Genomic DNA, 51,873 nt, shown 5'->3' on the forward strand with positions numbered 1-51,873 from the left:
GTTCAGGACGAAAAAGATCGATGCGGCGACTACAAAACCGATGGGACCGCCCAATTGGGGCACCATCGCATAAAGGCCATTACGATTCTCGGGGGCTGCGTTCTGAAGCTGCAACGTCAGCCCATCCCAGGCGCCACCCAGACCAAGCCCCTGAAGGATTCGCAGTACTGCAAGAAAGACGGGTGCCAGCCACCCGATCTTTTCATATCCCGGCAGCAAACCGATGGCCACGGTAGACGTGCCCAACAGCAAAAGTGCCAGAGACACTTTGCCAACACGGCCGATCTTGTACTGCAATGTCCGACCAGCAAGGCTGGCAACGGGCCGCGCCAAAAATGCCAGCGAGAAGATTGCAAAAGACGCCAGTGTGCCGTTCAGCGGATCGAGCATGGGGAAAAACAGTTGCGGAAACACCAATGCCGATGCAATCGCGTAGACAAAAAAGCCAAAGAAATCAGTCACTCGGGCCATAACGACCGTGGTGATCACTTCATCAATCGTTGCTTTGTACCGTTCTGGGGTATCAACGCTGGACATGTTATACTCCTGTTTCGACCCATTGTTTCCGGAGCGTCACGCCAAAGGTATTTTTTTGGATCATCTTTTGTCGCATTGCAGCACGGAAGAAAAACCTGCACAAGGGCCCCGCACGCGGAGGTATGAAAAAATGTCTCGCCAGCTTACCAATTCATCACTCAGAAAAACCGAGCTACGAGACGCAAAACGATGAAGCGTTTAATATCCGCTACAGCCTTGCTGTCGCTTTTTGTCCTATCCGCGTGCGATATGGTGGTTCTGAATCCATCCGGCGATGTCGCAGCTCAGCAAGCCGATCTTATTCTCTATTCGACGGTTCTGATGCTCATCATCATCATACCTGTCATGGCGCTAACTGTGTTCTTCGCCTGGAAGTATCGCGAATCGAACAAGAAGGCGACGTACGAGCCTGATTGGGATCACTCCACCAGTCTTGAGATCATAATCTGGTCTGTGCCGTTGGCTATTATCATATGTCTGGCCGGATTGACCTATGTCGCGACCCATCGGTTGGATCCGTTTGAGCCGCTTCATCGCGTCTCTGAATCACAAGAGATTGACCCGAACATAGAACCGATGGTCATCCAGGTCTCGGCCATGGATTGGAAATGGTTGTTCATATACCCCGAACAGGGGATCGCTACGGTGAACGAGGTCGCCGCCATCGTCGACCGCCCGATCAGGTTTGAAATCACCTCGACCACGGTGATGAATTCGTTCTTTGTTCCTGCTTTGGCCGGGCAGATTTATGCAATGTCGGGGATGCAAACCGAACTGAATGCAGTGATCAACGTGCCTGGGGTTTACGATGGATTTTCCGCCAATTACAGCGGCGAGGGCTTCTCGCAAATGCGGTTCAAGTTCTTCGGTAAAACCGAGGCGGATTTTGAAAGCTGGGTCGCGCAGGTGCGCGAGCACGGGAGTGCGTTGGACCGCGCTACCATTGCTCAATTGAACCAACCCAGCGTCGCTCATCCAGTCACCTATTTTGACTCCGTCGAAGCCGGCTTGTGGGACAAGGTTGTCAATCTTTGCATCGATGACGACGCGCTTTGCCTCAATGACATGATGATGGTCGATGCACTTGGCGGCGGCGGACTGGAAGGGCTGTGGAACCGAGAGATGTTCCGCGGCATCTGTTCGGCAGATGATCCGGGTGCCCTGATGGCTATGATCCGCCCCGAGATGCGCATCCGCGAGGATGATATCATCACCGCGATGACGCTGGTGCCCCCAGCTTCCGCGAATTGAGCCGCAACGAATAAAAACAGAAAGACTACGCGATGTCTCTATCTCACGCTGCTGATCACGGAACATCCTACTCCACCGGCGTCGATCCGATCTTTGGCAAGCTGTCATGGGGGGTTTTCCCCTTTTATGAACCCGTCATTTTCTACACCTTCATAGCAGTCGCTTTGGGTGGCATCGCCGTCGTTGGCGCGCTGACTTACTTCCGGCTCTGGGGGTATCTATGGAAGGAATGGTTCACCAGCATCGATCACAAGAAGATCGGAATCATGTATATGGTTCTGGGTCTGATCATGCTGCTTCGTGGCTTTGCCGATGCGCTGCTTATGCGCCTGCATCAGGCCATGGCGGCCAGCGGTGGTGAGGGGTATCTGAATGCCCATCACTATGATCAAATCTTCACTGCGCACGGCGTAATCATGATCTTCTTCGTAGCGATGCCTTTCGTGATCGGTTTCATGAACTATGTTATGCCGCTGCAGATCGGCGCGCGCGATGTGGCCTTTCCGTTCCTCAATAACCTGAGCTTTTGGCTGACGGTTTCTGGCGCCGTTCTGATCATGATCTCGCTGTTCGTAGGCGAGTTCTCAACGGCTGGATGGCTGGCTTATGCGCCGTTTTCGGGGCTGGACTACAGCCCCAGTGTCGGGATGGACTATTACCTCTGGTCGCTCAACATCGCCGGGATCGGCACCACCCTGTCCGGCATCAACCTTGTGGTGACGATCGTCAAAATGCGGGTGCCAGGCATGACTCTGATGAAAATGCCGGTGTTTGTCTGGACGACCCTGTGCACCAACATCCTGATCGTCGTGACCTTCCCGGTTCTGGCGGCCACGTTGGCGCTGCTGACGGCGGATCGCTATCTGGGCACCCATTTCTTCACCAACGATCTGGGCGGCAATCCGATGATGTATGTGAACCTGATCTGGATCTGGGGCCACCCCGAGGTCTACATTCTGATCCTGCCGATCTTTGGTATCTTCTCGGAAATCGTGCCGACCTTCACCGGCAAGAGGCTGTTCGGCTATACCTCGATGGTTTACGCGACCTGCGTGATCATGGTGCTCAGCTATATCGTCTGGCTGCACCATTTCTTCACCATGGGGGCAGGGGCCAACGTGAACGCTTTCTTCGGTATCACCACGATGATCATCTCGATCCCGACCGGTGCCAAGATCTTCAACTGGCTGTTCACCATGTATAAGGGACGCATCCGGTTCGAGACCCCGATGCTGTGGGTCATGGGTTTCATGCTGACCTTCGTGATCGGCGGTATGACCGGCGTGTTGCTGGCCGTTCCTCCGGCGGACTACGTACTGCACAACTCGCTGTTCCTGATCGCGCATTTCCACAATGTGATCATCGGTGGCGTAGTGTTCGGGATCTTTGCGGGTATCATCTACTGGTGGCCCAAGGCGTTCGGCTTCCAGCTGGAGCCGTTCTGGGGCAAGGTCAGCTTCTGGTGCTGGCTCATCGGCTTTTACCTCGCCTTCATGCCGCTCTATGTGCTGGGCCTGATGGGCGTAACCCGTCGTATCAGCCAGTTCGAGGATACGTTCTATTCGGTCTACTTCATCATCGCGCTTGTCGGTGCCCTGTTCGTGGCAGCAGGGATCGCGGCCTTTATCGTGCAGATCATCGTCTCGATCCTGCGACGCGACGCACTGCGAGACACCACAGGCGACCCATGGAATGGGCGCACGCTGGAATGGTCTACTTCATCACCTCCGCCTTACTACAACTTTGCATTTACCCCTCGCGTCTATGAGTTGGATGCCTTCACCCAGATGAAGCGTGAAGGATTTGTGCGCCCGACAGAGGGGTTCGTGCCGATCCATATGCCACGTTATACAGCGACTGGCATCGTGATGGCCGGGTTCCTGACGGTGATGGGCTTTGCCCTGGTCTGGCATGTCTGGTGGCTGGCCGCGCTCAGCTTTGCAATGACGCTGCTTTACGGCATCGGACACACGTTCAACTATAACCGCGATTATTATGTCCCCGCGGAGGAAGTGAGCGAAATTGAAAACCAGCGGACACAACTGCTGGCGGGGACTTCAGCGTAATGACGGATACATCAAGCGGTACACCAAAAGAGTTCTTTGTGATTGAAGACCCTTATCACGGGGATGATCACGCAGAACATCATCACGAAACCGGAACCATGTTGGGCTTCTGGATCTATCTGATGAGCGATTGCCTGATCTTCGGCATCCTCTTCGCGACCTACGCGGTGCTGGGTCAGAACTATGCTGCCGGCCCTGCACCGGTGGACCTGTTCGAGATCGAGATGATCCTGGTGGCGACCTTCATGCTGCTGTTTTCATCGATAACCTATGGGTTTGCCGTATTGCGTATGGACATGGATGACCAGAAAGGCACGGTGCTTTGGCTGATTGTCACCGGGTTGTTTGGCGCAGCATTCCTGTTCCTTGAGTTCAAGGAATTCAGCCATCTTATCCATATCGGGGCAGGACCCGGCGCAAGCGCTTTCCTTTCGTCGTTCTTCTTCCTCGTGGGCACCCACGGAATGCACGTCTTAGGAGGCAGCGTCTGGTTGATCGTTCTGCTGATCCAGTTGGGTCAACACGGGCTCACCCATGAAAACAAACGCCGGGTAATGTGTCTGTCACTGTTCTGGCACTTCCTCGATCTGATCTGGATCGGTGTTTTCTCATTGGTTTATTTAACTGGGGTTCTGCTATGAGCGATCATGCGCAAGCTGGTCACGGTACCTTCAAATCCTACATGATCGGTTTTCTGTTGTCGGTGGTCCTGACATTGATCCCGTTCTGGATCGTAATGGGCGATGTCATGGATAGCACGGGCTGGGCGATTGCGATCATCTTCACGCTGGGCGCTGCGCAGATGATGGTGCATATTCACTATTTCCTGCATGTCTCACTGAAGGTCGAGGCCGGTTGGCAGGCCATGTCACTGGGTTTGACGGTGTTACTACTGGTGATCGTGATGGCCGGATCGATCTGGGTCATGTTCAATCTCGATGAAAACATGATGCCCGCACATGAGCAGATCGAGCGGGTCCGTAACCTGCCATGAATAAGCAAACGGTAGCGCGTCGACCCTTTTGGGTCACGGCGGTACTGTTGGTGCTGTCAGCAGCGTTGATTGTCGTATTTGTGTTGTTGGGCAACTGGCAGATGCGACGTTTGGCGTGGAAACAGGATTTGATCACGGCCGTTGAGGAAAGGGCGTTTGGTGGTCCGTTTGACCTGCCCTCGCACTTTGACCCAAATCGGCACGCATATCTGAGGGTCTCGGTGGACGGCGAGTTTCTCGATGTTGAACCGGTACTGGTCAAAGCCGTCACAGAAATCGGGTCCGGTTATTGGGTGATGGCACCAATGCAGATTGAGGCCGGTATCCTTTGGGTGAACCGGGGATTTGTTCCTCCCGACCGCAAGGACCCTGACCGATGGGCGGCACCACAGACAATGGTTACAGGGTTACTGAGGCCCGATGCCCCCGGCGGTACCTTGATGGAGGACAACAGGCCTGAAATCGAACGCTGGGTGTCACGCGACACGCAGGCCATGTCGACGGCGCGCAAACTCGGCAAAACCTTGCCTTTTTTCCTGGATTCCGAACTTTTGGATGAACCGAGTGTCTGGCCGCGCGGAGGGCTGACTGTGATCAGGTTCAGCAACTCGCATCTTTCTTATGCGCTGACTTGGTATGCGATGGCTGTATTGTTGGCGGCTGCTTTGATCTACGTGGTCAGAACTGGATCAAAACAGAGGCAGTGATTTAAGTAGCTTATTGTGAAATCAGAAATACAATACAAATTAGTTATCAAAAACAGCCTCATGTGATTGACACAAACGTCATTCCACCGCATCTAAGCGTGAGACAGCCACTTGCTGATCATTCCGGATAGAACCGGTTTGAGGCACGCAGCAATATCGGAAAATATATATTTATTAGTACGTTGCGGACCACTTGTGTTCGCGCGGCAGGCAGAGTGCGACATGGCAAAAAGAAACTGCATCGACAAAAGCTCGAAAGCCGCTGGCGGGTGGGGTGCACTCAAAAGTGTTGGTCGGCAATTGATGGGCAGCGGTAAGCCTCTGTCGGGCGCGAGAACCATGCTGAAAGCGAACCAACCGGATGGCTTCGATTGTCCTGGTTGCGCTTGGGGTGATCCGGAACATGGATCTTCGTTCGAGTTCTGCGAAAACGGCGTCAAGGCCGTTGCATGGGAAGCGACCAAAGCCCGCGTCACGCCTGAATTCTTTTCACAACATACCGTAACGGAACTGCGAGACTGGGCGGATTATGATCTGGAGCATCAAGGCCGATTGACCCATCCGGTGCGCTATAACCCGGATACGGACAGATACGAAGAGGTCGATTGGGATACAGCCTTTGCTGAAATCGGTGCTGCGCTAAACGCTCTGGACGATCCGAACCGGGCAGAGTTCTATACTTCGGGCCGGGCCAGTAACGAGGCGGCGTTTCTCTATCAAATGTTTGTACGCCTGTATGGCACCAATAACTTCCCTGATTGCTCGAATATGTGCCACGAGGCCAGTGGCGTCGCGCTTATAGAATCCATCGGAATCGGCAAGGGGACCGTGCTGCTGGAGGATTTCGAAAAGGCGGACGCGATTTTCGTAGTGGGCCAGAACCCTGGTACAAACCACCCGCGTATGCTGGCCGATCTGCGAAAGGCCACGCAGCGCGGCGCGCGTGTTGTGGTATTCAACACGCTCAAGGAAAAGGGCCTGCACCGCTTTGCTGATCCGCAAAACAAGCTAGAGATGATCCGCAATGGGTCAGAGGCGACCTCGACCGATTACTATCGCCCGCGTCTGGGTGGCGACATGGCTATTTTCCGTGGCATCGCCAAGGTCTTGTTTGCGGCAGATGATGCGGCGCTGGCAACAGGCCGGGCCTCGGTTCTGGACCATAGATTCCTTGCGGAACACGCTCACGGGTTTGACGCTTATCGCGCTGTTGTCGAGCGAACGTCCTGGAAAAAGATCGAAGAGCAATCCGGTTTGACACGTGCAGAAATCGAAGAAGCTGCAGCGATCTACATGGCTTCGGACAAGGTGATCACCACGTGGGCCATGGGGGTCACGCAACATAAACATTCAGTTCCAATGATCCGGGAAATCACCAACGTCATGTTGATGCGCGGTAATATTGGACGGCCCGGGGCGGGTCTGTGTCCGGTGCGCGGTCATTCCAACGTGCAGGGGGATCGGACCGTAGGGATAAATGAAAAAGCCCCTGCATCACTGCTGGACGCAATGGAGCGGGAACTAGGCGTACCGATGCCGCGCGATCCCGGCCATAATGTTCTGCACGCGATTGGTGCCATGCTGAACGGACAGGCCAAAGCGTTCATCGCACTGGGTGGAAATTTTGCGCGCGCCACACCCGACAGCCGCCTGATTGCACAGGCTCTGTGTGACTTGGATTTGACTGTCAATATCGCAACAAAGCTGAACCACGGGCATTTGTTGCCCGGCAAACTCTCATTCATTCTGCCCTGTCTTGGACGGACTGAGATTGACCGAAACTCGGCTGGAGTTCGCCAGATTGTGACAGTCGAGGATTCCATGTCGATGGTGCACGGTTCAGGAGGGATCAACCTGCCCGCTTCAAAGGAGTTGCGATCAGAGGTTCGGATTGTAGCCGGTATCGCAAAGGCGACGGTCGGAAATAGTGTGGTGGATTGGGATGATCTGTCAGATGACAATGACCGTATTCGAGACTTGATTCAGCGGGTCTTGCCCGGGTTTGACAACTACAACGATGCGGTGCGCAAACCGCGTGGTTTCCACCTCTATAACAGCGCTGCTGAACGGGAATGGAAAACACCGACCAGCCGCGCCAATTTCTCGGACGCCGAATTGCCGGACCAGACCGAGTGGCAACGGGTGCAGAGCGACGATCAGGTTTTTGTGCTGCAGACTTTCCGCTCGCACGATCAGTACAACACCACAGTGTACGGCATGGATGATCGCTATCGCGGTGTCTATGGCGAGCGGAAGGTGGTATTCATGCATCCCAAAGATATTGCTCTGCTGGGGTTTGAGGCGGGTGAAAGGACAGACGTTGTCGGATGTCACGATGATGGGATCGACCGCGTTGCCGAAGGATTCCGCCTTGTCCCCTATGACATTCCGCGCGGGTGTGTGGCTGGATACTATCCGGAACTGAACGTGCTGGTGCCCCATCAAACTTTTGGAGAAAAAAGTTTCACCCCGGCCTCCAAATCAGTGGCAGTCCGGTTTCGTCGGGTGGAGGGCTGAGTATGCAGGTGGCGATGATGCAAACCGTCTCGGAACTGCTTGCGCAGAATGAAGAGAGCCTCAGCCCGCTGGGTGCCGGTGTTTTGGCAGCCGCGTATCTTGGCGTGTCGAAGGACAGCCGCAGTTTTTCGGTGCGGTTGGGCGTGGCGCATGCCTTGGTGCTGCGGGAATGTGTAGTTCTGGCAGACGAGCATCGTCTGATCGATCTGGAAGAACGGGGGGAGCGCTCGCAGAAGCTCTTTTTCGCGTTGAACGAACGAGGTTTGCAAGCATTGGACCGGGCGTCTGCGCAATGACCGCTCCGTTTCGAGATAGCCCTAAGGTCCGTTATGCTGCATGCGAAACCGTTTCGGCAGTGGGCATCCCTTTGGAGACCACCAAACAGCTAGTGCTGGCGCAGGAAACACCAGTTGCGCTGGTTTTTGACGGGGCGACAGCGGCGGTCATGATGGCATCGCCCACAGATATACAGGATTTTGCTTACGGATTTGCAATGACCGAAGGGTTTATCTCAGACCCTGAGGAAATCGAGGCTTTCGAACAAGTGGCGCATGAAACCGGGATCGAAGCACGACTCTGGCTGAAAGCTTCAGCGCGACAGAAAGTCAGCGCTCGGCGGCGGTCGATGATGGGCCCGGTTGGATGCGGTTTGTGCGGGGTTGACAGTCTGGAGCAAGCCATAAGACCCGTTGCCCGCATCAGCGACCGGGCGTTTCGGGCAGAGGCCGCAGAAGTAGCTGTGGCGACAGATCTTCTGCGTGATCATCAAGTGCTTCACGACCGTACCAGAATGGTCCACGCAGCCGGTCTTCTGCGGCCTGGACAAGGTATCCTGATGGTTCGCGAAGACGTTGGGCGTCACAATGCATTGGACAAGCTTTTGGGGGCATTGATCCGAAGCGGTGGCGATCCGGCTTCCAGTGCGATTGTGATGACCTCACGCGTGTCGGTCGAGCTGGTGCAGAAAACCGCAGCGATGGGGTGTCCGATGCTGATCGCGGTGTCCTCACCTTCGGCTTATGCGGTCGGATTGGCGGACCAGGCCGGTCTGACGCTTGTTGCCAACGCCAAACGATCCGAATGCGATGTGTTTACCCACGCCTATCGTATCCGATCACCTGACAGATCAGATTAAACCCGCTCGATGCTCTGAGCAATTCGATCAGCTTCCTCCACACTGAGGCGCGGTGGATGCCAGTCCCGTCCCGGAGCTGCATCCAGCAGCTTGCGGGTATAGTCGTGTTTTGGTGAGCTGAAGACCTCGTCTGCGGGGCCGAATTCAACCATCACCCCTTTTTCCATCACGGTGATGTAGTCAGAGATCTGGGCTGCAACACGCAAGTCGTGGGTGATGAAAATGATCGCCATCTGATATCGTTTCTGCAGGTCGTTCATCAATCGTAGGACTTGTTTCTGGATTGACAGGTCCAGCGCCGAGACGGATTCATCAGCGATTACTACATCCGGGTTCATCGACAAAGCACGCGCGATGCCGATGCGCTGGCGTTGCCCGCCCGAGAAATTTCGGGGCGTCCGGTAGTAGGCCTCAGGTTTCAATCCTACCAGTTCAAGAAGTTCCATGGCTTTCTGTTTAGCTTCACGGCCGCTCATGCCTTGCAGCGTTGGCCCACGGGTGATGATATTGCCCACCGTTTGCGTTGGGTTCAAAGAGCCGTAAGGGTCTTGAAAAATCATCTGAATCTCACGCCGTGCCTGTTGCAATGGCTTGTGTTGCAGAGCCAGAAAGTCGTGTTCATTGATCAAAACGGTGCCTTGGGTGGGCTCGGTCAATCGGATCAACGCCTTGGCCAGCGTTGACTTTCCTGAACCGCTTTCACCCACAACGCCGAGAGTTTCACCTCTGCGCAGCGAGAAACTGGCATCCTTGAGCGCATGAACCTGTTTTGGCCCCGCTCCATACACCTTGTGCATCGATTTGACCTCAACGATCGGGGCGTCGTTGCGTGCTGGATCTGGAGTTCGTGTCGTTTCCAGCAACGGCATCGCATCGACCAACAGCTTGGTGTAGTCCTCTTTGGGGTGCATCAGAATCTCTTCGGTTGTGCCCTGTTCGATGATCTTACCCCAGCACATCACAGCAACCCGGTCGGCAACATCGGCGACGACTCCAAAATCATGCGTGATAAAGACGGTAGCGTTGTCGTAGACTTCCTTCAGGTCATTGATAAGCGCCAGAATCTCTTTCTGGGTCGTGACATCCAACGCCGTTGCCGGTTCATCCGCGATCAAGACGTCCGGTTTGCAGGCCAGGGCTATCGCAATCACGATCCGCTGACATTGACCACCTGATACCTGGTGCGGATAGCTGTCGTAAATTCGTTCAGGGGTTGGTAGTTTCATCTGCTCCAGCAGTTTCAGCGTTTCAGCGCGCCGATCATCTTTTGAGATTTCGGGGCGGTGCAACTTGAACACCTCATCGACTTGTTTGCCGATTTTGATTGCCGGGTTCAGGGCCGCCATCGGTTCCTGATAGATCATCGATATCCGGGCACCGCGCATTTCGTTCAATTCGGCTTGCGAGAACTGCAACACATTGTTTCCATTAAACAGAACCTCGCCCGAAGCGACCGCCAGCCGTGGCGGCACATCGTTCATAATTGCACTGGTCATGACCGACTTTCCCGACCCGCTTTCGCCAACGATGCAGGTGATCTCGCCGCGGCGAAGCGTTAGTGAGACGTCTTCAACCGCATGTTTTCGATCCGCGCCCTTAGGCAACTTGATCGAAAGGTTTCTGATATCCAGAATGGCTTCTTTGGCGGCTTCGGTCATGATGGTTTCCCTGTTGGTTCACTGTCTCAGCTGGGGAAACCTGGCTGCCTGTAATCACCCAAACAGCAAATTGGCCCTGTGACAAGTGCCCCTTGACAAACCCGATAGAAAAAGTCAGGAAAGCGTGCCCAGCCGTTTCGTGCTCTCATCGCCAGGCAGCATTGATTTTGTCAGGAAGGAATGGGGCATGGGCCCAGTATCGCAGCCACCACGCGGCTCGACCAAAGATCACATCTCGGATCGAAGTGCACATAATCGCCTTGCAGATTGTGATTTCGATGAATTCGAGTTGCACGTGCTTGAGATCGCCCGTCATTTTTTCCTGGCATTTGCTGATCCAGCGAGTGAGGCTTGGGTCGAGGCGTTCCGTCGTGCAGAGCAGGTGTTCCCGGTTCCATTTGGAGCCACAATCGCAAACGCCATCCTGATTGCACTCAACGATATGCGCCGTAGTCGCATCCGACTGTTCACTTATTCCAACCCTCGCTGTGAAGGTTGTGTACAGCAAATAACCGATGAGGAACGCTACTTTATTTCAGCCCTGAAAGACATTCGCGGCTCTAACCGTGGAATGGCTGAAACGAATTGCATGTTGCTTTGCGAGGGTGGCGATACTTCGAAACTGCTGTCTTCTCTCGAACGGATTGCGATCATCACCGGAGATGTTCAACAGCCGCGTTTCAACTAGTGACTTAATGGAACTGGGCCTGTCCCGGTTTGATGCTGCTGTTTTGACAGCATTTCTTTCAGCAATCTAAGGTGAATCGACATACGCGAGCAGCGGGAAAACAGGGGCAATCAGCTCAAGCACCCCACCAATGTGGCCCACAAAAACCTTTTAGAACTATGTAGACGTCCTAAACTTGTTCGGTCTTCGGCCTTGGTCCGAGCACTGACATGTGTTCGGCCTGTTGTGCGGCCTTTGCCCATGCCGCTGGTCGGTATGGCGTAAGCGGATCCGGTCCATTTCAAAACCCCGTGCTCGAAGCACTCTGCCGCAAGCTAGATTTCCCGATCCGGTCACACGATCCTGATGCCATACCGCCCATCGTCCTCCTTCGTTCCCGCCGCTTCGCAGCGGTACGCGCTCTACGCGTTGGCAGCCGGCACCCGGTAGACTTTCCTTTTCCAAAGAACAGCGCGACCCGTCTGATCCGTTCTGTGCACCTGGAACACGTTCTTAGCCAAATCCAGGCCAATCCGCCAATCTCTTCAATAGATGCCTCCGGTCAGGTTGTGTGCAATCCCTCAATGGCACATCAAGGCCAGCGGGGGTGTGTGCTCCTTCAGGACCATTTTGTACCCAATGACCTCCGGGCTTTCCTCCTAACCAGACATTTGCAACACTAAACTTCAGCGATCTCTCTGAACCAATTCAGCATCTTCGCGAGCAAACTGTCTTTGTTGCGGATAGGGCGGTGCTGTAAAAAGTAAGTCACTTTCCGGTCTGACAGGCTTGGACCAAGGCGTAATATTCGCCCCGTCGCGAGAGCCTGGTCTACAAGCCCATGCCACCCCAAGCCGATACCATCCCCGGCTTCTACGGCCTGCAAGAGAAAAGGGTAGGCATCGAAATTCGAAGTGTGTCGAAATGTGGGTGCATCACGCTTGGCCAACGCAAACCACTTTGCCCATGTCATGAAGCCGGAATCTCTGACATCAAAATGCAAAAACAACTCGGGCGGCACAGTTTCTATCGAACATGAAGCCTCGGGATGCGATGCCAGGAAATCCGGGCTGCAGATCGGAAAGACTTCAGATTTTACGAGTGGAAAAAATGGTCTCTCTGGCAAGCGTGAGATGTCCCAAACCACCGCCGCGTCCAAGCGGCTGAGGTCAATATCCCCAAGCTGGTCGGTTGTCACCACGCGAACCTGTGCGCCTTCCAAACGTTTTCTGAGATCAGAGAACCGCGGCATCAACCATTGGTCGGCGAAGCCATAGGTGCAGGCCAGCGTTACCTCCGTCCTTTCGGGTGGCGATGAGATCTCATTCCAAACCTGATCGAGATGCCCGAATCCAAGAGACACTGCATCGGCCAACCGCTCAGCGCTGGCGGTCGGGGTAATCTGGTTGTTGTTTCGCTCGAACAGGGGCATTCCCAACCGGTATTCAAGAGTCGATACGTGCCTTGAGACAGCTGGCTGGCTTAGCCCCAGCTCTTCGGCCGCGCGTTACAGGTTGGAGTGGCGCACCACGACCTCAAGAACAAGCAGGGCATTCAGCGAACCGGATATGGGGCGTATCACTCTTTCCATAACAAAAATTTATAGACTGTATCAGGTTTTCGCCAGTGGATTTTAGCAATTGTGGTGGGTAGGTTCACTCAACAAACATCCGCCCATGATAAACCTTTATGAGAGGTCCGAATGTCTGACCGCCCTTTGTCTTCCGTTCGTGTGCTTGATTTCGGTCAATATCTCGCGGCCCCATTGGTCGGCATGATGCTGGCCGATATGGGGGCAGAGGTAATCCGGATCGATCCACCTAATGGCCCCGCCTTCGACGATCCTGCGTTCCGTATGATTTCGCGCGGGAAGAAAACCCTGACGCTGGACCTGAAAAGTGCTGAAGGGCGCGACGCTGCAATGGAATTGGCCAAGCGCGCAGACGTGGTTTTGGAAAACTTCCGGCCCGGCGTGATGGATCGACTAGGATTGGGTCCGGACGCATTGCACGCTGTGAACGATCAGTTGGTATATTTGTCGATGCCAGGTTTCGCCTCGACCGATGACGGATTGGCTGGCTTGCCCGCTTGGGAGGCTGTGATCGCCGCTTATACCGGACAGTTCACCGATATGGGGCTCAACCGGCGCCTCATGGGAATAAATCCTTCATTCACGCCGCTGACCCTGGCTTCGGCTTACGGTGCAAGCTTCGGGGCCATGGCAGTTCTGTTTGCTTTGAATGCTCGGGACAGGAACGGTGGCGACCATATCGAAGTCCCTCTGGCTTCAGCTCTGCTGGAGGGTTTGATCTACAATTGCGAACAGATCGAGGATTATCCTGAACGCTACAAATCCCCGCGCGAGGTCGAGCTGGACCGGCGAGCCGCTGAAGGCTTGCCAATGAACCTTGAGTTCGACGAACTGTCAGAATTCCTGGACCCGTTTTATCGAACCTATACCTGCTCGGATGGGCGCGGGTTCTATGTGGTCTCCGGGTCGGTTGCGACCCACCCGCGCCGCGTGCTGGAAGCGTTGGGGTTGAACGAACTGGCGGATGAATTGCCTGATTTTTCGGCCTATCTCGACACCAAGGATTGGCCCGCAGAATGGTCGATGCGGAACTACCCGGTTGGGGCATCGGACCGAGAGCGCGTATCCACGGCCATGAAACAGGCGTTCCTGAGCCGCCCGGCGCATGAGTGGGAAGAGATTTTCGGAACTGCAAAGGCACCTGCGACGGCACAGCGTTTCAGCAAGGAATGGTTGGCGGACCCACATGCATTGGCCTCGGGGCTGGTTCTTCGGGTCGAGGATGCCCGGCACGGTGAGATGCGCCAGATGGGCAACGTGGCCTGGTTGTCCGAGGACAAAGCGGCGGCGGACAAAATTGGCCCAACGGCTGCGGAATTGGACGCGTTGCTGGCCGAGGCTCCACGGGCCAACGGCGTCACAGGCAGCGGCGGCTGGTTGGACGGGCTGAAAGTTCTGGACCTGACCAATGTCATTGCAGGACCGACCATTGGGTCAACTCTGACGCGATACGGGGCTGATGTGACGCTGGTGCAGCCGGTTGAGCCATCGGTTGATCCCTGGAACACGGTCGTATTCGGCATCCACGCCCAAAGGGGCAAGGAAAGCATTCTGCTGAACCTGCGCAGCGACGATGGGCAGGAGGTTCTGGCCAAGCTCATCGCCGAGTCTGACGTGATCACGATGAACGGCACGGATCAACAGCGCGACAAGCTGGGACTTACTCCTGAACGCCTCAAAGCGATCAACCCGCGCCTCATTCTGGTTCAACTTGACGCGTTTGGGGGGCCGATACGTGGGCCGAAGTCCGACCACCTAGGTTACGATGATCTGGCACAGGCGGCGACCGGTGTCATGGTGCGCTTTGGCGGCGGCATGAACACGCCCGAAGAACATGCTCATTTCGGAACCATAGATGTCTTGACCGGTTTCTGCGCCTGCGTGGCATTGGGTAGCGCGCTGTGGCGGCTGCGTGAAACAGGGAAAGGTGGCATTGCCCGGGCGTCTCTGGCGGCGGCAGGTAACCTTATTCAGGCACAGTTCATGTATGACTATAACGGTCGTGCGCCCTTTGACGAACCCGCAGGCCGTGAGGCCTTGGGTTGGGGTCCGTTCTACCATTGCTACGAAGCTGCGGATCAATGGATGTTCTTTGCTGCGCCGACCGAGCGGCAAGCGGCACTTGCTAGGGTTTCCGAACTGGCCGATCTGGAGGATGCACCGCTGGACGACCTGCACGCGCTATTGGTGGAGCGCTTCAAGACGAAACCTCTGTCCTTTTGGCAAGATGCATTCGCAAAAGGTCAAAGCACAGTGGTTCCACTGGCGTCGCTGCATGAGACGCGCGACAAGGCACTGCAGCTTGAAAGTAAGGGCGATGTCGACCTTCAGAAGGCAACGTTCCGCGTTATCCGCCACGATCAACATCCGATGGGCCGATGGTGTGATCTTGTTGCGCCGAACGCTGTTCGTCCTTCCAGTGGTAAAATCACCATTCCCGGACCAATGCCAAAATACGGCGACCACACCAGATCTATCCTGGCGCGGCTGGGATATGCCGACGCAAAAATCGATCAAATGATCGCAAACGGTGCCGCCGGAACAAGCTGGTCGGAGAAATACCTGCCCGAATAGCCAGATCTGAAAGGGCGGATTCGGTTGGGTCCACCTCTTGTTTTCGTCACTAAAAGGAGGGTCCAAATTTCTGACGAAAACTCAAAGGCTTTGAAGGTGTAGAGGCCCCCGCTGGCCTAGTTGTGACATTGTGGGTTTGCAATGGGTCAAGCTTTGCGTGTCCGGGTCGCACAAATGGATTGTTTCTGCGCGCGAATCCATCGGTGTCGCGGCGAGGCACTGGATCTGATGTGCCAGGTTTGGGCAATCGATTCTGCAGGCTGTTCGAACGGTACTGGACAAGACGCGAAACCCCTGAAGGTGGTGTTCTGCAGGTTGGACGGCATGAGTGCGACGCAATCCGTGCCGCGCAGCAGCGAGGCGACCATCGAGAAGCTGGGCAAGCTCATTGCGATATGCCGGTCGCGCCCAAGCTCGGCCAGCGTCCTGTCCACTTCAGTCTTTCGGAAACGGTGCGGCGACATGATGATGTGATGGGCCGCACAATAGCGGTCCAGCGTATCGGGCGGCCCCCGATGGGCCGCGTTGAAGTAGCAGATATCCCGGTCATGGGTGATGATGCGCTGCTGAATGAGGTCGGTTTCTTCGGATTTTAGTTCCACGGACAGAACCAGATCCGTCTCATTCCGGCGCAGCAGGCTGGCCCATTCGTCCTGACTATAGGCGCGCATAACGACAAGCTGAAGCCCGGGTGCCTGCTCTCTCAGTTGCCGTGCCAGCGGATTGATAACCAGCTCGATTTCGTAATCGCTGGCAGCGATGGAAAAGGCGGCTTCGTCTGAGGCGGGGTCATAGCTTTCCGCCTGCACGAACCGCTCCATGGCATCGAGAATCCACCGCGCCTCGTCAATCAGCTCATCCGCTCTCGCAGTGGGCGTGATGCCACGGCCCAGCGGAACGAACAACTCATCCCCGGTGACGGCGCGCAACCGGTTCAAACCATTACTGAGCGACGATTGGGACATACCAAGCGACCGCGCTGCAGCAGTGACCGAGCCAAGCTGATACACCGTTACAAACATGGCGGGCAATCGGCCATCGAGTGCAAAATGATCGAATCTGTTCATGGGTCATATCAAATAGACGCGGTCGCCAAGGCGCTGACCGCCGATCCGGATGTCAAAGTCGACCTTTACCGCACAATCGCCAAAGGACCCTAAGCTGATATTCTTTGCAGTGGATGCGTGTGTTGGCCATGAGGCGACGCTGAACCAGCGAGTTGGGGTTCACGCTGCTGTTTCCGGAGCGCGCTGGATAGACCGTTGGCAACCCTAAATCGAACATCGCAATGTCCGCTTCGCCATACCTGGAAGCTGATGTCTCAATCTGGTTGGATCAGGCTCAAGCCGTCTGCAAAGACACGGTTCCATTTGATGATCGAATACGACTTCCTTAGGCCAGTCGGCCAAAATGGATCTTCATGCACCAGTTTGTCCACATCGCCCTCGGAATCTGCTTCAACGATCCATAATCCGTCGCGTCCTTGCCGGTCTGCGTCAGACAATGGGCCAGCAGCCTCAATATTGTCTGCGTTTCGCTCGAGGAAATCGAGGTGCTTCGCCATATGCGTTTTGCGGATATCGGGGTCAGCGTCTGGTGCGTCTTCGAACAGGATGATGAACTTCATTTCTGGCCTCCAAAAAGTTATCTGTAAGCAAGACTGCCACATCAAATCCGAAGGTTGAGTCGGCAATTTGGACGATCTACTCTGCAAAAATGCAGGGCCACGATTGGAACGATATTAAACATCTCCTGGCGCTTTACCGCGAGGGAAAGCTCATTCAAGCAGGACGGGCGCTTGGTGTAAGCGAAACAACGGTGGCCCGTAGGATCAAGGCGCTTGAGCAGTCGTTGGAAACCACGTTGTTCTTGCGCAGTGCCAAGGGACGGTACGAACCAACGGACGCTGCACTGCAAATCTTGATTCATGCGGAAACTATCGAGGCAAGTAACGCGGCACTTAGAGACATATCAGGTAAGAGCGCAGATGGTGTTACGGGCAGCGTACGCATAAGCTCCGTGCCAATTATCGTGAATCGCCTTCTCGTCCCTGGCCTTGGTGCTTTGGAGCGTTTGCATCCAAGCCTTACTGTTGAGTTGGTTCCGACTTCATACAACTTGGACCTGTCGAAACTGGAGGCGGATCTTGCGGTGCGCTTTGCCCGTCCGTCGGAGGGAGGTTTGCGAACCAAAGCGCAAAAACTCGGGGAGCTTTCTTTCGCGACCTACGCGGCAAGCTTCATCTCACCGGATCAACATGCAGAGTTGAGGTGGATCACCTATGACGATGCACATTTGGACCTGCCGCAGGCGCGTTGGCTTGAAAGCGCTGCAATATCTTCCGGACTGCGCACCAATCTGAAAGTCGCAGATGCTGAGACGGGGATGCAGGCCGTGGCAGAAGGAATTGGGAAGACACTTTTGCCACGTGCGATAGCATCAGGTGACGCGCGATTCAGAGAAGTCGAACCAGAAGGTGACGCTAGATATCCAGCTAGGGAAGTCTGGTTGCTATCGCATATTGATCAGGCAGCGAGACTATCAATCAAGGCAGGCAAAGACTGGTTGTCCGGTCTGGATTGGTTTTGAACAGCGATGCGAAAGCGGCCATTTACTCGCGGCGCAGTACCGTTGGGCCTTGAACCGATCTACCTGAAAGGTGAAATCATCGGTCAAATCTCGTCTTGCGCTTTCGGCTTCCGCGTTGGCAAACCCGTCGCGCTTGGCCATGTTTGCTAAGGTCGCGGTGTAAGGATTCTGGGCCTTTGAAGAGGGATACAGTATATTTCTTCTTAGGTTGCATTGGACATTCACTCAATCTGACAAAAGGGCAACGACCTGATCTGTTTCGGCTCTTCTGCGTGATTGATGTGGTAGCTCGACAACGAGGGACAAGCTTGTCGGGCAGGGATCTGTGTGCAGTGCCGCTAGCGTTCCGGTGGCCAGAGCATCTTCGATCAAACACAAATGCCCCATCAACACGCCTGCACCTGCCTTGGCCTCTTCGACAGCAAGACTGTAAAGCGAGAACCGAGGGCCGCTTCTTTCATCATTCACATGAATACAAGTGCCTTGGGACCACGTTGCCCAATCATCTTTCCAAATCTGATCATGGAGCAGCGGAATGCCCTGAAATCCGTTCGCGCCTTTTGCCCGGTCCAAAAGAATAGGCGCACACACCGGGACGATTTCATCCCGGCTAAGGACAACTTGGTTGGGGGAGTTGTGAGGCTTCGAGAAGAAGATCGATAGATCGAACATCTCTCGTGAAAGGCTGGGTGGGTTTTCCAGCGCGGTTACGGAAAAATTGACATCTGGCAGCTGTGCTCTGATCCGCCGCAGCCTTTTGGGCAGCCAGAGTTGGGCCACGGCAGGCAGGGCCGCGATGTGAAAATCAACCTTGGGTTTGAGGTTACGCAGTGCTCGGGCGGCATCGGCCAATTGGTCAAAAGCCGCGGTGAACTCCGCGACCAGAGACTTCCCTTCGGGCGTGAGCTCAACACCTTGGGCATTGCGACGAAAAAGCGGCGTACCTGCCCAACCTTCCAGCGCCTTGATGTGCTGAGAAATCGCGCCCGGCGTGACGTTTAACTCTTCGGCTGCCGCCACAAAGCTGATGTGGCGGGCCGCTGCCTCAAAGGCGCGCATGGCGTTCAACGGAGGGCCCTTGGGTCGTTTCGGAGCGACGCTCATTTCATTAGCCTTAGTTTTTCTACGCCAAGAAATAGCAATTCTGCTTTGCGATGTCACGCCGCTGCAGTCAGAGTGCAAAAAACAGGAGGATGTCAGATGACACTTGCACAAAGAGATTGGGTGCCTGCCACCAGCGAAACCCTGGTTCAGGACATTGCGGCAAAGGCAGCTTCGACATCTTCGGAAGATCTGCTTGCCCGGATAGAACATCTGGCGGAAGAGAACCGCCGGATACATGAAGAGGAGTGTTTCAACCTCAACCCGGCAACAAACGTGATGAATCCCAAGGCCGAAGCGCTTTTGTCTTCCGGGATCGGATCCCGACCGTCGCTGGGTTATCCCGGTGACAAATATGAAATGGGGCTGGAGGCGATCGAAGAGATCGAAATCATCGCCGCAGAGCTGTGCGCCGACGTCTTTGACGCCAAATTTGCAGAAGTTCGGGTGCCTTCAGGCGCGATTGCCAACCTCTATGGCTTTATGGCGACCTGTAAGCCGGGTGACACAATTATCGCGCCGCCTGCATCGATTGGCGGGCATGTGACGCACCATTTGGCTGGATGTGCGGGGCTGTTTGGTCTGCGTACGATTGAAGCCCCCGTTAACGCCGACGGCTATACCGTTGATCTGGATCGGCTACGCGACCTCGCAAAAACCGAGCGACCCAAGCTGATCACGATTGGTGGAAGTCTGAACCTTTTTGAACACCCGGTCGCCGAAGTGCGCGCCATTGCCGATGAAACCGGTGCCAAGGTCATGTTCGATGCCGCCCATCAATGCGGCATCATTGCTGGGCGCGCGTGGTCCAACCCGTTGAAAGAGGGCGCGCATTTCATGACCATGAGCACCTACAAAAGCCTTGGCGGGCCGGCCGGAGGTCTGATTGTTTCGAATGATCCTGAAATCGCCAAGGCGCTGGATTCCATCGCATTCCCCGGAATGACGGCCAATTTCGACGCCGCCAAGACGGCGGCGCTTGCGGTCACCATGCTGGATTGGAAGGATTATGGGGTGGCTTACGCGCAAGAGATGATCTCGATGTCACAGGCGCTGGCAAAGGCACTGGATGCGAAAGGTGTTCCCGCCTTTGCTGGTGCACATGGGTTTACCAACTCTCACCAATTCGCGATTTTGGCAGCGCCCTATGGCGGTGGGCAGGCTGTGTCCAAGAAACTGCGCAAAAGCGGATTCCTCGCCTGTGGTATCGGTTTGCCAGTCGACCCGGTGGACGGAGATATGAATGGTCTGAGGATCGGAACGCCGGAATTGGTGCGTTGGGGCATGACCTCCGGAGACGCAGAGCGTTTGGCTGACCTGATCAATCGAGGCATCAACGGCGAACAAATTCTGTCAGACGTCTCGGCCTGGCGACGGGAATTCGACCGGCTGCATTTCGTGCATTAATCGTAGGTCCCGCGTGTTCAGGTCACCCTTTTCCTCTGATCGTCCATGCCCATCGAGCACAGGATCGGCGTTTTGCTTTGGTGGGATTGAAAGGTGGACTTGTCCGACAATCCTGCCCAATCGGCAAGGATCAGGGATTGCGCAACGGCACCGCCCAAAGTGGTGCCGGGGCCGGTAACAATGAACAGATCCGGGGCGAACTCCCTTGCCGCTTGTGCTATGGCGCGTGTGAAATCATAGGTTTCGGTCACCTGATGACCCAATGTGTAATCCCTCAACGCGTTCAGGTCGCAGGCACCGGGCCACCAGATCTGACCGCGCCCGTCGATCATGGGCAGGCCCGGTTGCCGGAAGAGGTCAACACTCAGACCTGCGCGGCCTTGCGCCGCCACCGGAGCCTGAAGGTGCGAATGAAACCCGGCATGGTTGGCCAGACGCAAAGGAAAACGCTCCTGCACCACCGGCACGGCCTTTTCGAACGCGTCCAACCCGGCGTCGTCACCTGCCAGCACCAACATCCCGCCCAAGTCAATCGACAAGCTCAGCGTTGCTTTGGTGCCGTTGATCTTGTCCACCAACGCAAGCAACTCTGCCTTGCGGGCCTGATCGGGGCGCCAGTCGGTACCCATGAAAGGGTAGACCAGTTGCCCGCCGATCATGTTTTTCTGCATCAAGGTGCCCATGGTGTTGACCACTTCGAACCCACCTTCGGCAGATAAGGCTCCACCGCAGGCCAGAGCCGAATACCAGCCCATCGAGTTTCCGGTCACTGCCACCACTTCAATCTTATCGGGATCGATGGCACGGAAATCGCCCAACGTAGCAGCATAGATTAGGGCCGAAGCATTGTCGCCGCGCGTATGTTTGGCGATGGAATAGCGCGCGGCACCGTCCAGTTCGCTCAGCGTGTCCTGACCCTGAGCGCGCCTCATCTCATCGAAGCGCGCCAAAAGGGCTGTGTCAGTGAATTGCCGACCCAAAACACCCAGTTCGTGTTTGTTATAGGTGCCCCGGCCAGGGCAGATGACAACGGCGGTTTGTTTGGCGGAACTCATTTGCCATTCTCCAACAGGGATCGTGCAGCGGCTTCGATGCTGTCTTTCGATGGCATGGTTGCGGCATAGGCCGGGCCGGTGGCGATAAAACTGTCTTGGGCGGTGATGCGAGCCAGCGGCACATCCGTCGTTTCGTGAAAATGCGCCATGAGCGCTTCGGCCACGCCGCCGTGATGGCGGGTCTCGTCAACGATCAGAATATGTTTGGCCCCGGCCACGGCCTGCGTCAGCGCCTCTTTTGGCAAAGGGGAGAGCCAGCGCATGTCAACAATCCGGGTCTTGATCCCGTCGGCATGTAATTTCTTGCGCGCCTGATGGCTGAGGTAGACGCCGTTTCCAAAGGTGACAATCGCCAGATCGTCGCCCCTTCCATCCACGCCCACCTCTCCGAAGCCGATCTTTTCGGATGGATCGGGATAGGTTTGCATCCAACCGCCGTCTCCGGCCTCGTGCAGATCCCGCATCGGGTAGAGGGCAATGGGTTCGAGGAACACCACCAGTCGCTGTTCTTCACGCGCCAGACGTACACATTCGCGCAGCATCCGCGCAGCGTCCGCACCGTTTGACGGGCAGGCCAGGATTAGGCCGGGTATATCTCGCAAAACGGCGACCGAGTTGTCATTGTGGAAATGCCCACCAAACCCCTTTTGGTATCCCAGCCCGGCAATGCGCACGACCATCGGGTTGGTGTATTGCCCGTTTGAGAAAAAGGGCAGAGTCGCAGCCTCGCCACGCAGTTGATCCTCGGCATTGTGTAGATAGGCCAGAAACTGGATTTCGGGCATCGGAGTGAACCCGTTCTGAGCCATTCCGATGGCCAGCCCCAGGATCGACTGTTCATCCAGCAAGGTGTCGATCATCCGGTCGGGTCCAAACCGCGTTTGCAGCTTTTGCGTGACGCCGTAAACACCACCCTTTCGCCCGACATCTTCGCCCATCATGACGATCTCGCCGTGGTCCAGCATCAGATCAGTCAGCGTCCAATTGATCAGCCGCGACATGATCTGCGGCTCGGCCTGTGCCTTGAGATCTCCACCGAACATTTCGGCCCGGCGTTCGGGTGTGGGGCCATTGGTTGGTGTACAGGGTCGCGCGGGTGGGATCAGGCTGGCCATCACCTCCTTGGCGTTTTGCAGGCGAGGGCGTGTGATGGCCTGATCGGCCACGCGGGCAACCCGGGCGCAGGTATCGTCATAGACGTTTAGCGCCTGTTCAGGGCGCATTGCGCCAATTTGATCCAACAGGCGAACGGAATGCAGCAGAGGGTCATTGGCCTCTTCGGCCTCAACCTCGGATTTCGGCATATAGGTGGTGGGCATATCCGCGCCCGCGTGGCCGTATAATCGCACGGTGCGGATGTGTAGAAAGGCGGGTTTCTTGCGGCTGCGCACGTAAGCTGCGGCCTCTTGCGCGACGCGGAAAGTGTCGAAGATATCCAGCCCGTCGCAGCGGAAGTACTTCAATCCCGGACGGTTCGCGAACGTGGCGGCTATCCATCCTTTCGGGGTTTTAGTCGAGATACCGATCCCATTGTCTTCGCAACAGAACAAAAGGGGCAGGGGAACAGATTGAAAGGACGTCCACTGCGCCGTGTTGAACGCGCCTTGTGCGGTGGAATGGTTGGCCGAGGCATCACCGAAGGAACAATAGACGATGGCGTCCTCGGGCATTTCCGCGTGTTCCGGACGGTGCCGCCGCGCAGCGCCAATGGCATAAGCAGCGCCAACTGCCTTGGGCAAATGGCTGGCGATAGTCGAGGTTTGCGGCGGAATGCACAGTGCTTTTGATCCCAGAACCTTGTGGCGTCCGCCGCTGATCGGGTCCTCGGAGGACGAGGCAAAAGACAGCAGAATGTCCCATGTCGGACTTTGACCCGGCACCTGGTCGGATCGGGCGATCTGAAAGGCTGCATCGCGGTAATGCAGAAAGGCCGGATCGGTCGGGCGCAGGGCTGCCGCAACAGCCGCCATGCCCTCATGCCCGGACGATCCGATCGTGTAGAACCCCTGACCCGCCTTCTGCATCGCACGGCTTTGCCGGTCCAGCGCCCGGCTCAGGCATTGCGCCCGGTAAAGCGCCACGGCGTCGGTGCCGGTCAGAGGCCCCGCTGGTGCGGCACCTTCGGGAAAGTCCCGCGCCGCAACCCGGCGCAGGAAATTGTCATGCACGATTGCGGCGCGATCCATGTCAGATGTCCTCAGGCGAAGGCTTGCAGACCTGTCTGCGCACGGCCCAGGATCAGGGCATGCACGTCATGGGTGCCTTCATAGGTGTTGACGGTTTCAAGGTTCACCATGTGGCGGATCACGTGGAATTCCTGACTGATCCCGTTGCCACCATGCATATCGCGGGCATGGCGGGCGATCTCAAGCGCCTTGCCGCAATTGTTGCGTTTGATCAGGCTTACCATCTCGGGCGCGGCGCGGGCTTCGTCCATCAGACGACCCACGCGCAGCGCAGCTTGCAGGCCCAGCGTGATTTCGGTTTGCATGTTGGCGAGCTTCAGCTGGAACAATTGCGTTTGCGCCAGCGGGCGACCGAACTGTTTGCGGTCCAGCCCATATTGCCGGGCTGCGTGCCAGCACGCTTCGGCCGCGCCCATCGACCCCCAGGCAATACCGTAACGGGCACGGTTCAGACAGCCGAACGGGCCTTTCAAACCTTCTACATTGGGCAGCAGAGCGTCTTCGCCGACCTCGACATTGTTCATCACGATCTCACCGGTGATCGAGGCGCGCAGGGACAGTTTGCCTTCGATTTTCGGGGCGGACAGACCGGGTGCGCCCTTGTCCAGAACAAAGCCCTTGATCTTGCCGCCATGCGCCTCGGACTTGGCCCAAACGACGAACACATCCGCAATCGGTGCGTTCGAAATCCACATCTTGGTCCCATTCAGCACATAGCCGCCGTCAGTTTTCTTCGCGACGGTCTTCATCGAGCCTGGGTCAGATCCGGCATCGGGTTCTGTCAACCCAAAACAGCCGATAAATTCACCGCTTGCCAGCTTCGGCAGATACTTCTGGCGCTGATCTTCGGTGCCGTAAGAATAGATCGGATACATCACCAGACTGGATTGCACCGACATCATCGAACGATAGCCGCTGTCCACCCGCTCAACCTCGCGCGCGACCAGACCATAGGTCACATAGCTGGAGCCGATGCCGCCGTATTCTTCGGGGATGGTGGTGCCCAGCAGACCCATCTCGCCCATCTCGCGAAAGATACCGGGATCGGTTTCTTCATTGGCAAACGCCGCGGTAACGCGCGTCAGCAGTTTGTCCTGCGCATAGGCATGGGCGGCATCGCGCACCATGCGTTCGTCTTCGGCAAGTTGATCTTCCAGCAAGAACGGGTCGTCCCAGGTGAAGGGACCTAGGTGCGGGGCGGATTGAGGTTTCATGCAAGTTTCCTTTCCACAGCGGATTTCAGACGCGCAAGGCCCGCTGCAATTGTATCTTCGGCATAGGCGAATGACAGGCGGAGGTGGCCCGGCATCCCAAAGGCGCGGCCGGGAACCAAAGCGACACCGGCATCTTCCAACAACCACGTGCAGAATTCCGCGTCACTGTCAAATGGTCCGCCTTGGTCCTTCAGCAGACCACCACAGGACGGAAAGGCGTAAAACGCCCCATCTGGCGCGGCACAATGCATCCCTGGAACGGCATTCAACCCGCCCACAACCAGATCGCGGCGCGCGTTGAACAGAGCGCGGCGCTCTTCCAGCAATGCAGCGTCGCAGGTGATTGCGGCGAGCGACGCCCATTGTGAGATTGAACACGCCCCAGACGTGACCTGTCCCTGCACGGCCACCATGGCTTTGACGAGATCAGTGGGTCCGACGCCCCAGCCAATACGCCATCCAGTCATCGACCAGGCCTTGGCCACACCGTTGACGATAAGCAGGCGGTCGGTCAGGGCCGGGGCGGCTTCGGCCACGGACGTGAAAGGCACGTAGCTGAGATGGCGGTAGATCTCGTCCGCAAGGACCCAGACCTTAGGGTGGCGCTCCAATACCTCAGCAAGCCCGGCAATCTCGGCCTGCGCGTAAATCGTACCGGACGGGTTCGAGGGTGTATTCAGCATCAGCCAGCGTGTGCGGGGCGTAATGGCGGCCTCTAATTGTTCCGGCAGCAGTTTGAAGCCCTGTTCCATTGGGCATGGCAGAACCACAGGCACCCCACCTGCCATCCGGACGATATCGGAATAGCTGGTCCAATAGGGCGCTGGCATGATAACTTCGTCACCGGGATTCAGGCTGGCCAGCATCGCATTTGCGATAACCTGTTTCGCACCAGTCGATACGATGACCTGAGGCATTTCGGCCCCGGCTTGCCGGGCGATTTCAGTGCGCAATGCAGGCACACCGGCAGTGGGTGGGTATTTGGTTTTGCCATCCAGAGCCGCTGCATGAGCCGCTTCGACCACATCAGGTGGCGTGGGCAGATCAGGCTCGCCAGTTGAAAGCGCCAGAACATCGCGCCCTTCGGCGCGCAGACGGGCGGCGGCCTCGGAAATCTGGACGATTTCTGACAATTCGATCCCGTTCAACCGGTTAGCGCGCTGGAATGCCATCAAACTTCCTCTGCAAACTATTCGGTATTAGCTGCAAAGTTACTTGAGAAAAATACGCCATTAAGTATCTTTTCAGTGACAAAAACTCATGAATGACATGCGCCGTATCAATTCTCTGCCCTCTCTTGCCCTTATGCGCAGTTTCGAAGCTGCCGCGCGTCATGAAAGCTACACTATGGCGGCTGAGGAACTTGGCGTGACTCAAAGTGCGGTCAGCCGTCAGGTGCGTGAACTAGAGGCGGCGATTGGCGTCACGTTATTTCGGAGAGTCGGTCGCGCAGTGCGCCTGTCAAAAGCAGGGCGGGCGTTGCGGGACGAACTGGCAGGTGACCTTGAACGTCTGAGCGGGACGATCAACCGCGCAATCGCGGCCGGTGATGGAGCGTCGCTGCTGACCTTGGCTGTCCTTCCTACCTTTGCAACACGATGGTTGGTGCCGCGTCTTCCGGATTTCAAAAAACGGCATCCGGGGATAGAGCTTGACCTGCACTCATACACAACGCCTTTTAATCTCGAAGAAAGCCGAATGGATCTTGCGATCCATTTCGGGCAGGACGATTGGCCGGGCGCGCAGTTGCGCAAGCTTTTCCCGGAACATTTGGTGGTGACTGCGTCACCCGCGTTGCTGGCGCATCACCAGCTGCAAAATGATGCGCAGACCTTTGATTTACCGCTGTTGCATCTGACCTCGCGGCGGGACTTGTGGTCGACATACCACGCCCAGCTTGGGCTTGATCAAGGTACAGTTTTTCCCGGGATGCGGTTCGATCAATTCTCGATGCTGATCGAGGCGGCGGTGGCGGGTCTGGGTGCCGCTATCCTGCCGTCTTACCTGATTGAGGAGGAACTGGCATCCGGCGCTCTGACCGAAATTGACCAGATCACCAACACTTCGAACAGCGCCTATTACATAGCTACACCAGCAGGACAAAAGAACGATGCAGTTCAACTGTTCTCTGACTGGATCAGCAAGCAAGCTCGGGCACGCAGGTAATTCAGGGACTGCCACGCTAAGGTATCTCATATTGGTCTTTGATTGACGGCTGTGATCGCTAAGCTGGCGCGCAGGCGCAACTTTGCCATCGGAGAGAACGGTTTATGAATGGTGCGGAAAGTTTGGTCAGAACCCTTCTTGGGGCCGGAGTAGATACCTGTTTTGCCAATCCCGGCACCAGCGAGATGCACTTTGTGGCAGCGCTGGATCAGATCCCGGGGATGCGCTGCGTTCTGGGATTGCAGGAAAATGTCGTCACGGGCATGGCCGATGGCTATTTCAGGATCGCGCGCAAACCGGCCTCGACGCTGTTACATTGCGGGCCCGGTCTGGCCAATGGGATGGGCAATCTGCACAACGCCCGCCGGGCGCGCTCCGGAATCGTCAACATCGTCGGGGATCAGGCGACGTATCATGCCAAACATGATGCGCCCTTGCAGGCCGATACGGATGGGATGGCGCGCACTGTGTCGAACTGGGTGCATACCAGCACCCGATCAGATCAGGTCGGTGCAGACGCGGCCCGTGCCATTCAGGCTGCAAACGCGATGCCAGGTCAGATTGCCACGCTGATCCTGCCCTCTGACGCAAGCTGGGACGAGGGCGGCCTGGTGGCCGATCCGTTGCCTGTTGCCGAGCCCGCGCAGATTGACCCTGCCACAATACATCAGGCGGCGCGGGTTCTGCGTGATGAAGAAAACGTGCTGATCCTGCTATCCGGTCACGGCGCTCTGGCACCGGCGCAGGAATTGGCGTGGCGGGTTTCGAACGCCACGGGCGCTGCGCTTATGGCGGATTTTGTCACGCCACATCTGGCGCGGGGGCAAGGTCGCCTGCCTTTGGCACGGGTGCCTTACAACACCGATCTCGCGCGGGAGGCACTTGCGCCCTATAGAACCATCATTCTGGTTGGGGCCAAGCCGCCCGTCGGGTTCTTTGCCTATCCGGGCAAGTCCTCAACGCATTACGCCGACGATGCAAGTTTCATTCACCTCTCGCGCCCGGACCAGGATGCAGTGGTCGCCCTTCAGGCCTTGGTGGATGAACTGAACGCGCCAGCCGCCGCAATCCCCGACTCTGGCCCGCGCCCCGAGGCCCCTTCAGGCCCGTGCAGTCCCGAAGGTTTTGCTCAGGCGGTTGGGGCTTTGATGCCCGAGGACGCGATCGTCTCGGATGAAAGTCTGACCTACGGGCTTGGCTTGTATCCGCAGACCTTCGCGGCCCCACCCCATGACTGGTTGCATCTGGCCGGAGGGGCGATTGGCGATGGTCTGCCGGTCGCCACGGGTGCCGCAATTGCTTCCAAAGGTCAGCGTCGTGTGATCAGCCTGCAGGCCGATGGGTCGGCGATGTATTCACTGCAGTCACTTTGGACGCAGGCGCGCGAGGGGTTGCCTTGCACGACGATCATTGTCTCAAACCGCAAGTATCAGATATTGATTGGGGAATACCAAAATGTCGGGGCTACGCCCGGCAAGACAGCTATGGATATGCTGGATCTGTCGAACCCGGACCTCAACTGGGTCAGCCTGGCCAACGGAATGGGTATCGAGGCCGCTGCGGCGACCAATCTGGATGAATTGTGCGACCTGATGCACGCCAGTTTCTCTAAATCCGGACCTTTTCTGATTGAGCTGATCGTCTGACAAGGCTTCGCCGAATTTTACCTCATGCGAAAATCTGCTTGAGCCAGGCTTCAAACAACTGCTTGGCCGCAGAGTTCGAATTCGACTTCTGCCCGTCGACAAGAAAATGGCTTTGTTCAATCGGAATGGCTTCTCCAACAATCGCTATGGACCGTCCGGTCTCGATCGCCGTTTGCGCAAATCGTTCAAGGATAACCGCATACCCCCCACCTTCCGCAACAATGTCCACGGCGGCAATTGTTGTATCCACGGTGAAAGATGAAGCTACAGATGAGTACTGCACGTCAAACGCAGAAAGATACCTGCGCCACATGTCCTGAAACCCCAAAATCTGAATCTGTGGCTTTTGCAGCAGTTCTTGGGTCGAAAAATTGCTCACACCTTGTGATTTGACTGCAATGGGTACAATGCGTTCTCTGGAAATTCTGCTGACCGGCCCATCGTCCCATTCCTTATTGCCTAAACGCAGTTCGACATCGACGTTTTCCCGTCCAGCAGACTCCGCCCAGATGTTCGAGGCCAGCCGGATGGAAACATCCGGGTGCAAGCGCGAAAACTCGGGCAGTTTGCGGGCAAGGAATAGGCTTGCCGTTGAAATCGGCACGCGCACAACAAGCTCCTGCCTCTGACCGGAGCCGAAAAGACTCGCGGTCGACAGGTCGATATCACCCAATGCCCGCCGAACAGAAAAGGCATAGGCTTGTCCTACTTCCGTCAGGCTAAGGTTGCGCGCAGCGCGGAAGAACAAGGGGCAGCCCAGCTGTGCTTCCAATGAGCGAACATGCAAGCTCAGCGCCGTTTGCGTGATGCCAAGCTCTTCTGCAGCCGCAGTAAAGCTCATGTGCCGGGCGGCGCTGTCAAAGGATCGAAGCCAGACCAGATTGGGCGATTTAGGCATTTTCAGCACCAAAAAAAATTGAGGATACTGGCAATATTTATTCGTTTTACACGCTGCATTCAACGCTCGTAGATTTCATCAAGGAACAACAGCGCTGGTCATCTGATTGGGCACCGGAAAGGGAACGCAGGTATGAAAGTTGGATTTATTGGCCTTGGAAATGTCGGCGGAAAACTCAGTGGCAGTTTGCTGCGCAATGGCATTGATTTGACGGTCCATGATCTGAACTCGGATTTGGTTGAGGGATTCGTCAGCCGTGGCGCCAAGGCTGCCGAGAATCCGGCGCAGCTGATGCGGGATTGCGACGCCGTTATCACCTGTTTGCCGTCTCCGGCCGCGTCGGACGCAGTGATGCAGAAAATGTTGCCCGAAGTGACCGAGGGCAAGATCTGGATGGAAATGTCCACCACAGACGAAGCAGAGGTCAAGCGTCTGGGCGCCATGGTGATGGAACGCGGCGGTGCGGCTGTCGACTGCCCGGTCTCGGGTGGGTGCCACCGTGCGGATACGGGCAACATTTCGATCTTTGCCGGATGTGACCGCGCCACGTTCGAACGTATCCTGCCTTTCTTGACCACGATGGGACGTCGAATCCTGCATACGGGTGAGCTGGGATCGGCTTCGGTGCTGAAAGTGCTGACCAACTATCTGGCGACCGCGAACCTGATCACATGTTCTGAGGCTCTGGTCGTCGCTAAGGCAGCCGGAATGGATTTGAATACAGCCTATGAGGCGATGAAGATCAGTTCGGGAACCTCTTTCGTGCATGAAACCGAAAGTCAGGTGATCCTGAACGGGTCGCGCGACATCTCGTTCACTATGGATTTAGTGCTCAAGGACATTGGCCTGTTCCAGGAGGTGGCGGACCGCGCGGGCGTACCGCTTGAGGTTAATCCGCTGATGATCGACATCTTTAAAGACGGGATCGAGAAATACGGACCCCGTGAATTGTCGCCCAACATCATCCGTCGCCTCGAGGATAAAACCGGCCTGGATATCCGCGCGCCGGGTTTCCCGGCGGAAATGCTGGACGATGAACCCGAAGAACCCGGTTACGAGGTGATCCCACAGGGGGCTGACCTCAAGGCCGCCGAGTAGGACGAGATGGGGCTGCTTTGTTGGTTGGGGGGGCCAGTATGTGCATAAAGCCGGTTGAACATAATAAACTAAGTGTGGCGCTGGGTAAGCGCCTTACAATCCGCGAATAGGTCAAATCATGTATTGTCGACCGTCACGTAAATATCCTTATGAGCCTCCTCCGGCTTGGTCCTGAAGAAAAGGTTACCCCATTTCAGCAAAGGATAATCCCGTGACGACCAAAGATGCGAACCCTCAGGACCCTCAAACGGCCCGCGCCGAGCCCGGCCCGATGAGCCGTGAGTGGCACTGGCACCCGGCATTGCCGGTGAAATACGCCCCCTATTGGAACTGGCCGCCGAAATTCGGCGTGTTGGGGAAATGGATATGGCAGAACTGGCTGCAGTTCTCGGATCGCTCGATCTATCTGGTGCTGGCTTTTGTTGTGGCCTTCTGGCTGCAACCCGTCGGGCCCGAGCAGGTCACGTTTGCGCCTGGGTGGATGTTCTGGGTGTTCATCCGCAACTGGGTGTTTCTGCTGATTGTCGCCGGTGGTCTGCATATGTGGTTCTATGGGGTCGACGGGCAGGGCAAGCTGCTGAAATACGACCCGCGGCCTTACATGAAACGCAAGAATGCGCTGTATAAGTTCGGCTATCAGACCTGGGACAACATGTATTACTCGATGGTCTATGGCGCGACCATCTTGTCGCTGCTGGAGTGCTTTCTGCGCTGGATGTACGCCAACGGCTATATCGGCACGCTCAGCTTTTCCGCGCATCCGGTCTGGTTCGTGTTGCTGTTCCCGATCCTGGCAATCTGGCAGAGCTTTCATTTCTACGTCGTGCACCTGTTCCTGCATCAGCCGTTCATCTACAAACATGTCCACGCGGTGCATCACCGCAACGTCAATACCGGCCCGTGGTCAGGTATGTCGATGCATCCGGTCGAGGCATTCGGTTATCTCAGTGCCATCCTGATCGTGCTGATTTTGCCCAGCAACCCCGTTCACATGATCTTTCTGGGCTATTGGCTGATGCTGGGTGCGGCTTCGTCACATTCCGGGTATGAAGCGATCTGGGCGCGCGACCGTCAGGCATTGTTAATAGGTGCGTTTTTCCACCAATTGCACCACCGCTATTACGAATGCAATTACGGCAACGCTGAGATGCCATGGGACAGGTGGTTCGGCACCTATCACGACGGATCAGAGGAGGCGACCAAACGAACCCGCAATCGCAAACGCGAGATGCACACTAACTAGTTCAGAATGCAATACGATTCGACGCGGGAAGCGCTGTTCGGGTAAGAAATGTAAGCGTCTATGTCGATGAGGAAGTCACCGGCATAGCGACATTGACAGGTATTCACCTCGGCCCGAGCTTGCCAAGCAATCGATCCCGTTTCATCAGCCACCATCCGGATTCGATAGGCCATAGTTCGTGATTTGATCCAAACTCCAAGTGACGTGCGGCGTGTAAGGGCCAGTTCGGATCGTCCAGTAATTCGCGCGCCAAAGCGACCATATCTGCCTTCCCCGATGCCAGCAGCGTTTCGCAAAACGCAGCGTCCCAAAGGAAACCTACAGCCATCGTGGCCGTGTCTGCTTCACGCCGCAGCTTGGCTGCAAACTCAGCTTGAAAACCCTCTGTAATTTTCATCCGGCGGGGACGGTTCTTGCCGCCAATGCCACCGGATGAGCAATCGATCAGGTCCACGCCCTCCGCCTTGAGCATCCGGGCGATTTCAACGGCGTCATGGGGTTCCAGACCGCCGTCGATCCAATCGGTCGCGGACAGACGAAAGGCGAGCGGATAGCTTTCCTGCCAATGCTCACGGATGGACTTTGCGACCTCAACGGCGAACCTTGCGCGGTTCTCAAGCGAACCACCCCAATGATCCGTCCGAACATTCGACAGCGGTGAGAGAAACTGATGAACCAGAAAGCCATGGGCCGCATAGACCTCGATGATCTTGAAACCAGCCTCCGCCGCACGCCCAGCAGCAGAACCGAAGGCTTTGATAACACGATGGATATCCGCCTCTGACATTTCGGTGGGCGTGGGCCAACCGTCGGCATAAGGAAGGGCTGAAGGTCCAATGACAGGCCACGGCGCCTCGCGGCGCTCAATCTCATCTTCTGCATCTACTGGAGTTTCTCCGTGCCATGGCCGGCGTTCAGACGCCTTGCGGCCGGCATGACTCAGTTGAATTCCGGGAACTGCCCCTTCCTGTTCCAGAAAGGCCGCGACAGGTTTCAAACGCTCAGCTTGCGCGTCGTTCCACAAGCCCAAGTCCCCATGGGTGCGGCGCCCGTCGCGTTCGACAGCTGTCGCCTCTGCATACACCAGCCCTGCGCCACCCATGGCAAAACGCCCGAGGTGCACTATGTGCCAGTCGTTTGCGTAGCCATCCTTGGCCCTATACTGGCTCATCGGAGAGACGGCGATGCGGTTCTTGAAGGTCACGTCTCTTAACGTGAAGGGAGAAAACATAGTGGGCATAGAAGCCGAAGTCCTGCATTGCGAATTCAACAAGGCCTAGCAAGACAACTCACTTTGGAGAAGTGGTATGCGTCAGCATCGCTTTTGTCAGGGGCATAGGTTGGCGTTAAACTGCGACGTTTCAGCTGTTTTCACGACAACGTGTCTGTTTTCTGGCCCGAGTGTGGATCAGGAGCTTTGGCCGCAACGAAGTCAAATCGGTTGAGCAAAACAGTCGACCCAACATCAATGTTGTGTGATCTGCGTTCAGCATTACCGTTTGTCCAAACGTTTCCTGATCCCGGAGGGATAAACGAAACCACTTTGAAACAAAGGCCCTAAGGGCTCATTCTGTCCATTCCGGGCAAAGTAGTGCGAAACACTGATCGAAAATGCACGGCTTGAATTCGTCATTCGAATGTCGCGAAAACGCGCGCTCTGTCCTTGTCTGAGTCTCTAGATGGAAAAAACTGGTCCTGCGAGATTCACATGAGCCACGATGTAATACAGGAATGTACCCCTGCCGGGACGTACCAAACCCTGCCTTCGTATCTGTACACGAACCCTGACGTTTATGCGAAGGAAGTGGAGAGCGTTTTCCGGTCCAGCTGGCAGTTGGTTGGTCATGTCAGCGACATCCCCAAAACCGGGGAGTATTTTACCGCGGACGTCTCTGGCGTTTCCATTGTTGTCATGCGGGGTCAGGATGACATTGTGCGCGGTTTCTTCAATTCCTGCATTCATCGCGGTCACGAGCTGACCTCGGGATCGGGATGCGTCAAGAAATTGACCTGTCCGTATCATGCCTGGACCTACGACACGACCGGGCGTCTGCGCGCCGCGCCCAACGCGCGGGCTTTTCCGGGGTTTGATGTCAAGGATCACCAGTTGCGCGAAACGCAGCTTGAAGTGTTTCATGGGTTGATCCTTGTGAACCTGGATCCCAACGCCAAGCCATTCTCGGAATGGGTCGATCTTCCACATCAGGAAATCGATGATTTTGCTCCCAACCTTGCCAATTACGTGCATGCCGCCAGAACAGAACGGCTTGCCAAGGCAAACTGGAAGGTGGTCGCCGAAAACTTTAACGAGTGTTATCACTGTGCCGTGGTGCACAAGACGTTGACCACCGGCGTTGTCGATCCTGACGCATATCGCACACGCCGTCGCGCCTATGGCATTCGTCACGAAAGCCCGGCTCGTCCAGACAGCCAGAAAAGTTACTCCTATGTCGCTGATCCTGACGCACGTACAGACAAGTTTCTAACCTGGTGGTTCTGGCCGCTCTTTGCGCTGCAGGTCTATCCGGGCGGGATCGTGAACACCTATAGGTGGCGGCCTTTGTCGGTCAATGAAACCAAGATCGAAGTGGATTGGTGGTTGCCGCAGAAGGAGCCAAATGCGGTTGAGCAAGAGATCATCATGCAGCATCGCACCACCACCTTCGCCGAGGATGGACCCATCGTCGATGCGGTACAGCGCGGGATGGAGGTCGGCGGCTTTCAGAGCGGCCCGGTTCTGGTGGATGAGGGCTGTTCCTCCATGTCCGAACATCCGATCGTGGCGTTTCATGACTTTTACCGCGACATGTTCCCCGGTGCCGCAGAGGCTTAGAATTTCACTCCGGATTTCGTCACCTCGAACCGTCTTCTGCTGTGGCGTTTTCAGCTTCCGGGAGGCTTAGGTTGGGTGCCATTGCAGCCAACCCATGTTGCAGGTTCCTTTTACCTGACGGTGTTGGCGGGAATTTTTCAAACACGAGGTCAAGGGCTTGCAGATTCCCAATACTTTGAGGCCACGTGATTGAAATGGTCATTTACATGACTGTTCACCCAATCCAAAAACGCGGCGACACGATAGTCTTTCCGGTCTCGGACAACGGCAAACAGCCCATCATCCAGGACAACCGGCGTGTCGGTCAGCGATACCAATTGCCCTTCCTGCATAAAATCGGTAGCCGTTCCAATCCAGCCCAGCGCCACACCGCGTCCGCTGAGTGCGGCCTGCATCATCAAGAGGTGATTGTCGAACGTAGCCCCCGGCAACGCGCTGGGCTGCCTGACGTCGAAATACCTGAACCACTGCGGCCAGTCGTACCAGGATCTGTCATGAGAAAGCGCATGCAAAAGCGTGTGGTTCAAAAGATCTTCCGGGTACGTCACAGGGGGTGCTTGCTCAACATAGCCAGGCGAGGCAACCGGTAGAATCTGTTCGCGGAACAGCAATTGAGACTGAAAACCGGGCCAGTTGCCACCACCAAAACGAATGGCCACATCGATACCTGGGTCCAGAGAGGCCAGACCGTGAAACGCGGTAACCATGTTTACCTGAATATCCGGATACGCCTCATGAAACGCCTTTAGACGCGGTAGCAGCCAATAGTTCCCATAGGCCAGGTTACAGGAAATCGTCAGGATGTTCTCTTGCTTGCGATGACGCAATGACTGGGTGTCCGCGGAAAGCTGCGCAAGGCAGGACGACAAAGATCTGGTGTATTCAGCACCCTCAGGTGTCAGTGTCACCGGACGGGCGGAACGATCGAATAACCGGGTTTCCAGAAAGCGCTCGGCCAGTGTGACCGCGTGACTGACAGCTGATTGGCTGGTGTTCAGCTCTTCGCCTGCGCGGGTGAAACTGCGCAGACGGGCCACGGCCTCGACCGCCAGCAGCGCTTTGAGTGGAGGGATAGTCTTCCAATACTGCATCATGAAAATCTTTCATGGAATGATGAACGCGCTCTCCCTATCCATCGCGCGCATTCTGCGCAGAAATCAAGGGAAATGCGGGTATAGGGTTTGGTTGGCCTTTAGCCTTGATTATGATGCAAGGGAGGGTGTTATGGCGGAACTGATAGACTTGTCGGAACGCGGCCATGTTCTTGAAGTGGCGATGAACCGACCACCGGTGAACGCGATCAATCTGGATCTGAGCGTTCAGATGTACGACGCGTTCAAGCGCCTGAATGAAGATGACAATCTGCGCGTTGGCTTGTTGTCCAGTACGGGCAACGACAAGAACATCTTCTCAGCTGGTTGGGACCTCAAGGCTTTTGCTGCCGGGGAAAGCGTGGATGACGTGAACGGGTTTAACCTCGGACCCGGCGGGCTTGGGGGGCTGCCGGAATATTTCGACCTGTACAAGCCCGTGGTTGTGGCGCTGGCAGGTGGCGCCATTGGCGGCGGGTTCGAACTGGCGATTGGCGGTGACGTGATCATCTGCGCCGAAGACGCCTATTTCTGGTTACCCGAGATGCAGCGCGGCTTCCTTCCTGATGGCGGCGCGATCCAAAAGCTGCACCACCGCATTCCTCATAACGTCGCGATGGACCTGATCCTGACGGGCCGCAAGATGTATGCTGACGAAGCCAAACACTGGGGCCTTGTGCGCGATGTGGTGCCGGTGAGTCACCTGATGGATCACGCCCGTTCGGTTGCTGACACCATTGCGCAAGGTGCGCCGCTGGTCGCAGGTGCGCTTAAGGAATACATGCGCAAGTATGGCCACCGCTCTGTCGAAGAAAGCCACGCGGCGGTACGGCGGGCCTGGGTCGGCAATAGCGACATGCCGCTCTACGAGCAGATGATCCAGTCGGATGATTTCACCGAAGGTTCGGTTGCGTTTGCGGAAAAGCGCAATCCCAAGTTCAAGGGCTGAGACGGTGACGCACAGGCTATCCCCAATGTTCGAGGCGCGCAGCGTGGCCGTGGTCGGCGCATCCGCACGGGTAAGGTCATTTGGTGAGCGGCTGGCACAATCCGTGCTCTCGGGTGGGTTCAGCGGACAGATCAGTTTTATCAATCCGCGCGGCGGTCAGGTTCTGGGCCGCCCAGCATTGCCCTCGATCCGCGCGTTGGATTATGCGCCGGATCTTGTGGTTCTGGGAATTGGCGGTGTCAATCTGGAAGCAGCGCTGTTGGATGCCATCGAAATCGGTGCGAGATCGGCGGTGATCTTCGATGTCTGCCATGGCGACACGGCGAGTGGCATGCCAATCCTCACGCGGCTGAAGGATATCGCGCGCGAGGCCAATTTGCCGATCTGCGGTGGATCCGGCATGGGGATTCTGAACACCCGAACCGGACTGGTGGGCAGTTTCTATCCGGCAGATCACATGAAACCCGGTGGCATCTCTCTGATCGCGCATTCGGGCAGTGTGTTTACTGTGCTCGGCATGAATGACCCGCGCTTCCGCTTTGATCTTATTGCCTCGCCGGGGCAAGAGATTGGGGCGACTATCGACGAATACATCGCCTACGCCGCCAGACGAGACACAACCCGGGCCATAGCCGTTTTTATGGAAAGCGCGCGTAATCCGGAAGGTCTTGTCGACGCTCTGAAACTGGCTCGGGACGCGGGCAAACCAGTGGTGATCTGCAAGGTGGGCCGTACCGAAGAAAGCGCCCGGCTGGCGCGATCACACACTGGGGCACTTGCAGGCAGCAATGCCGCGTATGAGGCTGTGTTCGAGGAATGCGGGGCCATTTCGGTACGCAGTGTTGATGCGTTGATGAACACCGCGCTTTTGTGTTCGACCGGTCGCATCCCCGGCCCGGGTGGCGCTGGGCTGGTCACCGACAGCGGTGGCCTGCGCGAGATGCAGGTGGATCTTGCCGCAGAAAGGGATGCGCCATTGGCTGTGCTGAGCACCCGGACCAAGACGGCTTTGCGCGAGGCATTGCCGCCCGAACTTGACCCGTCCAACCCGTTGGACTGCGCGGCTGATCTGACGGATGAGTTTCCAAAAGTGTTCAATCAGGGTCTCGACATTCTGGCCCAAGCGCCCGAGGTGTCGATGTTGGGTTTCGAAGCGGATCTGCGTGATGACTATATCTATGAGCAGGGCCTGTTGGATCACGCCAAACGCCTGCCCGAGCGGACCGACAAGCCGGTTTTCTGTTATGCGAGCTTCGGCCAGACCCACAATCGGGGCATTGCCGAGCAATTGGCTGACCTGAACGTCCCCTTGCTCAATGGCGCTGAGATCACGATGCAAGCCGTGCGTGATTTTCAGCACTGGGCTGATCGTCTTCGTGTCAGGACCGAACCTCTGCCCGCGATTCACCCGGCGCCTGCACTTCCCTCCCATCTCGATGAAGCGGCAAGCCTTGAGGTGCTATCGGGTTTTGGTGTTCCCATGGTGCTTAACCGAGTTTGCATTAACGCCGATGATGCCGAGGATGCGGGGCGGGCGTTTGGCTTTCCGGTGGTGCTCAAGACAGCCGAGGCCGGGATCAACCACAAAAGTGATCTGGGTGGCGTCGTTCTTAATCTGGGTGATGTGCCCGCGTTGCGCGCAGCCTATGATGCCTTGTCGGTGCAACTGGGGCCTCAGTTCGTGGTGCAGAAACAGGTTGCTAAGGGTGTTGAGCTTGCTTTTGGCTGTGTCATGGACCCTGATTTCGGACCTCTGGTCATGGTGGCGCCCGGCGGGACCTTGGTCGAACTGTTCCAAGAACGTCAGTTTGCCCGCGCGCCATTCGGTCCCGGACAGGCCGAAAAGATGATCCGCCGCCTGACAGTGTCGCGGCTGATCGACGGGGTGCGCGGCGACAGCCCGCGCGATATGAGGGCCGTAGCTGAGGCGCTGAGTGCGTTTTCCGTCGCCTGTGTGAGCATAAAAGATCAGATTGCCGAGATCGACGTGAATCCTGTTGTAGTAACCGAAGACGGGGCAGTGGCCGTGGATGCGTTGATCGTGAAACCACATAGTGTGGCGCGGAAAGCTGCGGAATGAAGGTTGGCGGTATCGGCGGTGCGGTTCCTCTTCATCAGCAATGAGATCGTCGCCCACGGCCCGACACTGGACGCAATCTGATCTTGCCTCGGCGACAGCACAAACATTTGAATTTTGCCGCTCGCCAATTGAACTTCCCTTTTCGATCCGAGCGACGTCGGCGAGCGGGTCGCTCGCGAAACGATCGACCAGAATTTGCGTGCCCGAGGCTGAGATAGTGTCGTGCATTCTCAGGCATCCAACGGCAAACCTGCGGGATCTGAAGGCGGAGCAGCGGGGCAATTTGGCAGGATGCCCGTTCATTTCGACGATAATGTCCCAATTCGGGCCTATACAAGACGGATGACACTCGTTAAGGGGCCATCTTTACCCTTGGATGATGCGTTGATTGCAATACTGCTCAGCTCAATTCCCGGCCGATACAAAGAACCAGCACCGTGAAACAAACCATTGCAGATGCGCTTGCGCGCAAGGGCTATGATACCTTGACCCAGGTCCAACAGGCTGTGACCCGGCCCGAACTGGAAGGGCGCGACATGCTGGTATCGGCGCAAACCGGATCGGGGAAAACCATCGGGTTCGGTCTGGCGATTGCGCACAAAGTTCTGGGGGATGACGAGACATTCGGGGCGTCGGGCGCTCCGTTGGCATTGGTGGTTGCGCCGACACGGGAACTGGCGCTGCAGGTGAAGCGTGAACTTGGCTGGTTGTATTCCGAGGCGGGTGCGTATCTGGCATCATGTGTTGGCGGCATGGACATCCGGGATGAGCGTCGTGCGCTTGCCAGAGGCGCGCATATTGTCGTCGCCACTCCGGGGCGTCTGCGAGATCATATCATGCGGGGTTCGATCGATCTGACGGCGATCCGTGCCGTGGTTCTGGATGAAGCCGATGAAATGCTGGATCTGGGGTTCCGGGAAGATCTGGAATTCATCCTCGACGAAACACCTGCGGACCGTCAGACATTGCTGTTTTCCGCCACGGTGCCCCGTGCGATTGCCAATCTGGCGACCCGGTATCAGCGCGACGCGGAACGTGTAAGCACGGTCAGTGAACAGACACAGCACGCGGATATCGAGTATCGCGCCATGATGGTGGCCCCGCGCGATGGGGAAAACGCGATCATCAATGTGTTGCGTTATTACGAAGCGCCCAACGCCATCGTTTTCTGCAATACGCGGGCAATGGTCTCGCGCTTGACCGCGCGCCTGTCGAACCGGGGGTTTTCGGTTGTGGCCCTGTCCGGCGAATTGACCCAGAGCGAACGTTCCAACGCCTTGCAGGCCATGCGTGACGGGCGAGCCCGGGTCTGCGTGGCAACTGATGTAGCGGCACGCGGGATCGACCTGCCCAATCTCGATCTGGTCGTCCATGCCGAACTGCCAAACAGCCATGAGACCCTGTTGCACCGTTCCGGCAGAACGGGCCGAGCCGGGCGCAAAGGCGTCAGTGCGCTGGTCGTCGCGCCTTCGTCGCGAAAAAAGGCAGAGCGTATTCTGAAGTTCGCAAAGCTGACAGCCGACTGGGGTGCAGCCCCGTCCGCCGAAGAGGTAATCGCGCACGATCAGGCGCGGATGTTCGCGTCGGATGATTGGCAGGCCGAGATTACTGAAAGTGAACGTTTGGCCGTAGAAAAGCTGATCGAGAATTTCACCCCCGAACAGATCGCGGCTGCTTATCTTCGGCAGTACAATCTACGCCATTCTGCCCCGGAAGACCTGGCGGCGGTGGATCAGAGCGGCCCAAAACCGCGCGCTGCATTTGGTCCCAGTGTCTGGTTTTCCCTGTCCGAGGGCCGCAACCAAAACGCGTCTCCGCGCCATATGCTGCCAATGATATGCAAGGCGGGTAATCTTACGAAGGACGACATCGGCGCCATTCGGATTGCCGATGACGTGACTTATGTCGAAATCCGTGAAAGCAGTGTTGAGGGTTTTCTGGACGCCGTTGGTCCGGACATGAAAATCGAAGGGTCCAAGGACCTTGTGCGGTTGGACAAAGCGCCGGATTTGTCGTCAACGGGTCGACCCGGTCCCAATCGCAAACCCAAGGGCAAGCCGTCGGGGTTCAGAAAAGACAGCGCGCTGGCGGAACGGAAATCACCAAAGCGTCAGCCCAAGCCCGAATACCAGTCTGAAAAACCCAAGCACCCAGCCGAGCGTCGTCAAGCCGCGAGCGGGGATGCAGAAGGTACATTCAAAGCGAAAAGCGCAAAATCCAAAAGCCGCAAAACCCAAGGCGACGCTCCCAAAGGGGGGCGCTTCAAACCTGCCAAAGAGGCTTCGAAAGGTCCGCCGCCGCCCAAGGGCAAACCAAGCAGCAAGAAAAACCGTGCGCGCGCTGCGGCGGCAAAATCTGCGAAAGGTGGCGATGCGGTCCCTAAACGCCGGAAAACCTAACCGGAGTTCCCTGGATACGCGACCCGGCCAGGCCCGTATTCGGGGCTTTTGGGAACGGCTGTTTGTGTGGGATGTACTCCTGCCCGGCTGAGGCAATCAGTTGTTCAGACAGCCTAACGAGGTATACACCGCGCCTAACACTTGCGTGATTTATAAGAGTTAGAGCAAAGTAAGCTTTGCTCTTCTCGCTTTCTCAATTGAATACTGTGGTACAAAATATTCTTTTGCGGAGTTTTCATGCGGATTAGCGTCGGCATCGCGGTATCAATGCTGGTCGCCCTTTCGATAGGCGTGTCGACGTTTGTGGTTCACTCCCTGTGGTGGACGACAGCGCGCGACAACAGCCGTATGCTTGCCGCCGAGATCAACAGCCAGATCGCAAACGCTGTCCGTATCGAAGTGGGCGTAACCCTCAGATCGGCCGAGGCTGCGTGGGCAGCAGTGCGAACGATCTTTGTGCAGAATGTCATCGCAACGCGGCAGGCCGACAAGCGAGAGTTCGTCTTTCTGTCTCAGTTGCAGGCGCAGCCTAATATTTCCTGGATTTTCTTCGGCTGGCCGGACGGAAACTTTTTTGCATCGCATCGGCTGGGTGACAGCGGGCTTGAGATGATTGAAATCGACAAGGATATCCGCAACCGAGCGCTACGGACCGACAGGTACATCTTTATTCCCGGAGACATTCAGTTCGAAGAAAGAACCTTTACCGAAACTTCCTATGACCCGCGTGAACATGCCTGGTTTGGCAACTTCATGTCCCTGAACTCGCAGGGATGGATCGAAGCACGCGATTTGCCGGGCAACGAAAAGACAGTCTACGCCTATGCGGGTCCGATTGACGTCAGCCGGGCGCGGCAGGGCGTTCTGGCGGTTGCGATCGAAACCGACCGGTTATCCCGCTTTCTGGCGACACTCGAACCCGGCGAATTCGGGGCCGCCTTTATTCTGGATGCCGATGGCAAAGTCATTGCGGTTCCTGATGCCGAAGCGGACGAGGTCACGCCGGCACGCATGGGCGAAGGGGAACTGTACGAAGTCGCCAAGATTTCGGGTGAAAAGCTGTTAGGTGACCCCGATGCCAGGACCTTGGGCAGTTCGACAAAACGCGTGGTCATTGACGGGGTGCCTTATGCGGTCGCCCTTACGCCTTTGGGTTTTTACGGCTGGCGTGTCGCGACCGTCATACCGGAATCGGCTTTTCTGTCTGGCATCGACGAAACTCTGCTGGACCTGATCTATATTCTGATCGGTGTGGTGATCGCTGCCACCGCTCTGGCGATCTGGCTGATCCGCAGAATTGTCGCGAACCCATTGGCGGCCATCGCTGAAGATCTGAGCAGAATAGAACGATTTGACGTTGAACGTATTCCGCGCAGGCCGTCAAACCTGTCCGAGCTTGCCAACCTGTCTGCGGCTACTGCCAGCATGGCAGCGGGTTTGTCTGCGTTCCGAAAATACGTCCCGACCGATCTTGTGCAGATGCTGGTCGCCGAAGGTATCAAGACGCAGCCGGGGGGCGACATAAAGCAGATCTCGGTGTTGTTTTGCGATGTCACCGGCTTTACGGGCCTGTCTGAAAAACTTGGCCCCAGAATAATCCAGCTGATGGAACCTTTTTTCACTGCCGCAGCCGCAGCCGTCGCCCGTCATGACGGTACGATCGATAAATTCATGGGTGACGCGGTTATGGCGATCTGGGGCGCACCGCGTAAGGATGACCGCCATGCCGAAAACGCGTGTCGAGCGGCACTGGACCTTGCCGCCACCGTGGAAGGGGCCGGAATTGTGGACGAGGCAGGCAATCCCCTTCGTGTCAGGATTGGATTGAACAGTGGCGAAGCTCTGGTCGGTAATATCGGGTCAGAGCAGCGCTTGAACTACACGGCAATCGGGGATGTCGTGAATGTTGCCAGCCGTCTGGAAGGGGCGAACAAGGACTATGGCACGCTGATACTGATTGGTCCGGAGACCAGACGCGAAGCGGGCGAGGCTATTGTCGTCCGCGAACTGGATACGCTTACGGTTTTTGGGCGAACCAAAGAGCTTGTGGTTTATGAGCTGCTTGCGATGACCGATAGTTTCGACGGATCATCTGCATGGATCGAGACCTACGAACAAGGTCTGAGGCACTATCGTGCGGGGCGGTTCGAGCAGGCCATAGCTGCGTTTGACGCGGCTGATCGGGAAAGAGGCGGAGACCCCGCATCTGTCGCCATGAAAGCTCTTGCACGGGAATTGCTTGCCAACCCTCCCTCACAAGATTGGCGACCGGTTACGCATACTGATAAGAAGTGAGGGTGCGGGTTTCGAATTGCCGGGGGTGGTGCTTCAACGCGCTCTTTCCGTTTTCAAGACCGACCAGCGACCGATCTGAGGCATGATCGTGATCCGTGCCGTTCAGGCATTGCTGGCTGCCGGTTGAGTGATCGACGAACGCTCGGACATGCAGGGCAGATAGAAGGCATCAAAGAGAAAGTACAGGTTCAGCTCGATTTGATCGCATAAGATCGTAACGTCATTCACCAAATTTGTGACGGCACTCATACAAGTGAGTTACACAAATGCTATCAAGAAAAATAAGCTTCTGAATATCCCAGCGGATCAGGGAGACTTCTGCATGACGCCATCCGGCCTTGAACTCGACGTCGAAAGCCTTTCAGCGTACCTGGAGCGCCATATCAGTGGACTTAACGGCCCATTGACCTATGAAAAGTTCGCGGGCGGCCAGTCAAATCCCACATATTTGCTGACAGCGGGCGGCACTAAATACGTGTTGCGTCGAAAGCCGCCGGGTGATCTGCTGCCTTCGGCCCATGCGGTGGATCGCGAATACTGTGTTCTCAAAGCGCTTCATGGTAGCACGGTTCCGGTCGCCAAACCGTATGTGCTGTGCGACGACACAAATGTCATCGGCTCCATGTTCTATGTGATGGGCTTCGAAGAAGGTCGGATATTCTGGAACCCGGCGCTGCCTGAGTTGGAGGCTGCCAATCGCACACCGATCTTTGACGAAGTGATCCGCGTTCTGGCCGCGCTGCATTCGGTTGATGTCAGCGCTGTTGGCCTTTTGGATTTTGGCAAACCGGGGAATTACTTCGAGCGTCAATACAGCCGCTGGACCAAGCAGTACCGCGCGGCGGAAACCCAAAACCTGCCACAGATGGAACGACTGATGGACTGGCTGGCGCGCAACCTGCCAGAGGAAGATGGCTCGTTCAGTCTTATTCACGGCGACTACCGCCTCGACAATTTCATCTTCTCCTCGAAGGGCCCGCAAATCGCGGCGGTTCTGGATTGGGAGCTATCTACCTTGGGCCATCCGATGGCTGATTTGGGATATTTCTGCGTGTGCCTCAGGTTGCCGCCGCGTGGCATGATCCGGGGGTTGCAGGGGCTGGATCGCAAGGCGCTGAATATCCCCTCCGAGGCTGAAATGATCGAGCGCTATTGTGCCCTGCGCGGGGTGTCAGGAATTAAAAACTGGACCTTTTTTCTGGCGTTTTCCTTCTTTCGCATGGGCGCGATTGCACAGGGCGTCTACAGCCGTGCACTGGCAGGCAATGCATCGAATGAGAACGCTCTGGCGTTCAAGGATCTGGTGGCCCCGTTGGCGCAAATGGCGCTGGACGAGATTGCCGCCGAAACTCACTGAAAGGGAGAAAAATGGATTTTGCTCCATCGCCGCGCGCTGCGGAAATGCATGACCGGCTGAAAACCTTTATGCAGGCGCATATCTATCCGCGCATCCGCGACCATAAAGAAGAGATCGAGGCAGGTAGTTTTCCGGTCTCATTCATGGAAGACCTCAAAACGCTGGCCAAGTCAGAGGGGCTATGGAACATGTTCCTACCCTCTTTGCGTGACGATGAGCCCGGCACGCGGCTCACCAATCTGGAATACGCGCCGTTGGCTGAGTTGATGGGGCAGGTCACCTGGTCTTCGGAAGTGTTCAACTGTAACGCACCGGACACTGGAAACATGGAACTGCTGCACATGTTTGCCACACCAGAACAGCGTGAGGCGTGGTTGGTGCCGTTGTTGAACGGCAAAATCCGGTCGGCCTTTGCCATGACCGAGCCGGATGTCGCCAGTTCGGACGCAACCAACATCACCACGTCGATCCGGCGAGAGGGTGATGAGTATGTCATCAATGGCCGCAAGTGGTTCATCACCAATGCCTGCCACCCGAACACCAAGGTGTTCATAGTCATGGGCAAAACGGACCCCGGAGCTGATCGGCACAAGCAGCAGAGCATGGTCATTGTCCCCAAGGACACGCCGGGTTTCGAAATTGTGCGCAACCCCACAATCCTGAACATGCACGACCCCGAAGGGCATGCGGAACTGGTGTTCAAGGACGTGCGCGTTCCTGCCAGCAATCTGTTGGGGGAAGAGGGCAGCGGTTTTGCTCTTGCACAGGCACGGCTCGGGCCGGGACGTATTCACCATTGCATGCGCTCCGTCGGGGCGGCGGAAATGGCACTGAACCTGATGATTGAGCGGGCGCAGGAGCGGAAGACTTTTGGCAAACAACTCTCTGAGCAGGGTGTGATCCGCGAATGGATCGCGAAATCCCGGTTGGAGATTGAACAAGCCCGGTTGTTGACCCTGAAAGCCGCCTGGAAGATTGATCAGGTCGGTGCGAAAGAGGCATTCCGCGAAATCTCACTGATCAAGGTGGTGGCGCCCAACGTCCATGCAACGGTGACCGACCGTGCCATGCAGGTCTTTGGTGCGATGGGCATGACACCGGACACGCCCTTGGCCGACAGCTACACCTGGGCAAGGGCATTGCGCTATGCAGATGGCCCGGATGAGGTGCACCTTCAGGCCATTGCCAGGCAGGAGTTGAAAAACTCCAATTTCGGTATGTCGGCGCAATGGCTGACGCCGCCGCGCCGGTAAGTCAGGGTAACGTGAAACACCCCGGGACGAGAGTGCCCCGGGTGGTCAATTGTCTGGTTAGGCACGTTGCCTTGTCGATGCTTGTCCTATGACACTCAGATGTCGAATTTGACACCTTGCGCCAGTGGCAGCTCGGCCGAGTAGTTCACGGTATTGGTTTGGCGGCGCATATAGGCCTTCCACGCATCCGAGCCGCTTTCGCGCCCGCCGCCGGTTTCCTTTTCTCCACCAAAGGCACCACCGATCTCTGCCCCCGACGGCCCGATATTGACGTTGGCGATACCGCAGTCGGAGCCTGCGGCAGTCAGAAACTGCTCTGCCTCGCGCATGTTCAGCGTAAACACGCACGAAGACAGGCCCTGCGGCACGTCATTCTGAAGTTCCAGCGCATCGTCGAAATCGTCATAGCCCATGACGTAGAGGATCGGCGCGAAGGTTTCGGTTTTTACTGTCGCTGTCTGACCGGGCATCTCGACGATGGCAGGTTCCATGTAAACACCTGCCGGAACGCCGTCGGTGACGCGATTGCCGCCGAACACCGAACCACCTTCCGCTTCGGCAGATTTCAGTGCAGCGGTCATAGCTGCACCTGATGCTTCGTCCACCAGAGGTCCAATCAATGTGCCGTCGTCCAAGGGATTACCGATCGGCAGACCCGCGTAGGCCTTTTTCAGACGGTTTACCAGCTCTTCGCGGATCGAGTTATGCACGATCAGACGGCGCAGCGTCGTGCATCTCTGACCGGCGGTGCCGACTGCCGAGAAGACAATGGCGCGCACAGCCATTTCCAGATCGGCCGAGGGTCCGACGATCATCGCGTTGTTACCGCCCAGTTCCAGAATGCACTTGCCGAAACGTTGTGCCACGATGGGGGCCACCGCCCGGCCCATACGGGTCGACCCTGTGGCCGAGATTACCGGAACATCTTCACTGGCCACCAGCGCTTTGCCCAGATCGGCACCGCCGATCAGCGTTTGCAACAGACCGTCCGGCGCGTCGCCAAACCGGGTCAATGCGCGTTCAAAAATCTTCTGGCAGGCCAGCGCCGTCAGCGGGGCCTTTTCGGACGGTTTCCAGATTACCGGATCACCGCACACAATTGCCAGGGCGGCATTCCATGACCAGACCGCGACCGGGAAATTGAAGGCCGAGATCACGCCGACAGGACCTGCTGGGTGCCAAGTCTCCATCATCCGGTGGCCGGGACGCTCGGATGCGATGGTCAGTCCGTAAAGCTGACGTGACAGGCCCACAGCAAAGTCGCAGATATCGATCATCTCCTGCACTTCACCCAGACCTTCGGATGTGATCTTGCCGGCTTCCCAGCTGACCAAAGCCCCCAGATCATCCTTGGCTGCACGCAGCTCTTCACCCAACAGTCGGATTAACTCACCCCGGCGCGGGGCAGGGACGACACGCCATTCCTTGAACGCGGTTTTGGCGCGAGAAAAGATGGCATCCATGTCAGATACCGGGGTCTCGGGCAGTTCGGCCAACAGGCTGCCGTCGATCGGGGATGTTACCTTCAGCGTGCCGCCTGTCAGTTCGGCCTCAGTCAGATCCAGATTTGCAAGGGTTGTTTGCGCTGTCATTGCGATGTCTTTCATATCTCAGGCCGCCTTGTTTTGTTCGGTTGCGTCGCCAGCGCGATACAGCTGGCCAAATTCAGTGTTCAGGAATGCGTTCAGATTGACTTGTTCCTGACGGACAAACCCTTTCGAAGGCAGGGCGCCACTGCGCATCAGATCGACCACCCCAAGAACACCTGCGGCGGTGGTGACCTGTATCGCGCTCCAGACCTGCCCGTTGATGGTGCGGGCGAAGGATTTGTTGATCAGGGATTTCTCGCGCAGCACCCCGTCGATCATTCCCTTGGCGGTGCAGTAAGCCAGCACCACGTCCTGATCGGTGCGGGGCAGGGCGGCTTCGAAGATTTCCTTCAACAGGTCGCGGCGGCGTTCCAGCCCCAAATCGTTCAGAAGCAGCTTCAGGATATCGCAATGGCCCGGATAGCGGATCGAACGATACGACACGGCCCGCGCCTTGCCCTCCAACGTTTCCGGCAACGTGCCCAGACCACCCGAAGTGTTGAAGCACTCGTACTCCACACCATCATGACCCAGAACCTCGTAATCCTCCAATGGCGCGGTCTTGACCAGCTTGCCATTCACGATTGCATCGCAGGGGTTGCAATATTCGTTGATCAACCCGTCGGTCGACCAGGTCAGGTTGTATTTCAGGGCGTTGGTCGGGTAGAGGGGCAATGCGCCCACCCGCATATGCAGGCTGTCAATCTCGTCAAACTCCGCCGCCAGCGAAGCCCCGGCGATGCCGACGAAACCCGGTGCCAGACCGCATTGGGGCATAAAGGCAGTTTCGCTGTCCTCTGCCAGCTCGCGCACCGCATTTGTGGCGGCAACGTCTTCGGTCAGGTCGAAATAATGCGCGCCCGCTGTTTTCGCGGCTTTGGCAATCGCGGGGGTCAGAAAGAACGGCGCTGCTGAAATGACCGCATCAAATCCTGCCAATTCATTGGCCAGACCATCCGCATCCTTGGCGTCGATCTGCTTGGTGCCAATGCCCATCTTTGCGATATCGCCCAAGGCTTTCAGATCATGATCCGCCACTGTCACCGAGTAGTTCGGCGATCCCTTCAGCAAGGTCGCAATCATTTGCCCAATTTTGCCAGCGCCAACCACGCATACATTCCAAGACATTAAACTCTCCGCGTTTGCCCATCCTGTTCCAAGCCTGGCGGGCACGCACGACAGTTTATAGGTACCAATGTGACGAATTGTTTGATTGAGGTGATAAAATGACGGTGTTACCGGCGAAACGTCGTATCAGAGTTTCCTGCTCGCCTTTCGGAGCAGTATCAGAACGTTGCACTGCCACTTTGGCGCACCTACCCGGCTACAAGAATGCACCTGCAACGGAGTGTGCCGACAACCTGTCCAGCTTGTTGCCTGATCCTGACACCTCCTGCGCTGTCATCCCGTCCGTATTGCAACCCGAACGAGCCAAGATTGTCATTCGAGAACTGACGCCAATATACGGTGCAAACTCACGCAGTGTTCTAAAGGATTTAGGTTTTACTAACGATGAAATCGACGCGATGATCGCTGCAGGATCAGCCGCTGTAAGCTGGTCGGAAAAGTACCTGCCGGAGTAAACACCCGCCATGACGCATTCGGAAACCTCAGGCCCTGCTGTCACGCCAAGAACCCGGGCCAAGGCCCGTCATATTCTGGACAATTATTACATCGGGCCGTCCCGCGACGCCAAGGTGTTGGAAATCTGGGGTTATACGGATCGCATGACCTATTCCCCGGATGAGCAACTGGCGCTGAAGGTCTCGACAACAGCGCGGGAATGGGAGTTGGAAATCGGTCGTGACGGTGCGACCTATGAACCGGTGTTCCGGGAAAGCGGCTTGAAGGGTGAGCATCAGGAGACGCCGCAGGACTGCTCGGTCAGGGGTTGCGGTTGGGATGTTTCGTATGAACTCCGTATTCCGGAAGATTGGCGCGAGGGCGGTTACCTTGTGACGCTCAGAGCAGAAGAAGGCGGCGAACAAGTCGAAGAACACCATCTGTTTCTGGTGAAACGCGCCGCAGAAAAACCAGCCGCGCCCTATGTGCTGGTCTGTGCTACAGGAACGTGGCTGGCTTACAATTGCTGGGGCGGGTCCAACCATTACGAGGGGATTACAGGGCCGGACCGAGATGCGTTTTCGCCTGTTGTGTCAACGCAACGGCCTTGGACGCGGGGGTTTTGCAAGCTACCGGCAGGGGCCCCGCGGGCGGTTCCAGATGCCCCGCATGTGCCCGGAGAAATGGTGCGCTACCCTTACATGGAATGGGCTTACGCCTATGGGTACTCCAAGAAATATGCCTCGGCCGGATGGGCCAGTTATGAACGTCATTTCGCCCAATGGGCAGAGGCTCAGGGCTACGAATTCGAGTTTGTTACTCAGCATGATCTGGAAGCCGATCCGGAACTTTTGGAAAAGTACAAATGTGCCGTTTTTGTAGGCCACGACGAATACTGGTCTGCAAACATGCGCCACGCCGTCGATCGCTTTACGGATAACGGCGGGTGCATCGCTCGGTTTGCCGGAAATTTCCTGTGGCAGACCCGGATCGAAGACGAGGGTCACATCCAAATCTGTTACAAATACACGGCTGAGAGCGATCCGCTTGTCGGCACTGAGCAAGAGCATCTGGTGACAACCGCGTGGGAGGCAGCACCGGCCAATTGGCCCGGCGTTCAGACCTTCGGTGTCAATGGGTTGAAAGGGATCTACGCCAGCCTGGGTCGGTGCGTCGGACAGGGCAGCCGCGGGTTCACGGTGTATCGCCCGGATCATTGGGCGCTTGAGGGCGCTCAGCTGGGGTACGGGGATCAATTGGGATCAGAGGCGCGGATTTTCGGGTATGAGGTAGACGGGCTGGATTACCGGATGGACGACGGCCTGCCCTTTCCCACAGGCGCGGATGGAGCGGACCCCGACATTCAGATACTGGCGCTTGGTCTGGCCACCAATATCGAGCCCGCACATGATATCTGGGGAGAGACGCTGTATATCGGCGACGCCGACGCTGCCTTCAAGGCTGAACGCATGTTTGGCGAACTCTCGGATGAATCACTGGACCGCAGCAGCCGCGGCAACGGTGCAATCGTTTACTGGCAACGCGGACGGGGTGAAGTGTTTACCGCCGGAACCTGCGAGTGGGTGATGGGCCTAACGCGCGGCGACCGGCAGGTCGAGCAGATCACTCGCAATGTGCTGAATAGGTTCGGGAGCCCCAATCGACTTGATCTTGGGTAAGCCCTGGGTTGTCGCAAAGATTGCTAAAATGTCAGCAACCAACCTGTGCCCTCCCTTAAGCTTTTTTCAGCTTGCGATCATGTCTCTTAGGATCGAAGCCACGCTCAGTTAAATTCACCAACTGAAAGCCGGTATCGTCGAAGACTGTGCTATTGGTGTCCGCTGGCAGATGACACGAGCCATTGAGAAGGAAAAGAGTGGCCCACAAGGATATTGTGGGCGACTCAATTGACGTTCCACCATACCCAGGGGAAAAGCTCCTGCTCTTAGGTGTCCAAAAACCTGCATGCGGAGAATGGCTGTCTCAAACAGTCTGCTGAAAATTCAAAAGCAATTGTGCTTCTTCCGAGCATGAGCTGTTCTTGCGACAACTCATGCTCGGCTATAGTTTGCTACGCCCTCATGTTTGCGCCGTTGGCGTCGTAGGCAGGCGCGCCGAGGACTTCTGCGTCGTAGAACTCGCCCAGAATTTCGACTTGCAGCTT

General features: G+C 56.6%; 41 protein-coding genes and 1 pseudogene (1 of these 42 only partly in view). 26 read left to right on the forward strand and 16 right to left on the reverse strand.

Annotation, left to right across the window (positions count from 1 at the left end):
• On the reverse strand, positions 1-537 hold the 5' end (the start) of the coding sequence (locus ACR0LF_RS17420; protein ID WP_480582547.1) for an MFS transporter. 735 nt of this gene lie to the left of the window's left edge; 537 of the gene's 1,272 nt are visible here — the first part of the coding sequence; its start codon is at positions 535-537; the stop codon falls past the left edge of the window.
• A gap of 189 nt (positions 538-726) precedes the next feature.
• Here ACR0LF_RS17420 and cyoA point away from each other — a divergent pair, with 189 nt between their 5' ends.
• The 8 genes from cyoA to fdhD all read left to right on the forward strand — a co-directional run bounded on the left by cyoA (position 727) and on the right by fdhD (position 9,207).
• Positions 727-1,788, forward strand: coding sequence for a ubiquinol oxidase subunit II (gene cyoA / locus ACR0LF_RS17425; protein ID WP_480582549.1), 1,062 nt, complete (start codon positions 727-729; stop codon positions 1,786-1,788).
• Between the two features lie 32 nt (positions 1,789-1,820).
• Entirely contained in the window at positions 1,821-3,854 is a 2,034-nt protein-coding gene (gene cyoB / locus ACR0LF_RS17430; protein WP_480582551.1) for a cytochrome o ubiquinol oxidase subunit I, read from the forward strand.
• A complete protein-coding gene (gene cyoC, locus ACR0LF_RS17435; protein ID WP_480582553.1) occupies positions 3,854-4,495 on the forward strand; it encodes a cytochrome o ubiquinol oxidase subunit III in 642 nt (213 codons plus the stop codon). Before cyoB ends, cyoC begins: the two co-directional genes overlap by 1 nt.
• On the forward strand, positions 4,492-4,848 hold the full coding sequence (cyoD, locus tag ACR0LF_RS17440) for a cytochrome o ubiquinol oxidase subunit IV (RefSeq protein WP_480582555.1): 357 nt from the start codon (positions 4,492-4,494) through the stop codon (positions 4,846-4,848). The genes cyoC and cyoD overlap by 4 nt, the downstream gene beginning before the upstream one ends.
• Positions 4,845-5,555, forward strand: a complete 711-nt coding sequence (locus ACR0LF_RS17445; protein WP_480582557.1) for an SURF1 family protein — start codon at positions 4,845-4,847, stop codon at positions 5,553-5,555. Before cyoD ends, ACR0LF_RS17445 begins: the two co-directional genes overlap by 4 nt.
• Before the next feature lie 222 nt (positions 5,556-5,777).
• The gene (locus tag ACR0LF_RS17450) at positions 5,778-8,072 is read left to right on the forward strand and encodes an FdhF/YdeP family oxidoreductase (RefSeq protein ID WP_480582559.1); all 2,295 of its coding nucleotides are present in this window, start codon (positions 5,778-5,780) and stop codon (positions 8,070-8,072) included.
• 2 nt (positions 8,073-8,074) lie between these two features.
• Positions 8,075-8,368, forward strand: coding sequence for a hypothetical protein (locus tag ACR0LF_RS17455; RefSeq protein ID WP_480582561.1), 294 nt, complete (start codon positions 8,075-8,077; stop codon positions 8,366-8,368).
• On the forward strand, positions 8,365-9,207 hold the full coding sequence (gene fdhD, locus ACR0LF_RS17460) for a formate dehydrogenase accessory sulfurtransferase FdhD (RefSeq protein ID WP_480582563.1): 843 nt from the start codon (positions 8,365-8,367) through the stop codon (positions 9,205-9,207). The genes ACR0LF_RS17455 and fdhD overlap by 4 nt, the downstream gene beginning before the upstream one ends.
• Here the strand turns inward: fdhD and ACR0LF_RS17465 are convergent.
• Positions 9,204-10,865, reverse strand: coding sequence for a dipeptide ABC transporter ATP-binding protein (locus ACR0LF_RS17465; RefSeq protein ID WP_480582564.1), 1,662 nt, complete (start codon positions 10,863-10,865; stop codon positions 9,204-9,206). The genes fdhD and ACR0LF_RS17465 overlap by 4 nt on opposite strands.
• A gap of 124 nt (positions 10,866-10,989) precedes the next feature.
• Between ACR0LF_RS17465 and ACR0LF_RS17470 the strand changes: the two genes are divergently transcribed.
• A complete protein-coding gene (locus ACR0LF_RS17470; RefSeq protein ID WP_480856441.1) occupies positions 10,990-11,553 on the forward strand; it encodes a hypothetical protein in 564 nt (187 codons plus the stop codon).
• Positions 11,554-12,211: 658 nt separating this feature from the next.
• On the opposite strand, the gene ACR0LF_RS17475 is transcribed toward ACR0LF_RS17470, so the two are convergent.
• Positions 12,212-12,895, reverse strand: coding sequence for a LysR substrate-binding domain-containing protein (locus ACR0LF_RS17475; protein ID WP_480582628.1), 684 nt, complete (start codon positions 12,893-12,895; stop codon positions 12,212-12,214).
• Positions 12,896-12,922: 27 nt separating this feature from the next.
• A pseudogene (locus tag ACR0LF_RS17480) lies at positions 12,923-13,027 on the reverse strand (LysR family transcriptional regulator); the annotation flags it as partial.
• 207 nt (positions 13,028-13,234) lie between these two features.
• Here ACR0LF_RS17480 and ACR0LF_RS17485 point away from each other — a divergent pair.
• Positions 13,235-15,697 (forward strand): CoA transferase, encoded by a 2,463-nt coding sequence (locus ACR0LF_RS17485; protein ID WP_480582568.1) that lies wholly within the window; start codon positions 13,235-13,237, stop codon positions 15,695-15,697.
• Between the two features lie 146 nt (positions 15,698-15,843).
• Here ACR0LF_RS17485 and ACR0LF_RS17490 read toward each other — a convergent pair whose 3' ends face one another.
• Positions 15,844-16,764 (reverse strand): LysR family transcriptional regulator, encoded by a 921-nt coding sequence (locus ACR0LF_RS17490; protein ID WP_480582570.1) that lies wholly within the window; start codon positions 16,762-16,764, stop codon positions 15,844-15,846.
• Between the two features lie 254 nt (positions 16,765-17,018).
• Positions 17,019-17,324, reverse strand: coding sequence for a YciI family protein (locus ACR0LF_RS17495; protein WP_480582572.1), 306 nt, complete (start codon positions 17,322-17,324; stop codon positions 17,019-17,021).
• A gap of 89 nt (positions 17,325-17,413) precedes the next feature.
• Between ACR0LF_RS17495 and ACR0LF_RS17500 the strand changes: the two genes are divergently transcribed.
• Positions 17,414-18,286: a LysR family transcriptional regulator gene (locus ACR0LF_RS17500; RefSeq protein ID WP_480582574.1), complete on the forward strand. Its 873-nt coding sequence runs from the start codon at positions 17,414-17,416 to the stop codon at positions 18,284-18,286.
• Positions 18,287-18,292: 6 nt separating this feature from the next.
• Positions 18,293-18,436 (forward strand): glycine cleavage T C-terminal barrel domain-containing protein, encoded by a 144-nt coding sequence (locus tag ACR0LF_RS17505; RefSeq protein ID WP_480582576.1) that lies wholly within the window; start codon positions 18,293-18,295, stop codon positions 18,434-18,436.
• A 75-nt stretch (positions 18,437-18,511) separates the two neighbouring features.
• On the opposite strand, the gene ACR0LF_RS17510 is transcribed toward ACR0LF_RS17505, so the two are convergent.
• Positions 18,512-19,390: a LysR family transcriptional regulator gene (locus ACR0LF_RS17510; RefSeq protein ID WP_480582578.1), complete on the reverse strand. Its 879-nt coding sequence runs from the start codon at positions 19,388-19,390 to the stop codon at positions 18,512-18,514.
• A gap of 96 nt (positions 19,391-19,486) precedes the next feature.
• On the opposite strand from ACR0LF_RS17510, the gene ACR0LF_RS17515 reads away from it, so the two are divergent.
• Complete coding sequence (locus ACR0LF_RS17515; protein WP_480582580.1) at positions 19,487-20,794, forward strand: aminotransferase class I/II-fold pyridoxal phosphate-dependent enzyme; 1,308 nt, start codon at positions 19,487-19,489, stop codon at positions 20,792-20,794.
• Positions 20,795-20,811: 17 nt separating this feature from the next.
• Here ACR0LF_RS17515 and ACR0LF_RS17520 read toward each other — a convergent pair whose 3' ends face one another.
• From ACR0LF_RS17520 to ACR0LF_RS17535, 4 genes are read right to left on the reverse strand one after another with little or no spacing between them, the layout of a single operon-like run.
• The gene (locus ACR0LF_RS17520) at positions 20,812-21,849 is read right to left on the reverse strand and encodes an ACP S-malonyltransferase (protein WP_480582582.1); all 1,038 of its coding nucleotides are present in this window, start codon (positions 21,847-21,849) and stop codon (positions 20,812-20,814) included.
• Positions 21,846-24,035: a dehydrogenase E1 component subunit alpha/beta gene (locus ACR0LF_RS17525; RefSeq protein WP_480582583.1), complete on the reverse strand. Its 2,190-nt coding sequence runs from the start codon at positions 24,033-24,035 to the stop codon at positions 21,846-21,848. The genes ACR0LF_RS17520 and ACR0LF_RS17525 overlap by 4 nt, the downstream gene beginning before the upstream one ends.
• 11 nt (positions 24,036-24,046) lie before the next feature.
• Positions 24,047-25,249, reverse strand: a complete 1,203-nt coding sequence (locus tag ACR0LF_RS17530; RefSeq protein WP_480582584.1) for an acyl-CoA dehydrogenase — start codon at positions 25,247-25,249, stop codon at positions 24,047-24,049.
• Positions 25,246-26,421, reverse strand: a complete 1,176-nt coding sequence (locus ACR0LF_RS17535) for a pyridoxal phosphate-dependent aminotransferase (protein ID WP_480582586.1) — start codon at positions 26,419-26,421, stop codon at positions 25,246-25,248. Before ACR0LF_RS17535 ends, ACR0LF_RS17530 begins: the two co-directional genes overlap by 4 nt.
• Positions 26,422-26,509: 88 nt before the next feature.
• Here ACR0LF_RS17535 and ACR0LF_RS17540 point away from each other — a divergent pair, with 88 nt between their 5' ends.
• Both ACR0LF_RS17540 and ACR0LF_RS17545 read left to right on the forward strand, forming a co-directional pair.
• Entirely contained in the window at positions 26,510-27,415 is a 906-nt protein-coding gene (locus ACR0LF_RS17540) for a LysR substrate-binding domain-containing protein (protein WP_480856442.1), read from the forward strand.
• A gap of 104 nt (positions 27,416-27,519) precedes the next feature.
• Positions 27,520-29,061 carry an acetolactate synthase large subunit gene (locus tag ACR0LF_RS17545; RefSeq protein WP_480582589.1) on the forward strand — a complete coding sequence of 514 codons (1,542 nt, stop codon included), beginning with the start codon at positions 27,520-27,522 and terminating at the stop codon, positions 29,059-29,061.
• Positions 29,062-29,083: 22 nt separating this feature from the next.
• Here ACR0LF_RS17545 and ACR0LF_RS17550 read toward each other — a convergent pair whose 3' ends face one another.
• Positions 29,084-29,959, reverse strand: coding sequence for a LysR family transcriptional regulator (locus tag ACR0LF_RS17550; RefSeq protein ID WP_480582591.1), 876 nt, complete (start codon positions 29,957-29,959; stop codon positions 29,084-29,086).
• A 132-nt stretch (positions 29,960-30,091) separates the two neighbouring features.
• On the opposite strand from ACR0LF_RS17550, the gene ACR0LF_RS17555 reads away from it, so the two are divergent.
• Positions 30,092-31,057, forward strand: a complete 966-nt coding sequence (locus ACR0LF_RS17555; protein ID WP_480582593.1) for an NAD(P)-dependent oxidoreductase — start codon at positions 30,092-30,094, stop codon at positions 31,055-31,057.
• A 211-nt stretch (positions 31,058-31,268) separates the two neighbouring features.
• Complete coding sequence (locus ACR0LF_RS17560; RefSeq protein WP_480582595.1) at positions 31,269-32,300, forward strand: sterol desaturase family protein; 1,032 nt, start codon at positions 31,269-31,271, stop codon at positions 32,298-32,300.
• 103 nt (positions 32,301-32,403) lie between these two features.
• Here ACR0LF_RS17560 and ACR0LF_RS17565 read toward each other — a convergent pair whose 3' ends face one another.
• Entirely contained in the window at positions 32,404-33,540 is a 1,137-nt protein-coding gene (locus ACR0LF_RS17565) for an NADH:flavin oxidoreductase/NADH oxidase (protein ID WP_480856443.1), read from the reverse strand.
• Between the two features lie 468 nt (positions 33,541-34,008).
• Here ACR0LF_RS17565 and ACR0LF_RS17570 point away from each other — a divergent pair, with 468 nt between their 5' ends.
• Positions 34,009-35,133, forward strand: coding sequence for an aromatic ring-hydroxylating oxygenase subunit alpha (locus ACR0LF_RS17570; RefSeq protein WP_480582599.1), 1,125 nt, complete (start codon positions 34,009-34,011; stop codon positions 35,131-35,133).
• 149 nt (positions 35,134-35,282) lie between these two features.
• Here the strand turns inward: ACR0LF_RS17570 and ACR0LF_RS17575 are convergent, their stop codons facing one another.
• Complete coding sequence (locus ACR0LF_RS17575) at positions 35,283-36,227, reverse strand: LysR substrate-binding domain-containing protein (RefSeq protein WP_480582601.1); 945 nt, start codon at positions 36,225-36,227, stop codon at positions 35,283-35,285.
• A 130-nt stretch (positions 36,228-36,357) separates the two neighbouring features.
• On the opposite strand from ACR0LF_RS17575, the gene ACR0LF_RS17580 reads away from it, so the two are divergent.
• From ACR0LF_RS17580 to ACR0LF_RS17605, 6 genes are all read left to right on the forward strand, one after another.
• Positions 36,358-37,173, forward strand: a complete 816-nt coding sequence (locus ACR0LF_RS17580) for an enoyl-CoA hydratase-related protein (protein ID WP_480582603.1) — start codon at positions 36,358-36,360, stop codon at positions 37,171-37,173.
• A 25-nt stretch (positions 37,174-37,198) separates the two neighbouring features.
• Positions 37,199-39,253: an acetate--CoA ligase family protein gene (locus tag ACR0LF_RS17585; RefSeq protein ID WP_480627559.1), complete on the forward strand. Its 2,055-nt coding sequence runs from the start codon at positions 37,199-37,201 to the stop codon at positions 39,251-39,253.
• A gap of 437 nt (positions 39,254-39,690) precedes the next feature.
• Positions 39,691-41,652 (forward strand): DEAD/DEAH box helicase, encoded by a 1,962-nt coding sequence (locus tag ACR0LF_RS17590; RefSeq protein ID WP_480582607.1) that lies wholly within the window; start codon positions 39,691-39,693, stop codon positions 41,650-41,652.
• 237 nt (positions 41,653-41,889) lie between these two features.
• Positions 41,890-43,947: an adenylate/guanylate cyclase domain-containing protein gene (locus ACR0LF_RS17595; RefSeq protein WP_480582609.1), complete on the forward strand. Its 2,058-nt coding sequence runs from the start codon at positions 41,890-41,892 to the stop codon at positions 43,945-43,947.
• A gap of 322 nt (positions 43,948-44,269) precedes the next feature.
• Positions 44,270-45,304: a phosphotransferase family protein gene (locus ACR0LF_RS17600; protein ID WP_480582612.1), complete on the forward strand. Its 1,035-nt coding sequence runs from the start codon at positions 44,270-44,272 to the stop codon at positions 45,302-45,304.
• 11 nt (positions 45,305-45,315) lie between these two features.
• The gene (locus tag ACR0LF_RS17605; RefSeq protein WP_480582614.1) at positions 45,316-46,557 is read left to right on the forward strand and encodes an acyl-CoA dehydrogenase family protein; all 1,242 of its coding nucleotides are present in this window, start codon (positions 45,316-45,318) and stop codon (positions 46,555-46,557) included.
• Positions 46,558-46,652: 95 nt separating this feature from the next.
• Here ACR0LF_RS17605 and amaB read toward each other — a convergent pair whose 3' ends face one another.
• Both amaB and ACR0LF_RS17615 read right to left on the reverse strand, forming a co-directional pair.
• Positions 46,653-48,149, reverse strand: a complete 1,497-nt coding sequence (gene amaB / locus ACR0LF_RS17610) for an L-piperidine-6-carboxylate dehydrogenase (protein ID WP_480582630.1) — start codon at positions 48,147-48,149, stop codon at positions 46,653-46,655.
• A gap of 18 nt (positions 48,150-48,167) precedes the next feature.
• The gene (locus ACR0LF_RS17615; RefSeq protein ID WP_480582616.1) at positions 48,168-49,274 is read right to left on the reverse strand and encodes a saccharopine dehydrogenase family protein; all 1,107 of its coding nucleotides are present in this window, start codon (positions 49,272-49,274) and stop codon (positions 48,168-48,170) included.
• A 98-nt stretch (positions 49,275-49,372) separates the two neighbouring features.
• On the opposite strand from ACR0LF_RS17615, the gene ACR0LF_RS17620 reads away from it, so the two are divergent.
• A complete protein-coding gene (locus ACR0LF_RS17620) occupies positions 49,373-49,729 on the forward strand; it encodes a hypothetical protein (RefSeq protein ID WP_480582618.1) in 357 nt (118 codons plus the stop codon).
• Positions 49,730-49,738: 9 nt separating this feature from the next.
• Positions 49,739-51,388, forward strand: coding sequence for a N,N-dimethylformamidase beta subunit family domain-containing protein (locus ACR0LF_RS17625; RefSeq protein ID WP_480582620.1), 1,650 nt, complete (start codon positions 49,739-49,741; stop codon positions 51,386-51,388).
• Positions 51,389-51,873 lie beyond the last annotated feature (485 nt).

It is taken from the genome of Ruegeria sp. E8, from assembly GCF_056533985.1.

Excerpts from the sequence above, each read along its gene's own strand:
- ACR0LF_RS17520 (WP_480582582.1), bottom strand. The coding sequence starts at position 21,849 with ATGAGTTCCGCCAAACAAACCGCCGTTGTCATCTGCCCTGGCCGGGGC.
- ACR0LF_RS17490 (WP_480582570.1), bottom strand. The coding sequence starts at position 16,764 with ATGAACAGATTCGATCATTTTGCACTCGATGGCCGATTGCCCGCCATG.
- ACR0LF_RS17545 (WP_480582589.1), top strand. The coding sequence starts at position 27,520 with ATGAATGGTGCGGAAAGTTTGGTCAGAACCCTTCTTGGGGCCGGAGTA.
- ACR0LF_RS17465 (WP_480582564.1), bottom strand. The coding sequence starts at position 10,865 with ATGACCGAAGCCGCCAAAGAAGCCATTCTGGATATCAGAAACCTTTCG.
- cyoB (WP_480582551.1), top strand. The coding sequence starts at position 1,821 with ATGTCTCTATCTCACGCTGCTGATCACGGAACATCCTACTCCACCGGC.
- ACR0LF_RS17445 (WP_480582557.1), top strand. The coding sequence starts at position 4,845 with ATGAATAAGCAAACGGTAGCGCGTCGACCCTTTTGGGTCACGGCGGTA.
- ACR0LF_RS17510 (WP_480582578.1), bottom strand. The coding sequence starts at position 19,390 with ATGAGCGTCGCTCCGAAACGACCCAAGGGCCCTCCGTTGAACGCCATG.
- ACR0LF_RS17535 (WP_480582586.1), bottom strand. The coding sequence starts at position 26,421 with ATGGCATTCCAGCGCGCTAACCGGTTGAACGGGATCGAATTGTCAGAA.
- ACR0LF_RS17580 (WP_480582603.1), top strand. The coding sequence starts at position 36,358 with ATGGCGGAACTGATAGACTTGTCGGAACGCGGCCATGTTCTTGAAGTG.
- ACR0LF_RS17495 (WP_480582572.1), bottom strand. The coding sequence starts at position 17,324 with ATGAAGTTCATCATCCTGTTCGAAGACGCACCAGACGCTGACCCCGAT.
- ACR0LF_RS17500 (WP_480582574.1), top strand. The coding sequence starts at position 17,414 with ATGCAGGGCCACGATTGGAACGATATTAAACATCTCCTGGCGCTTTAC.
- ACR0LF_RS17505 (WP_480582576.1), top strand. The coding sequence starts at position 18,293 with ATGCGAAAGCGGCCATTTACTCGCGGCGCAGTACCGTTGGGCCTTGAA.
- ACR0LF_RS17575 (WP_480582601.1), bottom strand. The coding sequence starts at position 36,227 with ATGATGCAGTATTGGAAGACTATCCCTCCACTCAAAGCGCTGCTGGCG.
- ACR0LF_RS17455 (WP_480582561.1), top strand. The coding sequence starts at position 8,075 with ATGCAGGTGGCGATGATGCAAACCGTCTCGGAACTGCTTGCGCAGAAT.
- ACR0LF_RS17585 (WP_480627559.1), top strand. The coding sequence starts at position 37,199 with ATGTTCGAGGCGCGCAGCGTGGCCGTGGTCGGCGCATCCGCACGGGTA.
- ACR0LF_RS17620 (WP_480582618.1), top strand. The coding sequence starts at position 49,373 with ATGACGGTGTTACCGGCGAAACGTCGTATCAGAGTTTCCTGCTCGCCT.
- ACR0LF_RS17615 (WP_480582616.1), bottom strand. The coding sequence starts at position 49,274 with ATGTCTTGGAATGTATGCGTGGTTGGCGCTGGCAAAATTGGGCAAATG.
- fdhD (WP_480582563.1), top strand. The coding sequence starts at position 8,365 with ATGACCGCTCCGTTTCGAGATAGCCCTAAGGTCCGTTATGCTGCATGC.
- ACR0LF_RS17550 (WP_480582591.1), bottom strand. The coding sequence starts at position 29,959 with ATGCCTAAATCGCCCAATCTGGTCTGGCTTCGATCCTTTGACAGCGCC.
- cyoA (WP_480582549.1), top strand. The coding sequence starts at position 727 with ATGAAGCGTTTAATATCCGCTACAGCCTTGCTGTCGCTTTTTGTCCTA.
- ACR0LF_RS17525 (WP_480582583.1), bottom strand. The coding sequence starts at position 24,035 with ATGGATCGCGCCGCAATCGTGCATGACAATTTCCTGCGCCGGGTTGCG.
- ACR0LF_RS17555 (WP_480582593.1), top strand. The coding sequence starts at position 30,092 with ATGAAAGTTGGATTTATTGGCCTTGGAAATGTCGGCGGAAAACTCAGT.
- cyoC (WP_480582553.1), top strand. The coding sequence starts at position 3,854 with ATGACGGATACATCAAGCGGTACACCAAAAGAGTTCTTTGTGATTGAA.
- ACR0LF_RS17595 (WP_480582609.1), top strand. The coding sequence starts at position 41,890 with ATGCGGATTAGCGTCGGCATCGCGGTATCAATGCTGGTCGCCCTTTCG.
- ACR0LF_RS17530 (WP_480582584.1), bottom strand. The coding sequence starts at position 25,249 with ATGAAACCTCAATCCGCCCCGCACCTAGGTCCCTTCACCTGGGACGAC.
- ACR0LF_RS17515 (WP_480582580.1), top strand. The coding sequence starts at position 19,487 with ATGACACTTGCACAAAGAGATTGGGTGCCTGCCACCAGCGAAACCCTG.
- cyoD (WP_480582555.1), top strand. The coding sequence starts at position 4,492 with ATGAGCGATCATGCGCAAGCTGGTCACGGTACCTTCAAATCCTACATG.
- ACR0LF_RS17485 (WP_480582568.1), top strand. The coding sequence starts at position 13,235 with ATGTCTGACCGCCCTTTGTCTTCCGTTCGTGTGCTTGATTTCGGTCAA.
- ACR0LF_RS17565 (WP_480856443.1), bottom strand. The coding sequence starts at position 33,540 with ATGCCCACTATGTTTTCTCCCTTCACGTTAAGAGACGTGACCTTCAAG.
- ACR0LF_RS17450 (WP_480582559.1), top strand. The coding sequence starts at position 5,778 with ATGGCAAAAAGAAACTGCATCGACAAAAGCTCGAAAGCCGCTGGCGGG.
- ACR0LF_RS17600 (WP_480582612.1), top strand. The coding sequence starts at position 44,270 with ATGACGCCATCCGGCCTTGAACTCGACGTCGAAAGCCTTTCAGCGTAC.
- ACR0LF_RS17605 (WP_480582614.1), top strand. The coding sequence starts at position 45,316 with ATGGATTTTGCTCCATCGCCGCGCGCTGCGGAAATGCATGACCGGCTG.
- ACR0LF_RS17570 (WP_480582599.1), top strand. The coding sequence starts at position 34,009 with ATGAGCCACGATGTAATACAGGAATGTACCCCTGCCGGGACGTACCAA.
- ACR0LF_RS17540 (WP_480856442.1), top strand. The coding sequence starts at position 26,510 with ATGAATGACATGCGCCGTATCAATTCTCTGCCCTCTCTTGCCCTTATG.
- ACR0LF_RS17625 (WP_480582620.1), top strand. The coding sequence starts at position 49,739 with ATGACGCATTCGGAAACCTCAGGCCCTGCTGTCACGCCAAGAACCCGG.
- amaB (WP_480582630.1), bottom strand. The coding sequence starts at position 48,149 with ATGACAGCGCAAACAACCCTTGCAAATCTGGATCTGACTGAGGCCGAA.